The sequence below is a fragment of the Pseudomonas sp. E315 genome (assembly GCF_055406205.1).
The window spans coordinates 1-56,579 of record NZ_JBUZPJ010000020.1 but is presented as its reverse complement, the minus strand read 5'-3'; the positions used below and the strand labels follow the sequence as shown (position 1 = coordinate 56,579).

Annotated in this window: 54 protein-coding genes and 1 pseudogene (1 of these 55 running past the window's edge); 44 read left to right on the top strand and 11 right to left on the bottom strand. The window is 56.2% G+C overall.

All coding sequences use genetic code 11. From position 1 onward, the window contains the following. The 5 genes from ACZRJQ_RS21005 to ACZRJQ_RS20985 form a co-directional block, all read left to right on the top strand. Positions 1-574, top strand: partial view of a hypothetical protein gene (locus ACZRJQ_RS21005; RefSeq protein WP_463980221.1) — the 3' portion only. It extends 173 nt beyond the left edge of the window; 574 of the gene's 747 nt are visible here — the last part of the coding sequence; its start codon lies off the left edge, out of view; the stop codon is at positions 572-574. Continuing rightward, positions 552-920, top strand: coding sequence for a hypothetical protein (locus ACZRJQ_RS21000; RefSeq protein WP_463980220.1), 369 nt, complete (start codon positions 552-554; stop codon positions 918-920). Before ACZRJQ_RS21005 ends, ACZRJQ_RS21000 begins: the two co-directional genes overlap by 23 nt. A 555-nt stretch (positions 921-1,475) precedes the next feature. Continuing rightward, a complete protein-coding gene (locus ACZRJQ_RS20995; protein WP_463980219.1) occupies positions 1,476-2,498 on the top strand; it encodes an ABC transporter substrate-binding protein in 1,023 nt (340 codons plus the stop codon). Between the two features lie 21 nt (positions 2,499-2,519). Beyond that, the gene (locus tag ACZRJQ_RS20990; RefSeq protein WP_463980218.1) at positions 2,520-3,371 is read left to right on the top strand and encodes an ABC transporter permease; all 852 of its coding nucleotides are present in this window, start codon (positions 2,520-2,522) and stop codon (positions 3,369-3,371) included. Beyond that, complete coding sequence (locus ACZRJQ_RS20985; RefSeq protein ID WP_463980217.1) at positions 3,368-4,234, top strand: quaternary amine ABC transporter ATP-binding protein; 867 nt, start codon at positions 3,368-3,370, stop codon at positions 4,232-4,234. Before ACZRJQ_RS20990 ends, ACZRJQ_RS20985 begins: the two co-directional genes overlap by 4 nt. Here ACZRJQ_RS20985 and ACZRJQ_RS20980 read toward each other — a convergent pair. Further along, positions 4,188-4,814: an alanyl-tRNA editing protein gene (locus ACZRJQ_RS20980; protein ID WP_463980216.1), complete on the bottom strand. Its 627-nt coding sequence runs from the start codon at positions 4,812-4,814 to the stop codon at positions 4,188-4,190. The two genes, ACZRJQ_RS20985 and ACZRJQ_RS20980, sit on opposite strands and share 47 nt — an antisense overlap. An 87-nt stretch (positions 4,815-4,901) precedes the next feature. Between ACZRJQ_RS20980 and ACZRJQ_RS20975 the strand changes: the two genes are divergently transcribed. Next, on the top strand, positions 4,902-5,846 hold the full coding sequence (locus ACZRJQ_RS20975; RefSeq protein WP_463980215.1) for a LysR family transcriptional regulator: 945 nt from the start codon (positions 4,902-4,904) through the stop codon (positions 5,844-5,846). A gap of 13 nt (positions 5,847-5,859) precedes the next feature. Here ACZRJQ_RS20975 and ACZRJQ_RS20970 read toward each other — a convergent pair whose 3' ends face one another. From ACZRJQ_RS20970 to ACZRJQ_RS20950, 5 genes are all read right to left on the bottom strand, one after another. Then, positions 5,860-6,966, bottom strand: coding sequence for a hypothetical protein (locus ACZRJQ_RS20970; RefSeq protein ID WP_463980214.1), 1,107 nt, complete (start codon positions 6,964-6,966; stop codon positions 5,860-5,862). Positions 6,967-6,971: 5 nt separating this feature from the next. Then, a complete protein-coding gene (locus tag ACZRJQ_RS20965; RefSeq protein ID WP_463980213.1) occupies positions 6,972-7,622 on the bottom strand; it encodes a hypothetical protein in 651 nt (216 codons plus the stop codon). 466 nt (positions 7,623-8,088) lie between these two features. After that, entirely contained in the window at positions 8,089-11,697 is a 3,609-nt protein-coding gene (locus tag ACZRJQ_RS20960; RefSeq protein ID WP_463980212.1) for a toxin VasX, read from the bottom strand. 475 nt (positions 11,698-12,172) lie between these two features. Then, positions 12,173-12,589 carry a PA2817 family protein gene (locus ACZRJQ_RS20955; RefSeq protein ID WP_463980211.1) on the bottom strand — a complete coding sequence of 139 codons (417 nt, stop codon included), beginning with the start codon at positions 12,587-12,589 and terminating at the stop codon, positions 12,173-12,175. Positions 12,590-12,651: 62 nt separating this feature from the next. After that, positions 12,652-15,099 carry an acyl-CoA dehydrogenase gene (locus tag ACZRJQ_RS20950; RefSeq protein ID WP_463980210.1) on the bottom strand — a complete coding sequence of 816 codons (2,448 nt, stop codon included), beginning with the start codon at positions 15,097-15,099 and terminating at the stop codon, positions 12,652-12,654. Between the two features lie 298 nt (positions 15,100-15,397). Between ACZRJQ_RS20950 and ACZRJQ_RS20945 the strand changes: the two genes are divergently transcribed. From ACZRJQ_RS20945 to ACZRJQ_RS20935, 3 genes are all read left to right on the top strand, one after another. Further along, a complete protein-coding gene (locus ACZRJQ_RS20945; RefSeq protein WP_463980209.1) occupies positions 15,398-16,021 on the top strand; it encodes a glutathione S-transferase in 624 nt (207 codons plus the stop codon). A 134-nt stretch (positions 16,022-16,155) separates the two neighbouring features. Further along, on the top strand, positions 16,156-17,088 hold the full coding sequence (locus tag ACZRJQ_RS20940; protein ID WP_463980208.1) for an ABC transporter ATP-binding protein: 933 nt from the start codon (positions 16,156-16,158) through the stop codon (positions 17,086-17,088). After that, complete coding sequence (locus ACZRJQ_RS20935; protein WP_463980207.1) at positions 17,085-17,864, top strand: ABC transporter permease; 780 nt, start codon at positions 17,085-17,087, stop codon at positions 17,862-17,864. Before ACZRJQ_RS20940 ends, ACZRJQ_RS20935 begins: the two co-directional genes overlap by 4 nt. Before the next feature lie 44 nt (positions 17,865-17,908). Here ACZRJQ_RS20935 and ACZRJQ_RS20930 read toward each other — a convergent pair whose 3' ends face one another. Beyond that, on the bottom strand, positions 17,909-18,424 hold the full coding sequence (locus tag ACZRJQ_RS20930) for a DUF2062 domain-containing protein (RefSeq protein WP_463980206.1): 516 nt from the start codon (positions 18,422-18,424) through the stop codon (positions 17,909-17,911). 134 nt (positions 18,425-18,558) lie between these two features. Here ACZRJQ_RS20930 and ACZRJQ_RS20925 point away from each other — a divergent pair, with 134 nt between their 5' ends. The 9 genes from ACZRJQ_RS20925 (at position 18,559) to ACZRJQ_RS20885 (ending at position 26,083) form a co-directional block, all read left to right on the top strand. Next, the gene (locus ACZRJQ_RS20925) at positions 18,559-20,775 is read left to right on the top strand and encodes a DNA internalization-related competence protein ComEC/Rec2 (RefSeq protein ID WP_463980205.1); all 2,217 of its coding nucleotides are present in this window, start codon (positions 18,559-18,561) and stop codon (positions 20,773-20,775) included. 128 nt (positions 20,776-20,903) lie between these two features. Further along, entirely contained in the window at positions 20,904-21,539 is a 636-nt protein-coding gene (locus ACZRJQ_RS20920) for a MotA/TolQ/ExbB proton channel family protein (RefSeq protein ID WP_463980232.1), read from the top strand. Continuing rightward, positions 21,536-21,964 carry an ExbD/TolR family protein gene (locus ACZRJQ_RS20915; protein ID WP_463980204.1) on the top strand — a complete coding sequence of 143 codons (429 nt, stop codon included), beginning with the start codon at positions 21,536-21,538 and terminating at the stop codon, positions 21,962-21,964. The genes ACZRJQ_RS20920 and ACZRJQ_RS20915 overlap by 4 nt, the downstream gene beginning before the upstream one ends. Beyond that, complete coding sequence (lpxK, locus tag ACZRJQ_RS20910; RefSeq protein WP_463980203.1) at positions 21,964-22,974, top strand: tetraacyldisaccharide 4'-kinase; 1,011 nt, start codon at positions 21,964-21,966, stop codon at positions 22,972-22,974. The genes ACZRJQ_RS20915 and lpxK overlap by 1 nt, the downstream gene beginning before the upstream one ends. Positions 22,975-22,998: 24 nt before the next feature. Continuing rightward, the gene (locus ACZRJQ_RS20905; protein WP_048377831.1) at positions 22,999-23,184 is read left to right on the top strand and encodes a Trm112 family protein; all 186 of its coding nucleotides are present in this window, start codon (positions 22,999-23,001) and stop codon (positions 23,182-23,184) included. Beyond that, complete coding sequence (gene kdsB, locus ACZRJQ_RS20900; protein ID WP_463980202.1) at positions 23,181-23,945, top strand: 3-deoxy-manno-octulosonate cytidylyltransferase; 765 nt, start codon at positions 23,181-23,183, stop codon at positions 23,943-23,945. Before ACZRJQ_RS20905 ends, kdsB begins: the two co-directional genes overlap by 4 nt. Then, positions 23,945-24,409, top strand: a complete 465-nt coding sequence (locus ACZRJQ_RS20895) for a low molecular weight protein-tyrosine-phosphatase (protein WP_463980201.1) — start codon at positions 23,945-23,947, stop codon at positions 24,407-24,409. Before kdsB ends, ACZRJQ_RS20895 begins: the two co-directional genes overlap by 1 nt. After that, complete coding sequence (murB, locus tag ACZRJQ_RS20890; protein WP_463980200.1) at positions 24,406-25,425, top strand: UDP-N-acetylmuramate dehydrogenase; 1,020 nt, start codon at positions 24,406-24,408, stop codon at positions 25,423-25,425. The genes ACZRJQ_RS20895 and murB overlap by 4 nt, the downstream gene beginning before the upstream one ends. 46 nt (positions 25,426-25,471) lie before the next feature. After that, positions 25,472-26,083 (top strand): transglycosylase SLT domain-containing protein, encoded by a 612-nt coding sequence (locus ACZRJQ_RS20885; RefSeq protein WP_463980199.1) that lies wholly within the window; start codon positions 25,472-25,474, stop codon positions 26,081-26,083. A gap of 100 nt (positions 26,084-26,183) precedes the next feature. Here ACZRJQ_RS20885 and rne read toward each other — a convergent pair whose 3' ends face one another. After that, positions 26,184-29,423 carry a ribonuclease E gene (gene rne / locus ACZRJQ_RS20880; protein ID WP_463980198.1) on the bottom strand — a complete coding sequence of 1,080 codons (3,240 nt, stop codon included), beginning with the start codon at positions 29,421-29,423 and terminating at the stop codon, positions 26,184-26,186. Between the two features lie 697 nt (positions 29,424-30,120). Between rne and rluC the strand changes: the two genes are divergently transcribed. From rluC to sppA, 3 genes are read left to right on the top strand one after another with little or no spacing between them, the layout of a single operon-like run. After that, on the top strand, positions 30,121-31,077 hold the full coding sequence (rluC, locus tag ACZRJQ_RS20875; protein ID WP_463980197.1) for a 23S rRNA pseudouridine(955/2504/2580) synthase RluC: 957 nt from the start codon (positions 30,121-30,123) through the stop codon (positions 31,075-31,077). Continuing rightward, positions 31,067-31,729, top strand: coding sequence for an HAD-IA family hydrolase (locus tag ACZRJQ_RS20870; RefSeq protein WP_463980196.1), 663 nt, complete (start codon positions 31,067-31,069; stop codon positions 31,727-31,729). Before rluC ends, ACZRJQ_RS20870 begins: the two co-directional genes overlap by 11 nt. A gap of 20 nt (positions 31,730-31,749) precedes the next feature. Further along, on the top strand, positions 31,750-32,739 hold the full coding sequence (gene sppA, locus ACZRJQ_RS20865; RefSeq protein ID WP_463980195.1) for a signal peptide peptidase SppA: 990 nt from the start codon (positions 31,750-31,752) through the stop codon (positions 32,737-32,739). A 90-nt stretch (positions 32,740-32,829) separates the two neighbouring features. Here the strand turns inward: sppA and ACZRJQ_RS20860 are convergent, their stop codons facing one another. Further along, a complete protein-coding gene (locus tag ACZRJQ_RS20860; RefSeq protein WP_463980194.1) occupies positions 32,830-33,408 on the bottom strand; it encodes a Maf family protein in 579 nt (192 codons plus the stop codon). A 105-nt stretch (positions 33,409-33,513) separates the two neighbouring features. Here ACZRJQ_RS20860 and ACZRJQ_RS20855 point away from each other — a divergent pair, with 105 nt between their 5' ends. The 21 genes from ACZRJQ_RS20855 (at position 33,514) to ACZRJQ_RS20755 (ending at position 52,001) form a co-directional block, all read left to right on the top strand. Next, a complete protein-coding gene (locus tag ACZRJQ_RS20855; RefSeq protein ID WP_463980193.1) occupies positions 33,514-34,041 on the top strand; it encodes a YceD family protein in 528 nt (175 codons plus the stop codon). 13 nt (positions 34,042-34,054) lie between these two features. Then, positions 34,055-34,237, top strand: coding sequence for a 50S ribosomal protein L32 (rpmF, locus tag ACZRJQ_RS20850; protein WP_003442519.1), 183 nt, complete (start codon positions 34,055-34,057; stop codon positions 34,235-34,237). A 4-nt stretch (positions 34,238-34,241) separates the two neighbouring features. Then, positions 34,242-35,252: a phosphate acyltransferase PlsX gene (plsX, locus tag ACZRJQ_RS20845; protein ID WP_463980192.1), complete on the top strand. Its 1,011-nt coding sequence runs from the start codon at positions 34,242-34,244 to the stop codon at positions 35,250-35,252. A 126-nt stretch (positions 35,253-35,378) separates the two neighbouring features. Continuing rightward, the gene (gene fabD, locus ACZRJQ_RS20840; RefSeq protein ID WP_463980191.1) at positions 35,379-36,317 is read left to right on the top strand and encodes an ACP S-malonyltransferase; all 939 of its coding nucleotides are present in this window, start codon (positions 35,379-35,381) and stop codon (positions 36,315-36,317) included. 17 nt (positions 36,318-36,334) lie between these two features. Further along, positions 36,335-37,078, top strand: a complete 744-nt coding sequence (fabG, locus tag ACZRJQ_RS20835) for a 3-oxoacyl-ACP reductase FabG (RefSeq protein ID WP_463980190.1) — start codon at positions 36,335-36,337, stop codon at positions 37,076-37,078. 191 nt (positions 37,079-37,269) lie between these two features. After that, positions 37,270-37,506: an acyl carrier protein gene (gene acpP / locus ACZRJQ_RS20830; RefSeq protein WP_007987170.1), complete on the top strand. Its 237-nt coding sequence runs from the start codon at positions 37,270-37,272 to the stop codon at positions 37,504-37,506. A 111-nt stretch (positions 37,507-37,617) separates the two neighbouring features. Further along, positions 37,618-38,862 (top strand): beta-ketoacyl-ACP synthase II, encoded by a 1,245-nt coding sequence (gene fabF, locus ACZRJQ_RS20825; protein WP_463980189.1) that lies wholly within the window; start codon positions 37,618-37,620, stop codon positions 38,860-38,862. Next, positions 38,862-39,680: an aminodeoxychorismate lyase gene (pabC, locus tag ACZRJQ_RS20820; RefSeq protein ID WP_463980188.1), complete on the top strand. Its 819-nt coding sequence runs from the start codon at positions 38,862-38,864 to the stop codon at positions 39,678-39,680. Before fabF ends, pabC begins: the two co-directional genes overlap by 1 nt. Positions 39,681-39,683: 3 nt before the next feature. Then, on the top strand, positions 39,684-40,763 hold the full coding sequence (gene mltG, locus ACZRJQ_RS20815; protein WP_463980187.1) for an endolytic transglycosylase MltG: 1,080 nt from the start codon (positions 39,684-39,686) through the stop codon (positions 40,761-40,763). A 22-nt stretch (positions 40,764-40,785) separates the two neighbouring features. Continuing rightward, positions 40,786-41,418 carry a dTMP kinase gene (tmk, locus tag ACZRJQ_RS20810; RefSeq protein WP_463980186.1) on the top strand — a complete coding sequence of 211 codons (633 nt, stop codon included), beginning with the start codon at positions 40,786-40,788 and terminating at the stop codon, positions 41,416-41,418. After that, a complete protein-coding gene (locus ACZRJQ_RS20805; RefSeq protein ID WP_463980185.1) occupies positions 41,411-42,397 on the top strand; it encodes a DNA polymerase III subunit delta' in 987 nt (328 codons plus the stop codon). Before tmk ends, ACZRJQ_RS20805 begins: the two co-directional genes overlap by 8 nt. Before the next feature lie 32 nt (positions 42,398-42,429). Then, a complete protein-coding gene (locus tag ACZRJQ_RS20800; protein ID WP_463980184.1) occupies positions 42,430-43,209 on the top strand; it encodes a TatD family hydrolase in 780 nt (259 codons plus the stop codon). A 343-nt stretch (positions 43,210-43,552) separates the two neighbouring features. Next, a complete protein-coding gene (locus ACZRJQ_RS20795; RefSeq protein WP_463980183.1) occupies positions 43,553-44,194 on the top strand; it encodes a TetR/AcrR family transcriptional regulator in 642 nt (213 codons plus the stop codon). A gap of 121 nt (positions 44,195-44,315) precedes the next feature. After that, positions 44,316-45,284, top strand: coding sequence for a GTP 3',8-cyclase MoaA (locus ACZRJQ_RS20790; protein WP_463980182.1), 969 nt, complete (start codon positions 44,316-44,318; stop codon positions 45,282-45,284). Between the two features lie 186 nt (positions 45,285-45,470). Beyond that, on the top strand, positions 45,471-46,076 hold the full coding sequence (locus ACZRJQ_RS20785; RefSeq protein ID WP_463980181.1) for a DUF4823 domain-containing protein: 606 nt from the start codon (positions 45,471-45,473) through the stop codon (positions 46,074-46,076). 15 nt (positions 46,077-46,091) lie between these two features. Continuing rightward, positions 46,092-46,658: a DUF1285 domain-containing protein gene (locus ACZRJQ_RS20780; RefSeq protein ID WP_463980180.1), complete on the top strand. Its 567-nt coding sequence runs from the start codon at positions 46,092-46,094 to the stop codon at positions 46,656-46,658. Between the two features lie 235 nt (positions 46,659-46,893). Further along, complete coding sequence (locus ACZRJQ_RS20775; RefSeq protein ID WP_463980179.1) at positions 46,894-47,883, top strand: 2-dehydro-3-deoxygalactonokinase; 990 nt, start codon at positions 46,894-46,896, stop codon at positions 47,881-47,883. Between the two features lies 1 nt (position 47,884). After that, entirely contained in the window at positions 47,885-48,514 is a 630-nt protein-coding gene (locus ACZRJQ_RS20770) for a 2-dehydro-3-deoxy-6-phosphogalactonate aldolase (protein WP_463980178.1), read from the top strand. A 40-nt stretch (positions 48,515-48,554) separates the two neighbouring features. Then, positions 48,555-49,703: a galactonate dehydratase gene (gene dgoD / locus ACZRJQ_RS20765; protein ID WP_463980177.1), complete on the top strand. Its 1,149-nt coding sequence runs from the start codon at positions 48,555-48,557 to the stop codon at positions 49,701-49,703. Positions 49,704-49,848: 145 nt separating this feature from the next. Further along, positions 49,849-51,153, top strand: a complete 1,305-nt coding sequence (locus ACZRJQ_RS20760; RefSeq protein WP_463980176.1) for an MFS transporter — start codon at positions 49,849-49,851, stop codon at positions 51,151-51,153. Positions 51,154-51,215: 62 nt separating this feature from the next. Beyond that, positions 51,216-52,001 carry an IclR family transcriptional regulator gene (locus ACZRJQ_RS20755; protein ID WP_463980175.1) on the top strand — a complete coding sequence of 262 codons (786 nt, stop codon included), beginning with the start codon at positions 51,216-51,218 and terminating at the stop codon, positions 51,999-52,001. Between the two features lie 24 nt (positions 52,002-52,025). Here ACZRJQ_RS20755 and ACZRJQ_RS20750 read toward each other — a convergent pair whose 3' ends face one another. Next, positions 52,026-53,084: an NAD(P)-dependent alcohol dehydrogenase gene (locus ACZRJQ_RS20750; RefSeq protein WP_463980174.1), complete on the bottom strand. Its 1,059-nt coding sequence runs from the start codon at positions 53,082-53,084 to the stop codon at positions 52,026-52,028. A gap of 180 nt (positions 53,085-53,264) precedes the next feature. On the opposite strand from ACZRJQ_RS20750, the gene ACZRJQ_RS20745 reads away from it, so the two are divergent. After that, positions 53,265-54,158, top strand: a complete 894-nt coding sequence (locus tag ACZRJQ_RS20745) for an AraC family transcriptional regulator (RefSeq protein WP_463980173.1) — start codon at positions 53,265-53,267, stop codon at positions 54,156-54,158. A 97-nt stretch (positions 54,159-54,255) separates the two neighbouring features. Here the strand turns inward: ACZRJQ_RS20745 and ACZRJQ_RS20740 are convergent, their stop codons facing one another. Beyond that, entirely contained in the window at positions 54,256-55,920 is a 1,665-nt protein-coding gene (locus ACZRJQ_RS20740; protein ID WP_463980172.1) for an electron transfer flavoprotein-ubiquinone oxidoreductase, read from the bottom strand. Positions 55,921-56,456: 536 nt separating this feature from the next. On the opposite strand from ACZRJQ_RS20740, the pseudogene ACZRJQ_RS20735 reads away from it, so the two are divergent. After that, positions 56,457-56,579: pseudogene (locus ACZRJQ_RS20735) on the top strand (electron transfer flavoprotein subunit beta/FixA family protein); the annotation flags it as partial.

Sequence of the window (56,579 nt, the reverse complement as noted above, 5' to 3'; positions counted from 1 at the left end):
GCGTGTGGTCGGTGGCGTGGCAGAACTGCCTATCTCAACTCGGGATCGCATGAAGCCTTCTCCGGAGATTGGCGATTACTTCGCGGCTTTTCTGGATGCATCCAGAACCCTCAGTGATGAAGAGCTGAACAAAAAAGTTGTTGAGGTGTTGCGCACGACCTTGGCTGCTTGCAAGGATTTGCTTCCTGAGCAAGATGTCGCCGGTGCATTTCGGCATGCGCAAGGAATACTGCGTGATCGCCAGGAGATCAACGAGGCCGCAATCACTGACGCGATATTGGCGGCTGCGGGCAGCCCTGAGGATGAAGAAGCCAGGAGCATGCTTCAGTCCACCACGCGTCGGCGTATCCGTGCGGCGAAGCTGGAGGGGTTAGAGTTCAGGCCCGACAGACAGGTTTTGCGACGTCCGCCACTGCGTAAAGTTCGTACAACGGAAGGGGTTACCTTGACCTATCCCGATGAGGCTGAAGGCGTTATTGTTCGACGCGAGCGACTGGCTGCCGGCGCTGAAAGATTCACCATTACAACGGCTTGTGTAACGGAGGACAAACTTGTCCGTGATCCTGCTCGCTGAGCGACTCGATCAGTTGAATGCTGATGGCGCTTTCATCCGCGAGTCTGAAAATGACGTCTCGGCATCCGGCTTGGCGATTGACGCTGCGATAAGCGTTATTGCCCTATGTCGAGCATTGGTCTGGGAGTTCGATCTGTTTGATTGGGCGGGCACGGAGTGGCTGGATGATGACTTGCTGCAAGACTTCGCACCCTATCGCCTGCTTATTCGGAAACCGCCCGTGGACGGCGACGGGCTGGTGCTGCTGACCAATACGAGCTTTGCCGAGTGGCTGAAGGTTGGTCATGCGGCAACCCAGTGGCAAGTCGCGAGATTGCGTCAGCGGCACCGGCAACTTCATCAGTGACAGCCACTTCTGAGGCACCCCAAGCGCCGAAGGAGGCATCCGTCGGTGAGGATGAAGAATGAGCTTCAGGGCTTGTGATGGGGAAGTGGAGCGCCGTGGACAGCACCGGCTTGTCCCCCCCCCTCAAAGTAGTCCAGAATTTTGTCCATTGGAATCGCTGAAGTTTTCAAGGATTTCAAGAGGGTAGATGACCGGTGAATGGCCCGTTTCCCGCTCCAAATTTTGTTGTTTGGAGCTACGCATAGTCCAAAGAACACCAAAAAACAGCCTCAGGGCTGTTTTTTTGTGCCTGCGTTTTAAGCCTTTCGGCCAATCATCAGTCCGTTAACACCCTTGTGTGGCTTGCCCTGCACAGCGCTTTGCGCCTGTTTAGCCATTCCTCCTCTGGTCAACGCCCCGTAATGTGCGCACGTTTGTGTCGCCCTCTGGATTCCAGCGACTACGCTAAAGACATTGCAACTCAGTGAATGAGCGCGCCTGCCAGCAAGGTGCGTCCAGAACTGCGTGCGTGTTTAACGGCCATAACCGACGGCCCTCCACAACAAGAGAATCCGCATGACCCACTTCAAACACTGGCTCGGTAGCTCATTATTGGTGCTGGGCCTCGTGTCCCAATCCACATTGGCCGACACCCGTGACGGCCCCATCCACTTTGGTGATATCCCGTGGGAAAGCGGCAGCCTTATCACTGAAGTCCTGCGTACGCTGACTGAAAAGGGCTACGGCTTTGCGACCGATACCTTGCCCGGCAGCACGGTAAGTCTTGAGGCAGCGTTGGCCAAAAATGATATTCAAGTGATTGCGGAGGAGTGGGCGGGTCGCAGCCCGGTTTGGGTCAAGGCCGAAGCAGAGGGTAAGGTTTTTGGTTTGGGGGACATCGTAAAAAATGCCAGTGAAGGGTGGTGGGTGCCCGAATACGTGATCAAGGGCGACTCAGATAAAGGCATCAAGGCTTTGGCCCCAGACTTGAAGTCGGTCAATGATCTGGCTCGCTATAAAGAGGTGTTTCGAGATCAGGAAGACCCGACACGCGGACGCTTCCTCAACAGCCCGGCCGGTTGGACATCCGAGACCGTTAACAGTCAAAAGCTCAAAGCCTATGGCTTGAGCGATGACTTTGTGAATTTTCGCACGGGCTCCGGCGCTGCTCTGGATGCCGAAGTTAGCTCATCGATTAAGCGTGGCAAACCGGTGTTGTTCTACTACTGGTCACCGACTCCGCTGATAGGTCGTTACAAATTGGTGAAACTCGAAGAGCCCGCCTTTGATGCGCAGGCCTGGGCCACCCTGACCGACGCCAACAACCCTAACCCCAAAGGCACGCGCTCATTACCGGCCAAACTATCCATTGGGGTATCGGCCCCCTTTAAAGCTCACTACCCGCAGCTAGTCGCGTTTTACGAAAAAGTCGATTTCCCCATCGACTTGCTGAACACGACTCTGGCGCAGATGGGCGAAAAGCGCACCGAGCCGCGCAAGGCCGCCGAAGCCTTTTTGCGCGATCAGCCGAACATTTGGCATGCCTGGGTGACGGCGGATGCGGCTCAAAAAGTCGATGCTGCGCTTAAGTCCAACTAATCCTTCAAACACGGGTTGTGCATGTTTCCTGACAATTTAACGTTCTCTATTGCAGGCTGGGTGAATGACGGGGTTGATGCGCTGGTCAGCCACTACGGGGATGTGTTTCGACACCTCTCTGACACCTTGTTGTGGGCTGTTATCCATCTCGAAAACTTATTGCGCATGACCCCGTGGTGGCTGGTGCTGGCCATTATGGGTGCCATCGGCTGGCACGCGACACGCAAAGTGTTTAGCGCCTTACTGATCGTTGGCTTGCTGTTCTTGGTGGGGGCAGTGGGCTTGTGGGACAAGCTGATGCAAACCTTGGCGCTGATGCTGGTGGCCACTGTTATATCCGTAATCCTGGGCATCCCGCTGGGCATTATGGCAGCGCGCAGCAATCGCTTGCGTTCGGTGGTGATGCCGTTGCTGGACATCATGCAAACCATGCCCAGTTTTGTGTATTTGATTCCCGTGTTGATGCTGTTTGGCCTGGGCAAAGTACCAGCGATTTTTGCCACCGTCATTTATGCCGTTCCGCCTCTGATCCGTTTGACCGACTTGGGTATTCGGCAGGTGGATCGGGAGGTCATGGAGGCTATCAACGCATTTGGTGCCAACCCTTGGCAGCAGCTTTTTGGTGTGCAATTGCCTTTGGCCATGCCCAGCATCATGGCCGGGATTAACCAGACCACGATGATGGCACTGTCGATGGTGGTCATTGCCTCGATGATTGGTGCGCGAGGCTTAGGCGAAGACGTACTGATCGGCATTCAGACGCTCAACGTCGGCAAGGGGCTGGAGGCGGGGTTGGCGATTGTGATTTTAGCGGTGGTAATCGACCGTATTACCCAGGCCTATGGTCGGTCGCGGCATGGGGTTAAACAATGAACCAGGTCGCGCGCCCTAAGATTGAAGTCCGTAACGTATTCAAAGTGTTCGGTAGTCGAGAAAAAGACGTGCTGGCACTAATTCGTGCAGGCACAACCAAAGATCAGGTTTTAGCCCAAACCGGTTGTGTCGTGGGGATCAACAACTTATCCCTGTCGATTCAGTCCGGGGAAGTCTTTGTCATCATGGGGCTTTCGGGGTCAGGCAAGTCGACACTGGTGCGGCATTTGAATCGCTTGATCGATCCCTCCAGTGGGCAAATTTTGGTGGATGGCGAAAACATCCTGGATTACGACATGCCCGCCTTGCGCCAATTTCGACGGCACAAAGTCAGCATGGTTTTTCAGAGTTTTGGACTTTTGCCTCATCGCAATGTGCTGGACAACGTCGCTTATGGGCTAAAGGTTCGCGGCGAGGGCAAGGCCGTGTGCAATGAGCGTGCACGGCACTGGATTTCGGTGGTCGGGTTACAGGGGTATGAGCAGGCATTTATTCATCAGTTGTCGGGTGGTATGCGCCAACGTGTGGGGTTGGCCCGAGCGCTGGCGACCGACACTGACATTATTTTGATGGACGAAGCCTTCAGTGCACTCGACCCATTGATTCGCGCCGAAATGCAAGACCAGCTGCTTGAGCTGCAACACACCCTGCAAAAAACCATTGTGTTTATTACCCACGATTTAGATGAGGCGCTGCGCATCGGCAATCGCATTGCCATGCTCAAAGATGGCCAACTGGTTCAGGTCGGCACGCCGCAACAAATCCTTCAATCACCCGCAGATGATTATGTGGAGCGCTTCGTTCGGCATCGTCGCGTCAATCCAGGTGATAGCGCACAGCCAACACCCCTTTTTTCAGTGTGACAGACACAATGCTTACCGCTTTGAGTGCTGCCAGAGAGCGCACATGGGTGCCGCCGCAAGGGTAACTGGGCAGGTCACCAAAACCGATGATGCGCTGCTCGGCATCGACTTGGGTGATGCGAGGCAAGTCATCGCGTATCCACTGCTCAAGGGTGCTCTCAATTGTTTGTGCGTCGAGGGGTTGTGACGTTTCGCCGGGGACAAAACTGACTCGGCATTCGCCGGGCCAATGATGAGCTTTGGTGGGCACCCAGCCCGAGTGCTCGGCGCAAACACCAATCAAATGCCCGGCTGAATGCAGGCGTGCGTGAAGTTGGCGGCGTTGGGCGTCTACTTCGGCCTGAGCACTTCCTAGTGCGATGGCCTGTTTCACGTAATGCACGATGCCGTCAGGCTGCTGAAGCACCTTCACCACGTCACTGTCACCGATGCGCCCTGTGTCACTGGGCTGGCCACCGCCCTGGGGGTGAAAGGGCGTGGCGCGTAACGTGACCGCGAACCCGTCTTCATGGGTTGTGCAGGTAAGGACATCGACTTGAGCGGTAAGTGTGTCGTCGGTGAAAAATAAGCGGTCGGTCATAGCGATGTCCTGAACAGGTTTGTTTTTCAGTATAAACATGGCCTTTGAGTGTGATAATCCACGTAAATTTCAATGGACCTGTGCGCTGTGAGCATAAATCTTCCTCTGCCGTTATTGGCTGAAATGGTGATGTTTGTGAGAGTGGTCGAGGCCGGGAGCTTCTCTGAAGCTGCGCGCCAGCTTGGGACTTCACCCTCAGCGGTCAGTCGTAGTATCTCTCGGCTGGAAAAGGCTCTGGCCATTCGCTTGCTGCAACGCACCACGCGCAAGTTGCGCTTGAGTGATGGCGGGGAGGAGGTCTTCAGGCGGTGCCGTGACATGGCCGGAGCGGCCCAATCCGTGATGGATTTGACTGGGCGTTTTACGCAAGAGGCCGAAGGGCTGATTCGCGTCAGCGTGCCCAAAGCGGTAGGGCGCTTTGTGATTCATCCGCACATGCCGGAGTTTCTGCGGCGCTACCCTAAAGTGAACGTGCAACTCATTTTGGAAGACCGCTACGTCGACCTGATTGATGACAACGTTGACCTGAGCATTCGCATCACCGACCAGCCGCCTCCCGGTTTGGTCGGGCGTCAGTTATTTCCCATCGAGCACCTGCTGTGTGCCACGCCCGAGTATTTGGCCGAACACGGAGTGCCGACGCAGCCCGAAGATTTACGCAATCACAGCTGTATTTACTTGGGAGAAACCCCAGCCGATGCCCGTTGGAAGTTCAAGCAAGGCAGCAAAACGGTGGCGGTGAATGTGACAGGTCGTTATGCCGCCAACCACACGGGCGTGCGATTGGATGCGGTGTTACAGCATGTGGGAATTGGCAGTTTGCCGTACTTCACTGCGCGTCAGGCATTGGACCAGGGATTGATTATTCAGGTGCTGCCGGCCTGGAGTTTTATTGCGTCTTACCACGGTGGCGCTTGGCTGTTGCATGCGCCCACACGTTTTTTGCCGCCCAAGTTGCGTGTGCTTATTGATTTTCTAGTGGAGCGGCTGGCACAAGAGCCCACTCTGGCTGAGCGTTACCAAGCGTTGTAGTCGAAAAAATTACTCAGCGCCTGCGCGGCGAAGACAGCGCCGCAAACACTTCGGTAATTGGCCGCCGAGGGTCGCGTTTGATCAAGGCTTTGACCTTTGCGCTCAGGCTCATCAACTCGCTGCTGGGTTTGGCCCACTGTGCGGGTGGCAAGGGTTCTGACCATTCACGCATTGCCGCTGGCAACGCTCGACGGCCCACTTTGGCGATGCGCTTTATCTCCCACTCCACCAAACGGTTGGGCAGCGTCCACAAGGTCATGACGTGATAGACGTACCAAAAAAAGCCGAACACCCAGCCCACTTCTTTCTCCCGAATACGGCGATGTAACCGAGCGCGGGCATTGCGGAAAGTGTGCAGGCCTTCGTGGTGCGGGTCATCGGGGCCTTGCAGCTCCAGCGGATCTTGAATGGCTTTAAGGTCACTGATCTCGTACTCCATGTACTGACGCACCGCTTCCCAATTCGCAATAGCCAACTGCAAACCGCCACACTGAAACTCGAGGCTGACCAACTCGCCTTCATGCTCAAACCCCATGCCCATCCCGTATTGACGCGATACGCCATATTGCGTGGCACCTTGAGCCTCAACGATCCATGCTGACAACGACTCCCACGGGACAAACAAGGGTTCGGTCGCGTCCTTGGGCATGAAACACACCTCACGGCGCTGGCGGTTGAAGCGGGTGGGGATGACTTTGGTGAAGAGGTTGTGGGCTTCGAACCAAACGTAAAGGCAGATAGATGATCCAAACAGCCAACCGAGAAGAGCGTACTTCCAAGCAACAGCAAAAACGCCTGCAATGGAGTCCACAATATCCTCAACACTTAAACTTAAAGTCAGCCCAAGAAAGCCCATCAATAGTGGAATTCCGAAAGCGACCAAACAGGCACAACTGAACGGCCCTCCTAAACTGACTTGATAGGAGAAAACATTCGGCTCTCCACCCCCAAAGTCCAAATAAATGTCGTTGTAACGACTGATATAAGGGCAGTAAGGCTCGGCTTCGGTAGGCAACGGCAAAGGGGCCAAGTAGGTCAAACGACCGGAAGGGAAGTACTCAATATCGCCGGCCTGCTTCCGAGCGAGCTCAGCCCTGTGTAAAACACTGTTTTCAGGCATCCGACTCAACGCCTGTGTGGGGAGTGGGGCTGGTTGCGATACAGCGCCGCAAACACTTCGGTAATCGGTCGCCGAGGGTCGCGTTTGATCAAGGCTTTGACCTTCGCGCTCAGGCTCATCAACTCGCTGCTGGGTTTGGCCCACTCTGCGGGTAGCAAGGGTTCTGACCATTCACGCATTGCCGCTGGCAACTCCCGACGGCCCACTTTGGCGATGCGCTTTATCTCCCACTCCACCAAACGGTTGGGCAGCGTCCACAAGGTCATGACGTGATAGATGTACCAAAAAAAGCCGAACACCCAGCCCACTTCTTTCTCCCGAATACGGCGATGTAACCGAGCGCGGGCATTGCGGAAAGTGTGCAGGCCTTCGTGGGGCGGGTCATCGGGGCCTTGCAGCTCCAACGGGTCTTGAATGGCTTTCAGGTCACTGATCTCGTACTCCATGTACTGACGCACCGCCTCCCAATTCGCGATGGCCAACTGCAAACCGCCACACTGAAACTCGAGGCTGACCAACTCGCCTTCATGCTCAAACCCCATGCCCATCCCGTATTGACGCGATACGCCATATTGCGTGGCACCTTGAGCCTCAACTACCCATGCCGACAACGACTCCCACGGGACAAACAAGGGTTCGGTCGCGTCCTTGGGCATGAAACACACCTCACGGCGCTGGCGGTTGAAACGGGTGGGGATGACTTTGGTGAAGAGGTTGTGGTGGTAGAGCCAGATGCAAAAAAACATTCCCAAAATAAACAAGTTTCCCCATAGAGCTATTTTCCATGCCTCTGCAAAAACCCCCCTCATAGAATCCAAAATATTATCAACATTAAAGCCCATCGTTAGTCCCATGAGCCCAACCAAAAGAGGGAACCCAAAAGCAATTAAGCAGCCGCAACTAAATGGCAGTCCCAAGTTGAATTGATAAGAAAACACATTAGGATTCCCACCCCCAAAGCCTAAATATGTGTCGTTATAGTCACTTATATAAGCGCAATAAGGCTCAGCTTCTGTGGGCAACGGCAAGGGGGCCAAGTAGGTCAAGCGACCGGATGGAAAATATTCTATGTCGCCGGCCTGCTTAGATGTTCCGAGTTCAGGTTGAGGTGGCTGTACAGATTTAGTTACCACGAGCCACCTCCAGCGCCATAACATCAACAGCCATCAACGGAATTGGTACGTTTGATAGCACGTGCTCTGCCGAAGGAAAGCGCCCCCCTTCCAGTGGATTAAAACGAATGCGATGGGTACGGCGGACTAGCTGTTTATTCGCGCCTAAAGATTGCAGCTCAAGCTCTATCAGCAACTCTTCACGCACTTTACCCAGCACGCGCTCAGGGTTCCGCGGGTAAGGCATTTTTAGCAGCAATGGGGCGCCCTTTCCTTCTTGTTCAGACTTGCTCTTCACACGGAGCAACGTGGCCTGCACCTGTTCAGTGGCACCTGCCCTTTGCTCTACGGGGAAGCCACGATTACCGTGAATAACCGTGGTGATACGTTGCACACCGATCATAAGTCCATTGCGAACATTACCCTCCAGATCGACTTGAAAGTCCGACAAGCTCAGCCCCGGGAAAACTACACAGATTTCGCCCTCTTGGGTGTTGGGCAACAGGTTGATCCAAAACGACTCGCTTTCACTACTTTTAATTTGTACGAACGGCGCTTGCATCAACTCAGTAAGGTGATGCTGGAACGCCTCAAGGCTCAGGCTTTTACGCCTTTCGACTTCACGCCCCCAGGGTGTACTTTGCAGCCATTGATCGTGAGCACTGGTGTTGTAGCGGTTGTAGAGCCAAGTGCCTGCTAACTCCAGTAGCGTAAATAATCCACCGGCCAAATTCGCCCGAAAGAACACACTACCAAGCCGAACACCCGAAGCCACCCACACAGCCTTACGAGCAGCGCCTTTGGTCGCCCTTAGCACGTTTAAGGCTGCTCTAAATGTGTGATTTAACCCATAAGCATTAGTCGCAACCAAGCCTCCAGCCCCGGCCATTGTCAACATCGCGCTGTGTTGGGCGGCACGATTACCACTTCGCACTGCTTGTACCCAATTAGCCTGATAACTATTCAAACTGGAAACAGCAGCAAGAAATCCAAAAGTATAAGAAAAAAAACCCAAACCAATATGCAACTTACCCATCGTGACGTGCAGCTTGGTAAGAGCGCTCACCTTTAAAGCCTCTTTAAGTTTGACCGCCTCAGCACTTAAAGCAGTATCAAACACTCCCTGTGCGGCTACAAAGCCTGCTGCTCCTGTTGCAAATGCAGCACTCATCACGGGCATCCACTCACGTTTATTTTGAGGCAGCCCCATTGTCTCTTTATAGACTTGCCACAAGTTCACCGCCTGCGCCACGAGCAACAACAGCGCCGCCCCATCTCCCAATTTATTCATCACCGGGGCTGCGCGTGCGCCACTGCGAAAGTTGTCCATCAGCCCTTGTACTTGCTGGCGCTGCTCGTATGAAAAAGTAACCGTCAGCCCGGCGCGGGCTTGGGTGGAGCCGTAGATACGGGCATGTTCGTCCGGCAATTGGGTAATCGGGCTGATGCTGGCTGCCAGTCGGCCTTCACCCAGTTTCAGTTGTTGGCGCAGGTTGTACATGTCTGCCATGAGCGCCTGAGCCTGCGCAGAGCGATGCCCGTGGGTGCGATTGATTTGGTTGCGCCGACGCTTGAGTTGCGACATTTCTGTGCGCTGCGCCAACACCTCTTTGAGCGTTTCGCGCAAGCTGGCCTGTTCCGCCGGGGAGGCAAAACGAAAGGTGACGCCCTCGGTTTGGGCCGCTTGCAGAATGCGCGCAGGCAGGGCTTTGGGCAGGTTGCGGAACAGTTGGTCGAGGTCGGGCATGGTTTGCCCTTTGAGCACGCCATCAAAGCCAGCGAGCATTTTTTCCAACCCCAGATTAAGGGCCGGAGTCAGGGCATTTTGTGCGGCATTGGCCACCGTGCGAGTGCTCTTTGGCAAGTCATCCAGTGCAGGTAAACGGCCCTGTTCAATCTTGCGCAGGCTTTGCAGGTGGGCGGGCACGTTGTTGTACAAAGTCATGCCCGCCGCGAATAAAAAGGCGTACTGCACCCACAGTGAGGTTTGGTCGCTATAGGGCAAGGTGTGATAAAGCGGGCGGCTGAACTGAGGGGCTCGCTCCATAAAGTCGAGCAGTTGTGTGCACGCCTCGTCGCTTCGGCAAATGTCCTTCAGGCAGGCGTATTCCACGGTAAAAGCATGGTCGACCTGCGCGCTGTGCAGTGGGTCGAAATACCAGGCGGCCTTGTGAAAGGCGCCGTTGGCAACGAGCGCAACGCGGTCGGCGGTGATGCAGTCCAGCAGGCGATTCCAGCGTGCGAGCTTGGTGCGGTGGCTGAGCAACTCGCGGTCCATCGCCTCGCGATCAATGAGGTCGTTGACCCCACGCTGGCCAAGTTTTCTGCCTGTGAGGATGTCGTGTATCTGCTGTCCTTGATGCTTCCCCAAAGCGATCAAAGCGTCAAAATGCTGATGCACAAAAACTTGAGGTGCGACCCGAAAGTGCTCGCGGGTGTAATAAAGCCGGTCAGTGTCTGACATCGCTTCCAGACCACTGTTATCCAAACCCAAACCACGTGAGTGACCGGCTGCAATGGCGTCATGCTCTGCCACCTGACGCAAGTGAGCCAGCTCATCCGGCGTGGGGCTGCCTTCGGGGGGGAGCATCAGTCCGCCCCTGTTGAGGTACTCCAGCAGTGCTTGCCGAGTGGTTTCGCGCTCGGGCTCGGGCAGGTTCTGCAAGTCGGTAAACAGGGCTTTGAAGGCCGGGTCATCGGTGGCTGCGGCCAATGCTGACAGATCAGGTTGTGTCAGTTGGCTGAGGGACTCGATGTAACACGCCAGCAGGTAATCACGCTCGTTATCGCCTTGCTGCGTTCCACCATTGGCCCAATCGCTGATCCAGCCGACAACTTGATCCTGATAGTTGGCCAGGTCGCGCAAGACCCCCAAGGTGTCATCGAGCACCAGATACAGCGTGTCATGGTGGTACTGAGGGTGGATGCAACCCGTCAACGCATTGAAGGACGTTTCAATAAAATGCTCAGGGATTTCCCACACATAAGGGCGGCGTTCGTGTTCAGGCAAAAATGCTTCACTGCCTTGCACTTTTTGCGCAGCGTCCAATCGCTCCGTCGCCACTTCGGCTAGCCAGTGCTCAGCCATGTCGCGAGTCAGCAGATGCGAGCCACCTTTTTGACAATCAATGTGGCTCAGGCTCACGGCCTGCATAAAGCGATCGCGCTCGCTGGTGGCTTTTAACACTTGGCTGCATTTTTTTGCCGTCCACTGGGCCTCGGCATAGCTCAGATACAGGGTGCTGCGTTTGTCGTAAATCAGGTTCGGCGTGTTGATCGGCTGAGTACGCTGATCCACGGTGACCTTCTCGCCTTGCCAGAGCATGGCGCTGACCAGTCCATCCAGCACGCGGTACTCGGACAAAATACCCGTGCTGCCTTCAATCACGTACAGCCAGCCATCGCGCAGCAACCGAATGCCCAGCGGGCGAGTGCTTAATTGATAAGGGGTTGACACTTCTTGGGTAGGGTCAAGTTCAGCCTTGTCTACCAGCCCATAGCGCAACGGGATGAGTTGCACCTTGGCCTGAGTCAGCGGGCAGATGCCCAGGCTGCTTCTGGCGTTGCCACGGCTTTTGCTGACATTGTTTGGATTTTTAGGGAAGAAAGCAGCCGACATTAATCAGGTTCTCGCAGGCCTAGTGCCCGGCATCTGGCAACTTCAGCAGCTTTTGCAATCCATTGGGCGGGCGTAGACACAACGTTCTCCTTGCTGAAGTTATGGATTTCTCGCAAGACCAACGCTTGCAAGACTGCAAGATGAACTCAAGATGTATGCCAAAGTTTAATTAATCGTTATTAATCAATGAGATGTATGGATTTAGAGGCGAGCTGTTAATTGTCTTCAGACTTATTCGATAAAAATTGCGCAATACCTTGCGCATTAATGCGCCATTTTTTGCGAAGGGCTCGCAGCCGATTAGTGACTTAGGTTTAAGCGCTTATCTGGCAGGACGCGCGCCGTGTTCTGCGCAAAATATTGCGCACTACGCTGTTTGCATGGCGTGACAAAACGAGTTAACCGATGGCGTTTTCAGCCCATAAAAAAGGCCCGCCGGGAATGCCGGGCGGGCCTTGAGTGCTCAGTGAGGCAATCAGTGCTGTGGGCTGTCTTTTTCGGTCGGCAGCGCCATGAATTGTTTTTCCTGATTCCAGTCGAACGGTTCGTCGTTCAGCTCAGCTTCATGGCGACGTTCTTCCAGAGCTTCATACATGTCCAATTCTTCATCGGACAGGAAGTTAAAGCACGCACCGCCGAAGAACCACAACAAGTCGCGGGGCACCAAGTGAGCGATTTGCGGGTAGCGTTCGATGACTTGGCACAGGATGTCCTGACCCAAGTATTGGCTGTTATCAAAGTCGGTCAGTAGACCGCTTTTCATTTCGTCGAAGCGCTCCATGAACAGAGCATGGCTTTCTTCCGGGATCTGTTCGGCATCACCGACAGCAACCAGGATGCTGCGCAACATATCGAGCAGGGCGAGATTATGGTTGAGATCGTTGGTGGCCATTGTGGTGTCCTCTAGAGCAAAACGGGCGCGGGAGTATAAAGCCCCCAGCGCCCGCTGTCCTGCTAGCGAATCTTTCCTTCGTTGTGGGTGAGTTGTTCCTTGGCAAAATCATCCACATCAATGACTTTGCGCCGCGCCACCTCAGCTTTGTGCAGGGTTTGGGCCTCATCGGCTTGAAGCACACCGGCTTGCAGTGCTGCGTCGATAGATGATTGGCCTACTGCCGGTTTGACCTGACCGCTTTTGAGCGCTTCGTGGAGTTTTTTGTACAGCGGGTGTGCGGCGCTTAATTGCTCGCACGCGTGTTGCAGTGCGCCCACTGGATCGTCCGCTGACTGCGGGCGATAGCAACCCGCAAGCACGGCTTCAAGGGTGGGGTCACCTTTGGCGCGTCCCAGCACGGCGGCCACTTCGGCATCCAGCGCGTCCGACGGCCCTGTGTGGCGGCGGCCTAGCGGAAATACTACGCCGCGCAACAAAAAGCCCAGCGTGCGGCTCGGGAAGTTTTTCAGCAGTTCATCCAGTGCACGTTCAGCGTGGCCGAGGCTTTCTTCCATGGCCCATTTGAACAATGGGTTGAGGTGCTCAGGCGAGTCGAGGTCGTGATAACGCTTGAGCGCGGCCGAGGCCAAGTACATATGGCTGAGCACATCCCCCAGGCGTGCTGACAAGCGTTCGCGACGTTTAAGCTCGCCGCCCAGCAGCATCATGCTCAAGTCGGCCAGCATGGCAAAGGCGGCTGCCTGACGATTCAGTGCCCGGAAATAACCTTGGCTCAAGGCGTTGCCGGGGGCTTGTTCAAAGCGGCCAAACCCTAGGTTCAACACCAGTGTGCTGGCCGCGTTGCTGACGGCGAAACCGATGTGGTTGAGCAACAGCTCGTCGAACTCCTGCAGCGCTTGAGCGTGATCCTCACGCCCGGCGAGTGCCATTTCCTTCAATACAAAGGGATGACAGCGGATGGCGCCTTGACCAAAGATCATCAGGTTGCGCGACAGAATATTTGCGCCTTCTACCGTGATAAAAATCGGCGCACCTTGCCAACTGCGGCCCAAGTAGTTGTTGGGGCCCATGATGATGCCTTTGCCGCCATGAACGTCCATGGCGTGACTGATACATTCACGGCCTCGCTCGGTCAGGTGGTACTTGAGAATGGCCGACAACACCGATGGTTTTTCGCCCAGGTCCACGGCGTTGGCCGTCAGCATGCGCGCGCTGTCCATCAGCCAGGCGTTACCACCAATTCGTGCCAGTGCTTCTTGAATGCCTTCAAACGCGGCCAGCGGTACGTTGAACTGCTCACGCACTTGAGCATACTGCCCAGTCACTAAGCTGGTGAATTTGGCGGCCCCTGTACCTACGGCAGGCAACGAGATGGAACGGCCCACGGACAGGCAGTTCATCAGCATCATCCAGCCCTTGCCGAGCATCTCTTGGCCACCGATCAGGTAGCTCAGAGGGATAAACACGTCCTTGCCCCAGTTAGGGCCGTTCATGAATGCTGCGCCCAGCGGCAAGTGGCGACGTCCGATTTCGACACCTGGCGTATCGGTGGGGATCAACGCCAAGCTGATGCCTAAATCTTCTTCTTCGCCCAGCAAGTGGTCTGGGTCGTGAGCCTTAAAGGCAAGGCCGAGCAGGGTAGCGACCGGCCCGAGAGTGATGTAGCGCTTTTCCCAATTCAGGCGCAGGCCGAGCACTTCTTCGCCTTGCCATTGGCCTTTGCAGACCACGCCAGTGTCCGGCATGGCGCCCGCATCGGAGCCCGCCAGTGGGCCGGTGAGGGCAAAACAGGGAATGTCATCGCCACGGGCCAGACGCGGCAGATAGTGGTTACGTTGTTCGTCGGTGCCGTAGTGCAGCAGCAACTCGGCGGGGCCAAGGGAATTGGGCACCATGACGGTTGATGCCAAGTCGCCGCTGCGGGTGGCGAGTTTCATGGCCACTTGCGAGTGGGCGTAGGCCGAGAATCCTTTGCCGCCGAACTCTTTGGGAATAATCAGCGCAAAGAAGCCATGTTCCTTGATATGCGCCCACGCTTGGGGCGGCAGATCCATGTCCTGACCGATTTGCCAGTCGCTGACCATTGCACACAATTGTTCGGTAGGGCCGTCGATAAAAGCCTGCTCTTCTTCGGTCAACTGCACCTTGGGGTAGGCCAGCAATTGATCCCAGTTGGGGCGACCACTGAAGAGTTCGCCATCCCACCACACCGTGCCGGCATCAATGGCGTCCCGCTCGGTTTTGGACATGGGGGGCAGGGTTTTCTGGAACCAGTTGAACAACGGGGCGCTAAACACTTTGCGGCGTAGATCGGGCAGCAATAACAGCGCAGCAGGCGCCGCCAGCAACAGCCACAAAACCCCCAGCAACCAGCCTGACGCATGGCTAAACGCGCCCATCAGCAAGAGGTAAACGGCCACCATGCCTATGGCTGGCAGCGGCGCAATGCGGCGATGAGCCAGCCAGGCAATGCCAACGATCAAAACCAAAATCCACAACAACAGCATATTCAATCCTCCGTGAGGCTTAGGTCGTGCACCCCTGTGAGCTTAGTCGCAACTCTTGAGCAAGGTGGGCGTGTATCACTCGGCTCTGTATGCAATGTATTTGCGCTCGGTTATGCAGCGTTGCATTCAGGCTCAGACACCTAGAGTCGTGCGCGACCCTGGTCGTTCCTCGACTGTTTCGCCTTGCCTGACCGTCGCTCGAAAACATTTCGTACAGACCCTACTGACCTTGGGTTGGAGGCGGAGTTCGTCTTACGGATGTAGACTGCCTCGGCGTCTATCAATCAGGAGTCTGAACATGCTGAAAGTGTGGGGTCGCAAGAATTCATCGAATGTCAGAAAAGTGCTGTGGTGTGCTGAAGAATTGGCACTGCCCTACAAACGAGAAGAGGCGGGCGGTGCCTTTGGTGTGGTCGACAGCCCGGAGTACCGCGCGTTGAACCCCAATGGTCGCGTGCCGATGATCGAAGACGATGGGTTTGTACTCTGGGAGTCAAACACCATTGTGCGCTACCTCGCGGCCCGTTATGGCGATGACACCTCTTGGTACGCGAGCGATGTGTGTGTTCGGGCTCAGGCAGACAAATGGATGGACTGGACAACATCTTCCTTTGCCGGCCCTTTTCGTGATCTGTTTTGGGGCGTTTTGCGCACCCCCGCAGAACAACAGGATTGGTTGCTGATTAACGCTGCGAGCAAAACCTGCGCTGAGCTGTTGTCGATTGTGGATCAGGCTTTGTCAGAAAAGCCTTATTTGTCTGGGGATGAAATCGGCATGGGGGATATTCCACTGGGATCGTTTATCTATGCCTGGTTCGAAATGCCTATTGAACGGCCGCAAATGCTGCACTTGAGCGCTTGGTATGAGCGCCTGAAACTGCGTCCGGCCTATCGAAGTGCGGTGATGACCGCGTTGACTTAATACCCACTATTAATACGGGCGACTGTACTTGTGTCGCGAGGCCAAGCACCATGCAGCCTGCGTGTGGGGCTTGTATGACAAACAGCTCGCCCTTATTAAACCCTCCTGTTCCCCATCTTGGTGCGTAATCCGATATGAGTTCCGCTCTGTCCATACGGCAGCTAACCAAAACCTACGGCAACGGTTTCCAGGCCCTGAGTGGTATCGATCTGGATGTTGCTGAAGGTGACTTTTTTGCCTTGCTCGGCCCAAACGGCGCAGGCAAATCCACAACCATTGGTATTCTTTCCACCTTGGTTAACAAAACCAGCGGCACGGTGAATATCTTTGGTCATGACCTGGATCGCAATCCTGCGGCTCTTAAGCGCAGCATCGGCGTGGTGCCGCAAGAGTTCAATTTCAACCAGTTTGAAAAAACCTTCGATATCGTCGTCACCCAAGCGGGTTACTACGGCATCCCGGCCAAGATCGCCAAAGAACGCGCCGAAAAGTACCTCACTCAACTGGGGCTTTGGGATAAGCGCGATACGCCCTCGCGTTCATTATCGGGTGGTATGAAGCGCCGGCTGATGATTGCCCGTGCGCTGGTGCATGAGCCGCGCCTGCTGATTCTTGATGAACCCACCGCGGGCGTGGACATTGAACTGCGCCGTTCAATGTGGACTTTTCTCACCGAGCTGAATGAGCAGGGCACTACCATCATCCTCACCACGCATTATCTGGAAGAGGCTGAGCAACTGTGCCGCAACATCGGGATCATCGACCACGGCACCATCGTTGAAAACACCAGCATGCGCCAGTTGCTGGGGCAGTTGCATGTCGAAACCTTCTTGCTTGATCTCAAGTATCCCTTGCAGGCTGCCCCGCAGTTGATCGGCTATCCGAGCCAATTGCTCGATGGCGCCACGCTGGAAGTTCAAGTGGACAAGGCGGTTGGCATTACCGGGCTGTTTACACAATTGGCCACGCAAAACATTGAAGTGGTGAGTTTGCGCAACAAAACCAATCGCCTTGAGGAGCTGTTTGTGTCGCTGGTCGAAAAAAATCTGGCAAAGGTGGCGATATGAGCTCAGAGCTGCGCCCCAACCTGATCGCGTTGAACACCATTATTTATCGCGAAGTTCGACGCTTTATGCGTATCTGGCCGCAAACCTTGCTGCCGCCAGCGATCACGATGGTGCTGTATTTTGTGATCTTCGGTAATTTGATCGGTCGGCAAATCGGCGATATGGGTGGTTTCACCTATATGGAGTACATCGTGCCGGGCCTGATCATGATGTCGGTGATTACCAACTCCTACGGCAACGTTGTGTCGAGCTTCTTCGGCAGTAAGTTTCAGCGCTCGATTGAAGAGCTAATGGTGTCGCCGGTATCGCCGCATACCATTTTGATTGGCTACACCGTGGGTGGCATTTTGCGTGGGTTGATGGTGGGCGTGATCGTGACGTTACTGTCACTGTTCTTTACCCACTTGCAGGTGCATCACCTGGGTTTGACCATCGTGGTGGTGCTGCTCACAGCGACAATCTTCTCGCTGCTGGGGTTTGTGAACGCTGTGTTTGCACGCAACTTTGATGATATTTCGATCATCCCCACCTTTGTGCTAACGCCGCTGACCTATCTGGGCGGGGTGTTCTACTCGATCAGCCTGCTCCCGCCGTTCTGGCAGAGCGTGTCGATGGCCAATCCGGTGTTGCACATGGTCAACGCCTTCCGCTACGGCATTTTGGGTGTGTCGGACATCAAAATCAGCGTGGCACTGACCTTTATGGTGGTGGCCACGGTGGTGCTGTACATCGTTTGCGCCCGCTTGCTGGTCAGCGGTCGTGGTATGCGCCAGTAATGGGTTGCAGCGACGCATAAGTAAGGCCCCTTCGGGGGCCTTTTTCATGGGCGTTTGTTTTGTCGGCGCTTCCATTGGCGGCTGACCCACCAGCGCCAGTACAACAGGGTCAGGCAGTAGGCCAGGGCGCCCAGCACCACGCCACACACCACAGACCCCAACAAGAAAGGTTGCCAGAGGGTTGAGAGTTGCCCGCTGATCCATTCCCACGTCAGCTCACTGGGCAGGGTGCGGGCCGGCACATTCATTAGCCATGCCCCGATTTGGTAGGTGCAATAGAAGACCGGCGGCATGGTGATAGGGTTGGTCAGCCAAACCAGGCCGACCGAAATGGGCATGTTGCTGCGCACGTAAATGGCCATAAAAGCCGCCAGCAGCATTTGGAAAGGCATGGGAATAAACGCGGCAAAAATGCCAACCGCCATCGCCCTGGAAACTGAGCGGCGATTGAGGTGCCAGAGGTTGGGGTCATGCAGCAAGGTGCCCATAAAGCGTAAGGATTTGTGTTCCCTTATGCTGGCTGGGTTGGGCATGAAACGCTTGAATAAACGCCGTGGCATAAGCTTCTCACTCGGAGTGAGGGCGCAGTATGCCCAAATTCTGCGGGCTGCCAATTTAGATTTTGTGACAATTATTTAAACCCGACGCGCTGATTCCAACTAATCCGAGTGCATGGACTGCTTTGGATTTGGCTATGTACACAGGGATGTTGGCGTTAGCGTCAGGCTTGATTGCCTTGCGTTATTTACCGGTTTTGCCGCCGGTCTGGTTAATGCTGGTGATGGGCATGCTGGGCCTTGGGGTGTTGCGTACTCGCGGTTATCCGGTTGGATTGTTTTTGTTGGGTCTCTCGTGGGCCTGCTTGCAAGGGCAATGGGCGCTGGATGATCGACTGCCCGCTCGGCTCGATGGTCACACGTTGTGGCTGGAGGGTCGGGTTGTGGGGCTGCCCGAGCAAGGTGCAGGCGTGGTGCGGTTTGAAGTGCAAAACGCTACTTCGCGTCGCACCCCGCTGCCCGCGACCCTAAGGTTGAGCTGGTATGACGCCCCGTCAGTGCGCAGTGGGGAGCGTTGGCGTTTGGCGGTCAAACTCAAGCGTCCCGGCGGGTTGCTCAATGCGCAGGGGTTTGATTACTCAGCTTGGCTGTTGGCGCAGCGCATTGGCGCCACCGGCACCGTCAAGGACGGCCAACTACTGGCTCCGGCGCAACAAGCGTGGCGTGACGGCGTGCGCCAACGCCTGCTCAACACGCAGGCCAACGGGCGAGCGCCGTGGTTAGCAGCGTTAGTCATGGGCGATGGCTCGGGTTTGAGCCGTGACGACTGGGCGATCCTGCAAACCACAGGCACCGTGCACTTATTGGTCATTTCGGGGCAGCACATTGGGCTGTTTGCCGGTTTGATTTATGGGCTAGTGGCGTTATTAGCCCGCTATGGCCTATGGCCGCGACGTTTGCCGTGGTTGCCTTGGGCTTGTGGATTGGCATTTGTTGGCGCGACAGGTTACGGCTTGCTGGCCGGTTTTGAGGTGCCTGTGCAGCGTGCCTGCGTGATGCTCGGGCTGGTGCTGTTGTGGCGTTTACGCTTTCGGCATTTGGGCGCGTGGTTACCCTTTTTGTTGGCGCTCAATGCGGTGTTAATCGCTGAGCCGTTGGCAAGCTTGAGGCCCGGTTTTTGGCTGTCATTTGCTGCGGTCGCGGTCTTGATTTTTACCTTCAGCGGGCGCTTGGGGCCTTGGCCTTGGTGGGCCGCGTTTACGCGCCCGCAAGGCTTGATTGCATTGGGGTTGTTTCCGTTGCTGTGGATTCTCGGCTTGCCCATTAGCGTGACGGGGCCTGCGGCTAATTTGCTGGCGGTGCCGTGGATCAGCGTGTTGGTATTACCGACGGCATTGTTGGGCACATTATTGCTACCTGTACCTTGGCTGGGTGAGAGCCTGTTGTGGTTGTCGGGAGGTTTGCTGGATTGGCTGATCAGGGCGCTGGCAGTGCTGGCAGCGCACTTTTCCAGTTGGACGCCTCAATCTGTTCCGTTGGTTATTTGGTTGCTGAGCGCAGTGGGGGCGTTGCTGCTGTTACTGCCTGCTGGCGTCGTGTTAAGACCTTTGGGGTGGCCGTTGGTAATGCTGGCGGTATTCGCCCCGCGTGAGCAAATCCCTCATGGTCAGGTGGAGGTTTTGCAGTTGGATGTCGGGCAGGGATTGGCGATCGTGTTGCGTACTCGGCATCACACGTTGCTGTATGACGCAGGCCCCAGAGTTCGGGACTTTGATCAGGGCGAGCGGGTCGTGGTGCCTGCATTGCGAGCGCTGGGCGTGGGTGAACTGGACCTGATGGTGCTTAGCCATGCCGATGCGGATCACGCCGGTGGCGCACTGGCGGTGAGCGCGGCGTTAAAGGTCAAGCAGGTGTTGAGCGGTGAGCCTCAGCGATTGCCGGAGCGTTTGAATGCGCAGCCGTGCGTCAGTGGCGAGGCTTGGGAGTGGGATGGGGTTAAGTTTTCACTTTGGCAATGGTCTCAGGCGACAGACGGTAACCAGCATTCATGTGTGGTGCAAATCGAGGCCAATAACGAGCGCTTGCTGTTAACCGGCGATATTGACGCTCACGCCGAGCGGGCCTTGCTGCAAAGCCCCTTGGCAACGACAACCCATTGGTTACAAGCACCTCATCATGGCAGCCGCACGTCGTCATCAATGGCTTTGCTCAAGGCTTTGTCGCCACGTGCTGTATTGATATCGCGGGGGCATGGTAATAACTTTGGGCACCCGCATCCGCAGGTCATGGCGCGCTATCAGGCGCTGGGTGTTCAGGTGTTCGACAGCGCCGAGCAAGGTGCTATTGAGTTACGTTTGGGGGCCTTTACGCAGGCCAAAACCATGCGTGAACAACGCCGCTTTTGGCGCGACTAAACGCACGCAACACGCTTTGAGCGTGCTCTTGCTGCTTGGTATCGCCCGGCGCAGGTTTTGCCATGCTTCTTAGGAGCGTCGCCCGGCCCTATGGTAGAGTGGCGCACTTTTTCGAGGGGATTGTCACTGTGTGGGAATTGGTCAAATCCGGCGGCTGGATGATGCTGCCGATCATCCTGAGCTCCGTTGCCGCGCTGGGCATTATTGTCGAGCGCTTGTGGACCCTTCGTGCTAGCCGCGTGACCCCGCCACATCTGCTGGGGCAGGTTTGGGTCTGGATCAAAGACAAGCAGCTGGACAAGGACAAGCTCAAGCAATTGCGAGCTGACTCCCCGCTGGGTGAGATCCTTGCTGCCGGCCTGGCTAACTCACGTCATGGTCGCGAGATCATGAAAGAGTGCATTGAAGAAGCCGCTGCTCGGGTCATCCACGAGCTTGAGCGCTATCTCAATGCACTGGGCACCATCGCTGCGATGGCTCCGTTGCTGGGGCTGTTGGGCACAGTGTTGGGCATGATCGATATTTTCAGCTCCTTTATGGGGGCAGGCATGACCAGCAATGCGGCGGTGCTTGCCGGTGGTATTTCCAAGGCGCTGATTACCACGGCAGCCGGTTTGATGGTCGGTATCCCAGCGGTGTTTTTCCACCGCTTCTTGCAGCGGCGCGTTGATGAGCTGGTTGTCGGCATGGAGCAAGAAGCCATCAAGTTGGTTGAAGTCGTGCAGGGCGATCGCGAAGTCGACATGGCTGGGAGCAAAGCGTGAAATTTCGCCGCAAGCCACGAGAAACAGTCGATATCAACCTCGCGTCGCTGATTGATGTGGTGTTCATCTTGCTGCTGTTTTTTGTCGTGACCACCACCTTCACCCGTGAGACCCAGTTGCGGGTCGACTTACCGGAGGCCGTCAGCGGTTCTCCCAGTGAAGACCAAAACCCCAAGCAATTGGATGTCGCGATCAGCGCAGACGGCGTGTTTTCGGTGAATAACCAACTGCTGCCGAAAAACGATTTGGCCAGCTTGATGGACGCGTTGCAGGCAGAGTCGGGTGGCGATACCAGCTTGCCGTTGTCGATCAGCGCCGATGGCAAAACTCAACATCAAGCTGTGATCACCGCAATGGACGCCGCAGGCAAACTCGGTTTTAGCCATTTGCGCATGACCACGGTCGAGGCGCAGACGACTCCCTGATGGCCATGTCTGATCGTTTATTACGGGCCTGGTATGAAGGGCACCCATTGCTCAAGGTGTTGCGCCCTTTGGAGTGCCTCTATCGGCGCGTGGTTGAGCGCAAGCGTGCGCGCTTTGTCGCGGGTGAAGGCGAAATCTATCGTCCGCCCGTGCCGCTGATTGTTGTGGGCAACATCACGGTCGGTGGCACCGGCAAGACGCCGCTCATTGTATGGTTGATCGAGCACTGCCAGCGCAATGGTGTGCGGGTTGGAGTGGTCAGCCGAGGCTATGGGGCCAAGCCACCAAGCTTTCCTTGGCGTGTTCACGCGCAGCAAAGTGCGACAGTGGCGGGGGACGAACCCCTGCTGATTGTGCAGCGCAGCGGCGTGCCATTAATGATCGACCCCGACCGCAGCCGTGCCGTCAGCGCGTTGCTAGCCAGCGAACCTTTAGACCTGATTTTGTCAGACGATGGTTTGCAGCATTACCGACTGGCGCGGGACCTTGAATTGGTGCTGATCGACAACGCCAGAGGTTTGGGCAACGGCCATTGCTTGCCTGCCGGGCCACTGCGTGAGCCCGCTGAACGTTTACAGAGTGTTGATGCGGTGTTGTACAACGGCGCTGCCCTCGACACTGACGCAGGTTTCGCCTTCGAGTTGAAACCCACTGCGCTGATTAACGTGTTAAGCGGTGAGCGCCAAACCTTGGGCTTTTTTCCGCCGCAGCAAGCGCTGCACGCGGTGGCCGGGATCGGCAACCCGCAGCGTTTCTTCACCACACTTGAAGCGCTACACTGGCGGCCAATTGCCCATGCCTTTGCTGACCACGCGCTCTACAGCGCTGAGGTCTTGAATTTTACGCCGTCGTTACCGCTGGTTATGACTGAGAAAGATGCGGTGAAGTGCCGCACTTTTGCGTCGCCAGACTGGTGGTATCTGGCGGTAGACGCAGTACCCTCAGAGGCGTTTGTCCTTTGGTTTGATCAACAGTTACTGCGTCTGTTACCCAATCGACTTTTGCCCTAACTCATCTTTATTCAGGGAATTTTTATGGACACCAAACTGCTCGATATTCTGGCTTGCCCTGTTTGCAAAGGCCCACTCAAGCTCAGCGCCGATAAAACCGAGTTGATCAGCAAAGGCGCCGGTTTGGCCTACCCGATCCGTGATGGCATTCCGGTGATGCTGGAAACTGAAGCCCGCACCCTGAGCCCTGATGAGCGTCTGGACAAATGATCCCCGCTTTCACAGTCGTTATCCCGTCGCGTTACGCCTCAACCCGTTTGCCCGGCAAGCCGCTGCAAATGATCGCGGGCAAACCGATGGTGCAGCATGTGTGGGAACAAGCGTGCAAAAGCAGCGCCCAGCAGGTGGTGATTGCCACTGACGATGCGCGCATTATTGACGCCTGCAAAGCCTTTGGCGCACACGTGATCATGACCCGGGCTGACCATGAGTCAGGGACTGATCGTTTGGCTGAGGTGGCTGCGCAACTGGGCTTGGCCAACGATGCCATCGTGGTCAACGTACAAGGTGACGAGCCGTTGATCCCGCCACAAGTGATTGATCAGGTTGCAGTCAACCTGGCGGCTCACGGTGAAGCGCGCATGGCGACATTGGCCGAGCCGATTAGCGACGTCGAAACACTGTTCAATCCGAATGTGGTCAAGGTTGTCAGCGACATTAACGGTCTGGCGCTGACGTTTAGCCGCGCCACCTTGCCTTGGGCTCGCGATGATTTTGCCAAGGGCACCGATCATTTGCCTGAAGGCGTGCCTTATCGCCGGCACATTGGCATTTACGCTTACCGTGCAGGCTTTCTGCATGACTTTGTGAGCTGGGGGCCGTGCTGGCTAGAAAACACTGAGCGTCTGGAGCAGTTGCGAGCGCTTTGGCATGGCGTGCGCATTCATGTGGCAGATGTGGTTGAGGCTCCGCCTGCGGGCGTTGATACCCCTGAAGACCTAGAGCGCGTTCGGCGTTTGTTGGAGGTTTGATGCGCGTCCTGTTCGTGTGCCTGGGCAATATTTGCCGTTCTCCTACAGCAGAAGGCGTGTTGCGCCACAAATTGCTTGAGGCCGGTCTGTCAGATCGCATCGAAGTGGCTTCTGCGGGCACTAGCGATTGGCATGTGGGCAAAGCCCCTGATTCGCGTAGTCAGCGTGCGGCGAGGTTGCGTGGCTACGACTTGTCGGCGCAACGTGCCCAGCAAGCCAAGTCAGCCGACTTCAATACCTATGACCTGATTCTGGCGATGGACCGCAGCAACCTGCGCGATCTCAAGGCCCTACAGCCTTCGAACGCCAAGGCTGAGCTGGATCTGTTTTTGTCTCGTTATGACGGGGCGAAAGACGAAGTGCCTGATCCTTACTATGACGGCGAGCATGGATTTGAAGAGGTTCTGGACTTGGTCGAGCAGGCTTGCGACCGATTGATCGTTGAGCTGAAGGGGCGTTTATGAGTTTGCAGTTGCAGGTTAATGCCTCGCTCAAGCCCTTTAACAGTTTTGGTGTCGACGTACGTGCCAGTCTGCTTGGCGAAGCGCACACAGACGATGATGTGCGTGAGGCGCTGCGCTGTGCCGCAGATCGCCAACTGCCTTTGCTGGTGATCGGAGGCGGCAGCAATCTGCTGTTAACCGCTGATGTACCGGCGCTGGTTTTGCGCATGGTCAGCCGTGGCATTCGCATGATCGAAGAAAGTAGCGAGCGGGTTGTGGTTGAAGCTGAGGCGGGCGAGGTTTGGCATGCTTTTGTGCTCTGGACTTTGGCACAAGGGTTGTCGGGCCTCGAAAACCTCAGCTTGATCCCGGGCACCGTAGGTGCAGCGCCCATGCAAAACATTGGCGCATACGGGGTTGAAATCAAGGACGTATTTGCTGGCCTGACTGCGCTTGACCGACAAACAGGCGAGTTGCGTGACTTCGGTTTGGCTGAGTGCAACTTTGGCTATCGCGACAGTGTGTTTAAGCAGCAGCCTGGCCGTTGGCTCATTCTGCGGGTCAGATTTGCCCTGAATCGGGCCGCACGGCTGCATTTGGAGTACGGGCCTGTGCGTCAGCGTTTGACCGAACTGGGTATTGATCAGCCCACCGCCAGTGATGTCAGTCGTGCCATCAGCAGCATTCGTAGCGAAAAGCTCCCGGACCCGGCGGTGTTGGGCAATGCGGGGAGTTTCTTCAAAAACCCGGTGATCTCGGCAGGGCTTGCCGCTGAGTTAAAACGGGCTCACCCCGGGATTGTTGGTTACCCACAAGCCGATGGTCAGGTGAAGCTGGCGGCCGGATGGTTAATTGAGGCCGCAGGTTGGAAGGGTTTTCGCGAAGAAGATGCGGGCGTGCATCGCTTGCAGTCATTGGTACTGGTCAACTATGGCTCAGCCACAGGCATGCAGCTATTGACCTTGGCACGGCGTATTCAGGCTGATATCGAACAGCGTTTTGCAGTGCAACTGGAGATGGAGCCCAATTTGTATTAAGGCTTCTGCGCGCGCGGACTTACGTTCGCGCTAGTAAGGATCATCAATGAAGTACACGCCTGCATGGGCGCTGGCGCTCACCTTAGTAGCGCTGACAGGCTGCACTACGGCCCCGCCTCGGGACCAAAGTAATCTGTGCAATATTTATCGCCAGTACCCGCGTTGGTACGAAGACTCATTGGCAATGCAGAAGCAATGGGGCACGCCTGTTCAGGTGGCGATGGCAATCATGAAACAAGAAAGCAGCTTTGTGGCCGATGCGCTTCCGCCGCGCGCCTACTTGTTATGGGTGATTCCGTGGGGGCGAGTCAGTGACTCTTATGGGTATGCACAGGCACAGCCTCCAGCTTGGAACGACTACAAAAAAAGCACTGGCAACGGGGGTTCGCGTGACAATTTTGCGGACGCCATCATGTTTATCGGTTGGTACACCGCGGGCACTCAGCAGCAACTGGGCATCTCCAAGTGGGATGCCTACAGGCAGTATTTGGCTTATCACGAAGGGCGCGGTGGATACAGCCGCGGGACTTATCGAGCTAAACCTTGGTTGATGCAAGTAGCGCGCAAAGTGGATCAGCAGTCCAAAACTTATGGTGCACAGCTCAATCAGTGCCGCAGTGAGTTGGAGAAAAACCGAAGCTGGTTTCGGTTTTTTTGAGTGTTAACAGTCGGTTGTTCTGTTATCTCGTTTTAGTTCTAGCGCATAAAAAAAGCCCCGCCAGTTCATAACTGACGGGGCTTTTTAGTGGCCTTTGGAGTTAGGCGAGGGGTTTAGACTCGTGCTCTTCTTCCAAGGCTTTTGGGTTGTGCTCAACCACTTCTTCGACAGAACGCAGGTTCTCGTCGATCACAGGGGCTGCATGCTCAACGACTGCTTCGTTCGCTTGTGTCTGAGCGGCAGCTGCGGCAGCGGCAGCTTCACGTTTGCGGCGACGAACTTCGCGTGGGTCGTTAGGTGCGCGACCGTTGCTGGTCAGAGCGCTTGCGGCTGGCGCTGCAACCACTGCAACTTCAACCACTTCAGCTTGCACTGTTGTTTCAGCTGGAGCGGCTTGTTGTGCAGTCACAACCGGCTCGATCACAGCGTGTGCAACCACGACTTCAGCAATCACTGGGGCAACTTCAGCGGTGGCAGGCTCGGCAGTTGGCTCGCGTACAACACGGGCTTCTTTGGCAGGCTCTGAGCGTTTTTCGAACACAGGTGCTTCGGCGGCAGGTGCTTGTACAGCTGGCGCTTCCACAACAGGCTCAGGGGTTGCAACCACTGGCGCTTCGGCTTTTGGCGCGGCCTCAGCTACAGCCTGGGGCTCAGGCTGTACGTCTTGAGTTGGAGCGGATTCAACCTCAGGGGTTTTGACCACTTCAACTTCGACGGGTGCGGCAGCTTCAACAGTGAAGGTTTCAACGACAGTTGCTTCTACAGCGGGAGCTTCAGCGGCAGGTGTTTCAACAGCGACCGTTTCAACCTTTTGCGACTCGACCGCTACATCAGCTTCAGCCGCTTGCTGCGTTTTGGCTGTGGCGCGTTCGGCTTGCTGGTTGGCTTGGGCTTCAGCAGGTGCGCTGATGACCGAGCTGGCAACAGCTTCTGTTACTGCAAGACCGGCAGCCAACTCTTGGGCAGTTGCAGGCGTGGCTTCTTCGCTGTTTTCTTCGCTGCCTTCAATCACGTTGCCATTGGCATCGCGCTGACGCTCACGACGATTGCTGCGACGACGCTGACCGCGTGAACGACGACGTGGACGATCGCCTTCGGCGTTGTCTTGAGTGTCGTCTTGCAGTTGCTCGGCGTTGGACAGAGCTTCTTCGTCTTCAGCTGCTGGCGCTACAGCCTGTTCGGCGCGTGGTGCGCGTTCTTCGCGTGGAGCACGAGGTTGGCGTTCTTCGCGAGGTGGGCGGGCAGGGCGCTCGCTTTCAGTCGCAACGACTGCGGCTGCAACTGGGGTTGCATCCAGAGGCTCGCGCAGTTCGCGTACGCGTTCTTCACCGCGTGGTTTGCGCTCTTCGCGTGGGGCGCGAGGAGTGCGCTCTTCGCGAGGCGGGCGCGGTGCGCGTTCTTCACGGGCAACAACCGGTGTTTCTTCGCGTGGCTCACGGGCTTCGCGCGGCGCGCGTTCTTCACGTGGTGCACGTTCTTCACGAGGCTTGCGCTCTTCGTCGCGACGGCCATTGCGGTTGCGGCTTTGTTGGCGACCGTTGCGGCGTTCTTCGCTGCGGGCCGGACGCTCGGTAGCGGCTGGTTTTTCAACCACGGCTGGAGCGGCAGGCTCTTCTTTGGTGGCAAACAGGCTAACCAGCGACTTCACCAGGCCTTTGAACAGACTAGGTTCGGCAATGGTTGCAGCTGGAGCAGGTGTTGGCGCAGTTGCCGTGGCTTCGGTTGGAACCGGAGCCGAAGTGCGTGCCGGTGCTGTTTTAACAGCAGCTTCCTGACGAACCAATGTGCGGGTCGCGGCGGCGGGTTGGACTTCTTCCACTTCGGCAGCAGCGGCAGCAATTTCGTAGCTGGACTGGTTGGTGTGGGCTTCCGGGCTGTCGTCACGCAGACGCTGAACTTCGAAGTGCGGCGTTTCGAGGTGATCGTTCGGCAGAATGACAATGCGTGCACGGGTGCGCAGTTCGATCTTGGTGATCGAGTTGCGTTTTTCGTTGAGCAAGAAGGCTGCAACCGGGATTGGCACCTGGGCGCGTACTTCGGCAGTACGGTCTTTCAGGGCTTCTTCTTCGATCAGTCGCAGAATGGCCAGCGAAAGCGACTCAACATCACGGATGATGCCGGTGCCATTGCAGCGCGGGCAAACGATGCCGCTGCTTTCGCCAAGCGATGGACGCAGGCGCTGACGGGACATTTCTAGCAAGCCAAAGCGCGAGATGCGACCAACCTGTACGCGAGCACGATCTGCTTCCAGGCATTCGCGGACTTTTTCTTCCACGGCGCGCTGGTTTTTCGCGGGGGTCATGTCGATGAAGTCGATGACGATCAGGCCGCCGATGTCGCGCAGGCGCAACTGACGGGCGATTTCTTCAGCCGCTTCAAGGTTGGTTTGCAGAGCGGTTTCTTCGATATCGCTGCCTTTGGTGGCGCGTGCCGAGTTGATGTCGATGGACACCAGAGCTTCGGTTGGGTCGATAACGATGGAGCCGCCGGAGGGCAGTTCAACGACGCGCTGGAAGGCGGTCTCGATCTGGCTTTCGATCTGGAAACGATTAAACAGCGGAACGCTGTCTTCGTAGAGTTTGATTTTGCTGGCGTACTGCGGCATCACTTGGCGGATGAAGGTCAGGGCTTCGTCCTGTGCTTCAACGCTGTCGATCAGCACTTCGCCGATGTCTTGGCGCAGGTAGTCGCGGATAGCGCGGATGATTACGTTGCTTTCCTGATAAATCAGGAATGGAGCGGCGCGGTCCAGCGAGGCTTCTTTGATGGCGGTCCACAGTTGCAGTAGGTAGTCGAGGTCCCACTGCATTTCTTCGCTGCTGCGACCCAGGCCGGCAGTGCGTACGATCAAGCCCATGTCGGCAGGGGCGATCAGGCCGTTGAGTGCTTCGCGAAGTTCGTTGCGTTCTTCACCTTCAATGCGACGCGAAATACCGCCAGCACGTGGGTTGTTTGGCATCAATACGAGGTAGCGGCCAGCGAGGCTGATGAAGGTGGTCAGGGCTGCGCCCTTGTTGCCACGTTCTTCTTTCTCGACCTGCACGATAACTTCCTGGCCTTCGCTCAGGACGTCCTTGATGTTTACGCGGCCTTCTGGGGCTTTTTTGAAGTACTCGCGGGAGATTTCTTTGAGGGGCAGAAAGCCGTGGCGCTCAGAGCCGAAATCGACAAAGGCAGCCTCAAGGCTGGGTTCGATGCGAGTAATCCGGCCTTTATAAATGTTGGCCTTCTTCTGCTCGCGTGCACCTGACTCGATGTCCAGGTCGTAGAGGCGTTGGCCATCTACCAGTGCAACACGCAACTCTTCAGGTTGAGTCGCGTTAATCAGCATTCTTTTCATGTTGTACCGTCGGTTTCCGGGCTACCGGAAACGGCGTTCGGCACACACGACTTCTCATGGTCGGTGTCAGGTGCGTCAGGAGTAGTTGGCCACTCCAGTGTCCAGCGAGGTTCGACCAATGGGGGCGAAGTCGCGACTTACGCTTCCTGCTTGCTGTGGTGACTAAAGCACTCAGTCAGGAGGAGGAATCAACAGCGGCTGTGGACGAGATGAAGCGTCTTGATAAAGCCTATTGCTACACAGTCCGGCGGTTGTGCATCTCCACCCTACACGTATCCCTGATAATTCGGGTGCTGCCGCGCGCAGAATCCGCAGCGGGTTGGCATTTACCGTGTTCTCCAAAAGGGGAGTTCACGCATCATGGCTAATAAAGGCGGTGTTTCCGAAGCATTTGCTCGGATTACCCGTAGCTGACTGCACTTTGTGAACTGGCCGTGAATATCGGCGTAAAAGGCGAGTTTTCACTCTGCATTCCAGGCTCGCTTCAGGCCTCATGTCACCTGCGCTTGTTACAACTCCAAGTGTTCCGTATGTAGCAAAAGCCCCGTAGGACGGCCTCGCGTCCTCGTGAAGAGCGTTGGTCAGGGCCGGTGATTTACCGTTAATCCGCTGTCCAGGCCGCTTTTGGCGGCGTTCGCGACTATAGCAGCAATGATTAAGTGCTTCAATTCCATAAAAAATTGTTATCATCCGCGCCATGACGACGACTACCCCCCCGACCCCCAGCGTCCAGCTGCTTGAGGTCTCGCCGGAATATGCCGGCCAACGCATTGACAACTTTCTTCTTGCCCGGCTCAAGGGTGTGCCCAAGACCTTGATTTACCGCATTTTGCGTAAAGGCGAAGTGCGCGTGAACAAAGGGCGGATCAAGCCTGAGTACAAGCTGCAAGCAGGCGATATCGTGCGCGTGCCACCGGTTCGTGTGCCTGAGCGCGATGAGCCAGTGCCATTGGCTCAAGGTTTGTTGCAGCGGCTTGAGGCGGCCATTGTCTATGAAGACAAGGCGCTGATTGTGCTCAATAAGCCCGCGGGCATTGCTGTGCATGGCGGCAGTGGCCTCAATTACGGTGTGATCGAGGCCTTTCGTCAGTTGCGTCCGGACGCTAAAGAGCTGGAGCTGGTGCATCGTCTTGACCGCGACACCTCGGGCCTACTGATGATTGCTAAAAAGCGCAGCATGTTGCGGCATCTACATGAAGCGCTTCGCGGCGACGGTATCGATAAGCGCTACATGGCGTTGGTACGTGGCAATTGGGCGACCTCGATCAAGCAGGTGCGAGCGCCTTTGATGAAGAGCAATCTGCGTTCGGGTGAGCGCATGGTTGAGGTTAATGAGGAAGGCAAGGAGTCGGTCACTGTGTTCAAAGTGCTGCGTCGCTTCGGTGATTTTGCCACCTTGATCGAAGCCAAGCCGATCACTGGGCGTACTCACCAGATCCGTGTGCACACTTTGCATGCAGGCCACTGCATTGCTGGCGACACCAAATACGGCGATGAGGCGTTCTCTAAAGAAATCCGTGAATTGGGCGGCAAGCGTTTGTTCTTGCATGCCTACATGCTGACCGTTCCGCTGCCGGATGGTGGCGAAATGAAATTCCAGGCTCCGGTCGATGAAATGTGGGCCAAAACGGTGGAGCGGCTGAGTGCAGTCTGAGTACAAGCTGCTCATCTTTGATTGGGATGGCACGCTGGCTGACTCCATCGGTCGCATTGTCACTGCGATGCAGGTTGCGGCGCAGCGGGCGGGTCGTCCTGAGCGTGATGTTTCGTCAGTAAAAGGCATTATCGGTTTGGGGTTGCCTGAGGCGATTCTTACGCTTTATCCCGATATGAATGAAGCTCAGGTTGTTGCTTTTCGTCAGCACTACGCCGACATCTATATCGCGATGGATGCCGAGCCTTCGCCTCTGTTTGCAGGGGTTGTTGAGTCGCTTGAGGCTTTTCGTGCTGAGGGTTACCACCTGGCGGTTGCGACGGGTAAGGCGCGTCGAGGTCTGGATCGTGTTTTGCGGGCGCATGGCTGGGAAGACTATTTCGATATCACTCGGGCTGCTGACGAAACGGCCAGCAAGCCTGATCCGCTGATGCTTAATCAGATTTTGGCGCATTGTGATGTGCGGCCGGAGCAGGCTCTGATGGTGGGCGATGCCTCTTTTGATCTGCTGATGGCGCGTAATGCGGGCATTGATTCAGTTGCCGTGGGTTATGGTGCTCAATCGATGGAGCAACTGCTGGCGTTTGAGCCTAAATTGGCGGTTAACAGTTTTCCCGAGTTGCGTGCCTGGCTATCTGGGCGCGCCAATTAATGTTTTTGCTGGGGTGATACATGGTCGATCAATGGAAGGCACCTGCTGAAGCTGAGCCGGGCGTGGGTGATGACAAAAGCTGGAAGCTGCTGGAAAAAACCCTGCTGGCGGGCATTCAAGAGCAGCGTCGTGCGCGGCGCTGGGGGATTTTCTTCAAGCTGATCACGTTTGTACTGTTGGTGGCGATATTGCTCTCGTTCACTCCGTTGGTGGAGCTGGAGCGAAGCGCTACCAGTGGCTCCGGTTATTCCGCCTTGATTGATGTGCGCGGTGTAATTGCGGATAAAGAGCCTGCCAGTGCCGATAATCTGGTCACCAGTTTGCAGGCTGCCTTTGATGACCCCAAGGTCAAAGGTGTGGTGTTGCGTATCAATAGCCCGGGTGGCAGCCCTGTTCAATCAGGTTATGTCTACGATGAGATTCGTCGTTTGCGCGCGCTGCATCCTGATACCAAGGTCTATGCCGTGATTTCGGATCTAGGTGCTTCGGGTGCTTACTACATAGCCAGTGCGGCTGACCAAATTTATGCTGACAAGGCCAGTTTGGTCGGGTCGATCGGTGTGACGGCGGCAGGGTTTGGTTTTGTGGGTGCGATGGAGAAGCTGGGTATCCAGCGTCGCGCTTACACCTCGGGTGAGCACAAGGCCTTCCTTGATCCGTTTGAGCCTGAAAAACCGGATGAAACCAAGTTCTGGCAGGGCGTCTTGAATGTCACTCACGAGCAGTTCATCGCCAGCGTCAAGCAGGGGCGAGGTGATCGCTTGAAAGACAAAGACCACCCGGAGTTGTTCTCGGGGCTGGTTTGGACGGGGCAGCAAGCCTTGCCATTGGGTTTGATTGATGGGTTGGGTAATGCCAGCTCAGTTGCTCGTGATGTAATTGGCGAGAAGGAGCTGGTGGATTTCACCGTTCAAGAATCGCCTTTTGATCGTTTTTCGAAAAAACTCGGAGCTAGCGTGGCAGAGCAATTGGCGATGTGGATGGGGTTTCAAGGGCCAACCTTGCGTTAATGGTGCGCAGTGATAAAAAACCGACCTGAAAAGGTCGGTTTTTTTGTGCGTGTCAGATGTGGCTTGTGCCGTCTTCTGCACGTTATGCGCTTAAGGGATTGCAACTCCCTGCGCGAGCAGCATATCGACTAGACGGATCAGTGGCAGGCCGACCAGGCTGGTGGCGTCATCACCCTCGGTGCGCTGAAACAGGCTCACACCCAGTCCTTCGGCTTTAAAGCTGCCAGCGCAATCGTAGGGCTGTTCGGCGTGCAGGTAGCGCTCGATGTGTTCCGGGCTCAGTGTGCGCATATGCACGGTGAAGGGGATGCAGTCGCTCTGGTAGTGGCCGGTCTGGCTGTTGAGTAAGGTCAGGCCGGTAAAAAAAGTAACGCTGTTGCCGCTCGCGTTGAGTAATTGTTCGCGGGCGTTATTGAAAGTGTGAGGCTTGCCGATGATTTGGTGATTGAGCACGGCCACTTGGTCGGAGCCAATAATCAAGTGGGCGGGGTGGCTGGCGCTCAGTGCCTGGGCTTTTTCAAGGGACAGGCGCTTGACCAGCTCTGGGCCGGACTCGCCGGGGTGATGGCTTTCGTCGATGTCGGGCGAGCTGCAGGTAAAAGGCAGGCGTAAACGCGCCAGTAAATCGCGGCGATAAACCGAGCTTGAGGCAAGTAATAAAGGCAGCATGCGCGGCTCCTGAGGGTGAGTGGCGATTCTAGCGGCCGGGCGGGATGTCGCACAGGCACAATTTCCTTTGACAGGTGAGGGGGTCGTCCCTAGAATGCTGCGCCTATGTTGAATGACCCGATTCCACCTCACGTTGACCCGCGCAAATTAGCTGATCGTGGCACTACCCTTCAAGGTGAAGTGCTGCTAGCTGATTTGGAGAGACTCTGCGACCCGCTTTCCGACAATGTCGGTACGGTGCAGGCTAAATTTGTTTTTGAGCGCGACGAGCGAAGATCTGTGGTAATACACAGTTCCATCGACGTCGAGGTCAAGATGGTTTGCCAGCGTTGTCTTGAGCTGGTGACCCTGCCGATCCACAGCGAGTGCAGTTACGCTGTGGTGAAAGAGGGGGCAAACACCCAGTCGTTACCGAAAGGTTATGACGTGCTGGAACTGGGCGAAGATCCTTTGGATCTGCAGTCACTGATCGAGGAGGAGCTTTTGCTCGCCTTGCCCATTGTGCCTGCTCATCATCCGGAAGAATGCCAGCAGCCGGCGGGTCTCGATGAGCCCGATCCAGGCGAGGACGAGGTAACGCGGTCCAACCCGTTCAGTGTATTGGCGCAGTTAAAGCGTGACCCAAACGTTTAGGAGTTAATCAATTATGGCTGTTCAGCAGAACAAAAAATCCCGCTCTGCCCGTGACATGCGTCGTTCGCACGATGCTCTTTCGGCTAGCACGCTGTCTGTAGAAAAAACCACCGGTGAAATTCACCTGCGTCACCACGTATCGCCAGAAGGCGTATACCGTGGTCGTAAAGTGATCGACAAGGGCGCTGACGAGTAATCACTTGTCCGTTCAGGTCATCGCGATCGACGCAATGGGCGGGGACTTCGGTCCCCGCAGCATTGTTCAGGCTTGCATTGCTTGCTTGTCAGCTACGCCTTCGTTACATCTGACCCTTGTCGGTCAACCCTCCTTGCTTGAAGATTTGATTGCCAGCCATTCGGTTGTGGATCGCTCGCGTCTGACGATTACCCCTGCATCAGAAGTCATTGCCATGAATGAGCGGCCTGCGCACGCATTGCGCGGCAAACCCGACTCTTCCATGCGTGTGGCGCTTGAGATGTTGCGTGATGGCAAAGTTCAGGCGTGTGTCAGCTCTGGCAATACCGGTGCGCTCATGGCGTTGTCGCGGCATGTGCTTAAAACCTTGCCGGGCATTGATCGCCCTGCAATGGTTGCGGCTGTTCCGACTCAGGCGGGTTACTGTCAGTTGCTGGATTTGGGCGCGAATGTCGATTGCACGGCTGAGCAGTTGTTCCAGTTTGCAGTCATGGGGTCGGTAGCGGCGCAGGCGTTGGGTATTGCTCGTCCGCGAGTGGCTTTGCTCAATATTGGCACTGAAGACATTAAGGGTAATCAGCAGGTCAAGGAGGCTGCCGCTTTATTACAGGCAGCGTCGGGCTTGCATTACATCGGCTTTGTTGAAGGTGACGGGCTGTACCGGGGCGAAGCGGATGTAGTGGTGTGCGATGGTTTTGTGGGCAATATTTTGCTCAAGTCCAGCGAAGGACTGGCGACCATGATTTCCGGCAGAATCGAGGCGTTGTTCAAGCGCACGTTGTTCGGCCGCTGTGTGGGAATGCTGGCGTTGCCGCTGATGCGGCGATTGCAGGCCGACCTTGCGCCTGCGCGGCATAACGGCGCGAGCTTTTTAGGGTTGCAGGGTATTGTGATTAAAAGTCACGGTTCGGCAGGTGCTCAGGGCTTTCAAAGTGCGATAGAGCGTGCACTGATTGAAATCCATGAAGACCTGCCAAAGCGTTTGCATGGACGCCTTGAAGGGTTGTTGCCGTAGGCGTTTTGGCGGCCGAGTGCTTAAATGTGACCGCTCGGTCCAATCAGCCATCCAACTGTCAGTTTCTTGCGTCCGCCACGGCAGGACGTCAATTCTCCGACGACAAGATCATTAGGGGCTTGTTACATGTCTACATCCCTCGCATTCGTCTTTCCAGGACAAGGCTCGCAGTCCCTCGGCATGTTGGCCGAGCTGGGCGCGGCACATCCGCTGGTTTTGGAAACATTCAAAGAAGCTTCTGATGCTCTGGGTTACGACCTGTGGGCGCTGACCCAAGAAGGGCCGGCTGAAAAGTTGAATCAGACTGATATTACTCAGCCGGCTATTCTAACGGCCTCGATCGCCTTGTGGCGTCTGTGGCTGGCTGAAGGCGGCAAGCGCCCTGACTTTGTTGCGGGTCATAGTCTGGGTGAGTACAGCGCCTTGGTTGCTGCGCAGTGCTTGACGTTGGCTGAGGCGGTCAAGCTGGTTGAGCGCCGTGGTCAATTGATGCAAGAAGCTGTTCCGGCTGGGCAGGGCGCAATGGCGGCGATTCTAGGCCTAGAAGATGCTGATGTGCTGGCAGCCTGTGCTGACGCTGCTCAAGGCGAAGTCGTTAGCGCGGTGAACTTCAATTCGCCGGGTCAGGTTGTCATTGCAGGCGCCAAGGCCGCCGTTGAGCGTGCTATGGAGCTGTGCAAGGCAAAAGGCGCTAAGCGTGCATTGCAACTGTCAGTCAGCGTGCCGTCGCACTGCGAATTGATGCGCCCGGCGGCTGAGCGTTTTGCTGAGTCAATCGAAGCTATTGACTGGAAAATGCCTCAAATCGCACTGGTGCAAAACGTCAGTGCTTCTGTTGCCTCAGACCTTGAAACCCTTAAGCGCGACTTGCTTGAGCAACTGTATAAGCCTGTGCGCTGGGTTGAGTCGGTTCAATGCTTGGCAGCAAACGGCCCGGTTGAACTGGTTGAATGCGGCCCGGGCAAAGTGCTCGTTGGTATCAGCAAACGTTGCGCCGAAGGCGTGTCGACTCACAACTTGAACACCCCAGAAGCCTTTGAAGCCGCTCGATCGGCACTGGCCTGAATTTAGGAGAAGCCTGCATGAGCTTGCAAGGTAAAGTTGCACTGGTAACAGGCGCGAGCCGTGGCATTGGCCAGGCTATCGCGTTGGAGTTGGGTCGTATGGGCGCCGTTGTGATCGGCACAGCGACTTCAGCTTCTGGTGCTGAGCGTATTGCTGCCACCCTGAAAGAAAACGGTGTTCAGGGCACTGGCATGGAACTTAATGTGACCAGTGATGAATCTGTTGCCTCAGTATTGGCAGCTATTCAGGCGCAGTTCGGTGCGCCAGCAATTTTGGTCAATAATGCTGGCATCACCCGCGATAACCTCATGATGCGCATGAAAGATGACGAATGGCATGATGTTGTCGATACCAACTTGAACAGTCTGTTCCGCCTGTCCAAGGGCGTATTGCGTGGCATGACCAAGGCGCGTTGGGGACGAATTATCAGTATTGGCTCTGTTGTGGGTGCCATGGGCAACGCAGGCCAAGTAAACTATGCCGCAGCCAAGGCAGGCCTTGAAGGTTTTAGCCGTGCATTGGCACGTGAAGTGGGCTCGCGCTCAATCACTGTCAACTCTGTAGCGCCTGGGTTCATCGACACTGATATGACCCGTGAGCTGCCAGAAGCACAGCGTGAAGCCTTGCTGACACAAATTCCGCTGGGTCGTTTGGGGCAGGCACAAGAGATCGCAAACGTGGTCGCTTTCTTGGCTTCAGACGGTGCAGCCTACGTTACTGGGGCTACAATCCCGGTCAACGGCGGGATGTACATGAGTTAAATGTGACGGATTGCTTCAAAAAAATGTCATACGAGCTGTCTAAAATCCGTTATAAAGCTGCAATCTATTTATAGGTAGCCGGTTATTGAGGGGTGAGTGCAAAGCTTTCAGTTGAAAAGCTGAAAAGTCTTTCGATACACTTGCCCACTGGCCAGCTGCCTGAATTTGTCCATTAGGAGTGAAAACAAGGTATGAGCACCATCGAAGAACGCGTCAAGAAAATCGTTGCCGAGCAACTGGGCGTTAAAGAAGAAGAAGTTGTTAACACTGCTTCCTTCGTTGAAGACCTGGGTGCCGACTCCCTTGACACCGTTGAGCTTGTGATGGCTCTGGAAGAGGAATTCGAGACTGAAATTCCTGACGAAGAAGCTGAAAAGATCACTACTGTACAAGCAGCTATCGATTACGTTACTGCCCACCAGGCGTAATAGTTTGTAATCGTTGCTCGCTGTCATGGAAAAACCGCACTGCCGCTATGGCGTGCGGTTTTTTCTTTAGGTGTGATGCAAAGTGTCGTCAATAGAATAAAGGAGAGTGCTGTGTCGCGTAGACGCGTCGTAGTCACCGGTATGGGGATGTTGTCGCCACTGGGTGCGGATGTACCAAGCACCTGGCAAGGCATTCTGGCAGGCCGAAGTGGCATTGGTCTGATCGAACACACGGATCTTTCTGCCTATTCCACCCGTTTTGGCGGCTCGGTACAGGGCTTTAACGTTGAGGATTACCTCTCCGTCAAAGAGGCCCGAAAACTTGACCTGTTTATTCAATACGGTTTGGCAGCTGGCTTTCAGGCAATGCGTAATGCCGGGCTGGAAGTGACTGATGCCAACCGTGAGCGCATTGGTGTGGCGATGGGGTCAGGTATTGGTGGTTTGACCAATATCGAAGAAACCAGCCGTACTTTGCACGAGCAAGGCCCGCGACGGATTTCTCCGTTCTTTGTGCCAGGTTCGATCATCAATATGATTTCCGGCTTTCTGTCTATCCACTTGGGTACGCAGGGGCCTAACTATGCCGTTTCGACAGCGTGTACCACGGGTACGCACTGCATCGGCATGGCTGCGCGCAACATCGCTTACGGCGAAGCCGATGTCATGATTGCCGGTGGTGCCGAAATGGCTGCCTGCGGTCTGGGCATGGGTGGCTTCGGTGCTTCGCGTGCGCTGTCGACTCGTAACGATGACCCGACACGGGCCAGTCGTCCGTGGGACAAAGGTCGTGATGGTTTTGTGCTGTCTGACGGAGCCGGTGCGCTAGTGCTTGAAGAGCTTGAGCACGCCAAGGCCCGCGGCGCGACCATTTATGCCGAACTGATTGGCTTTGGCATGAGTGGCGATGCGTATCACATGACCTCGCCTCCGGCTGACGGTGCAGGTGCGGCACGTTGTATCACCAATGCCTTGCGCGATGCCCAGTTGAACGTTGATCAAGTGCAATACATCAACGCTCATGGCACATCCACGCCAGCCGGTGACTTGGCTGAAGTCTCGGCAATCAAGTCGGTGTTTGGTGAGCATGCCTACAACTTGGCTGTCAGCTCGACCAAATCCATGACCGGTCATTTGTTGGGCGCGGCAGGTGCGGTTGAAGCGATTTTCAGCGTGTTGGCGATCAACAGCCAAATTGCCCCTCCAACCATCAACCTTGACGAGCCTGATGATGGCTGCGACCTGGACTTTGTTGCGCATACCGCGCGCGAAATGCCTATCGACGTGGTGTTGTCCAACTCCTTCGGGTTTGGTGGCACCAACGGTTCGCTGGTTTTCCGTCGGTTCGCCGACTGATGCAAAGCTGGGTCGACGGTCTGCCGGCGGACTCACTGTCATCGCTTAAAGACCGTGGGCTGGCCTATGGCGATGGTCTGTTTGAGACCATCGCTGTCAGGGCTGGCAAACCGCTATTGCTGGAGCTGCATTTGCAGCGCTTGGCAGACGGTTGTACCCGGCTGGCGATTGCTGCGGATCAAGCCTTGATCCGCAGCGAAATGCTGGCGTATGCGCAAGCGATGGGGGAGGGTGTGCTCAAACTCATTCTGACCCGTGGCGATAGCCTGCGCGGTTATGGCGTTGCCCCCGAGGCTCAGCCTCGACGAATTCTTCAGGCCAGCCCGATGGCTGCCTACCCCCCGGCGTATGCGCAGCAAGGTGTTCAGTTATTTGACTGTGCAACACGCTTGGCTGAGCAACCACTATTGGCGGGGCTCAAGCACCTCAATCGACTTGAACAAGTGCTCGCGCGCAGCGAGTGGCAAGATCCGGCCTATGCCGAGGGCTTGATGCGCGACACGTCAGGCCGAATTATCGAAGGTGTGTTCAGTAATCTGTTTTTGGTGCGAAACGGGAGTTTGATCACTGCCGACTTGCACCGTTGTGGCGTGGCCGGGGTGATGCGTGCTGCGCTATTGGCTGAGGCCGAGCGCCTTGCTATCCCCTGTACTGTCTCTGACATCAGCCTGGTGCAATTGCAGCAGGCCGATGAAGTCTTCCTCTGTAACAGCGTGTATGGCATTTGGCCTGTGCGCGCATATGCAGAGCTGAGTTGGCCGGTGGGGCCACTCACCCGTAAACTGCAAGGCATTGCCCGCACCCTATTGGATGTTTGATTCGTGAAACGTAAATTCTTGGTGCTGCTGGAGATGGGTCTGGTGCTGGCGGGCTTGATGGTGGGCGCTAGCGCCTGGAAGCTCAATTCGGCGCTGGAACAACCGCTTAACTTGACTCAAGAGCAACTGCTGGATGTGCCAGCGGGTGCTACGCCAACCGGCACGTTTAACCGTTTGCAAGCTGACAACACAGTGCAGGATACTTTTTGGTTACGCCTGTACTGGCGCTTTAACCTGGAAGGCCAGCCATTGCACAGTGGCGAATACCGCATGACGCCCGGCATGACAGCCCACGACCTGATTGGGCTGTGGCAGCGCGGCGAAGTGGTGCAATACAGCCTGACACTGGTCGAAGGCTGGAACTTTCGCCAAGTGCGCAGCGCCTTGGCCAAGCATGAAAAAATTGAGCAAACCCTCGATGGCCTGAGCGACAGCGAGGTCATGGACAAGCTTGGTCATCCGGGGGTGTTTCCTGAGGGGCGGTTCTTTCCTGATACGTACCGCTTTGTCCGTGGCATGACAGATGCCGAACTGTTGGAAAAAGCCTACGACCGTCTGGATAAAGTGCTGGCACAGGAATGGGCGCAGCGAGCACCTGACCTGCCGTACACCGAGCCGTATCAAGCGCTGATAATGGCGTCGCTGGTTGAAAAAGAAACCGGCGTGCCGCAAGAGCGTGGGCAAATTGCCGGGGTTTTTGTGCGTCGAATGAAAATCGGCATGCCACTGCAAACAGACCCTACGGTGATCTACGGCTTGGGCGAGCGCTACAACGGCAAGCTGACGCGGGCACATTTGCGTGAACCTACGCCGTACAACACGTACACGATTCCCGGCTTGCCGCCCACACCGATTGCAATGGTGGGGCGCGAGGCCATTTACGCCGCGTTGCACCCGGTGAGCGGCACCAGCCTGTACTTTGTGGCCAAGGGCGATGGTAGCCACACGTTTTCTGATGATCTGGACGCGCACAACAATGCGGTGCGCGAGTTCCAGATCAAGCGCCGTGCCGATTATCGATCGAGCCCCGCGCCAACGCCTGCGGTTGAGCCTGCACAGGCCGAACCGCAAAGCCCGCAATGACACTGATTAAGGATCGCTGCCTGTGACTGGCTTGTTTATTACTCTGGAAGGCCCCGAAGGTGCGGGCAAAAGCACTAACCGTGAATACCTGGCAGAGCGTTTACGCGCCGAAGGTATTGATGTGGTGCTGACCCGCGAACCGGGCGGTACGCCGCTGGCTGAGCGAATTCGTGAGCTGCTGCTGGCCCCCAGTGATGAAGCGATGTGCGCCGACACGGAGCTGCTGTTAGTGTTTGCGGCTCGCGCTCAGCACTTGGCCCAAGTGATTCGCCCGGCATTGGCCCGTGGCGCCGTGGTGCTGTGTGATCGCTTCACTGATGCGACCTATGCTTATCAAGGGGGGGGGCGTGGATTGTCGCAAGAGCGCATTGCCACCCTTGAAACCTTCGTGCAGGGTGCGCTTCGCCCAGACTTGACGCTGGTGTTCGATCTGCCGGTTGAAGTCGGTCTGGCCCGTGCCAGCGCCCGTGGTCGTCTGGATCGCTTCGAGCAGGAAGGTCGCACCTTCTTCGACGCAGTGCGCAGCACATACCTCCAGCGCGCCGAGGCGCAGCCGCAACGTTATCGTTTGGTTGATGCGGCTCAGACGTTGGAGCAGGTTCAAGTGCAACTGGATGCCTTGCTCCCTCAATTGCTGGATTTGCACCGTGGCTGAGGCTTATCCGTGGCAAGACAGCCTGTGGCAGCAAATGGCCGGGCGTGCGCAGCATGCGCATGCCTATTTGCTGCATGGGCCGGCGGGCATTGGCAAGCGGGCGCTGGCTGAGCGGCTAATGGCCAGCCTGCTGTGCAAGCAGCCGGTCGGGCTTGAGGCCTGCGGTCATTGCAAGTCATGCTCGTTGTTGGCTGCTGGGAGCCATCCGGATAACTACATCCTTGAGCCTGAAGAAGCTGACAAAGCGATCAAGGTCGATCAAGTGCGCGACCTGGTCAGCTTTGTGGTGCAAACCGCTCAACTGGGTGGGCGCAAAGTGGTGTTGGTCGAGCCTGTTGAGTCCATGAACATCAATGCGGCCAACGCTTTGCTCAAAAGCCTTGAAGAACCTTCGGGTAACACCATTTTGTTGTTGGTGAGTCATCAGTCGAGTCGTCTGTTGCCGACCATCCGCAGTCGTTGTGTTCAGCAGGCGTGCCCATTGCCCAGTGAAGCGCTGAGCTTGCAATGGCTGGCTAAAGCGCTACCTGATTGCACTACTGAAGAGCGGGCAGAGTTGCTGACGCTGGCGGCGGGTTCGCCATTGGCCGCCGTCAAATTGCAGGCTCAAGGTGTTCGCGAGCAGCGTGCCACTGTGGTTGAAGGCGTCAAAAAGCTGCTCAAGCATCAATCATCGGCCACTCAGTTGGCAGAGAGCTGGAATGCCATCCCGTTGTTGTTGCTGTTTGATTGGTTCTGCGATTGGTCGAGTTTGATTCTGCGTTATCAATTAACCCAGGACGAAGCAGGGCTTGGCTTGGAAGACATGCGCAAGGTGTTGCAATACCTGGCGCAGAAAACCCCACAGGATAAAGTCTTGGACATTCAGGACTGGATTCTTGCTCAGCGCCAAAAAGTGTTGAGCAAGGCCAACCTCAATCGTGTGTTGTTGCTTGAAGCGCTATTGGTGCAGTGGGCAAGCTTGCCCGGCCAGCGCTGAGTTGATTCAATTTTTAAGCAGGTGATTTTTGTATGCTCGTTGACTCCCATTGCCACCTCGATCGCCTTGACCTGAGCGCCCACGACGGCTCACTGGATGCCGCCCTTGAGGCTGCGCGGCAGCGAGGAGTGGGGCATTTTTTGTGCATTGGCGTGAGTGCTGACAACGCCGCTGACGTTAAGGCGCTGACCGATCGCTATGCCGATGTGGATTGCTCGGTCGGTGTTCATCCGCTGGATGTGCAGCCTGGTGCTGCGCCCGCGCTGGACTGGTTGCTTGATGAACTCAATCACCCGCGAGTGGTTGCGATTGGTGAGACTGGGCTGGACTATCACTACGAGCCCGAGGCTGCGGACTTACAGCAGTTGTCGTTTCGCGTGCATTTAGAGGCTGCCCAGCAGACTGGCAAGCCCGTGGTGGTGCACACCCGTGGTGCGCGCGCCGATACGTTGGCGTTACTGCGTGAAGCGGCGCTGCCTCAGGCAGGTGTGCTGCATTGTTTTACTGAAGATTGGGACATGGCCAAAGCGGCGCTGGACTTGGGGTTTTACATCTCGCTGTCAGGGATTGTGACTTTCCGAAACGCCGATGCCTTGCGTGACGTGGCCCGTCAGGTGCCCGCGGATCGCTTGCTGGTCGAGACCGACTCGCCGTATCTGGCGCCTATTCCTTATCGTGGCAAACCCAACTTGCCGCAATACGTGCGTGAGGTGGCTGAGTTTTTGGCCATGCTGCGCGGTGAGTCTTACGAACATTTTGCCGAGCAGACCACGGCCAACTTCAAGCGTTTGTTCCCACTGGCGCGGGTTTAACCGCGCCGGGCTGAGGTGCAGGCAAAAAAAACCCGGGCTCTGGGGGAATCCGGGTTAAGACCATTAGGAGTAAAACAAAGGTACGCCTTCCGTTGGCACCCTTATCGGCGAACACTTGGGGGGTATGCAACGCCGACCTCATTAGTATTGATCAGGTTTGTTGGGCGTCCAGTCAAGGTTGTACGTTTTTTAAACAGATTTGGAATACATCTGATTCGCTTGAGTACCTAGGCTTTGCGGGTGAATAGGCGCTCAGGCATCGATTTACAGGATGATCCGTGCAATTTAGCGTGACTTAGGCATAATACCCGGCTTCGATTTTGACCCCTACAGACCTTTTCTTATGCACAAAGAACCCCGTAAGGTCCGTGAGTTTCGTCGCCGCGAGCAAGAAATTCTCGATACCGCGCTTAAGCTGTTCCTCGAACAAGGTGAAGACAGTGTCACCGTCGAGATGATTGCTGATGCCGTGGGTATCGGCAAAGGCACGATCTACAAGCACTTCAAGTCCAAGGCCGAGATTTACCTGCGCCTGATGCTCGACTACGAGCGCGACCTGAACGAACTGCTGCACTCCGCTGACGTTGATAAAGACAAAGAGGCGCTGTCGCGTGCCTACTTTGAATTTCGCATGCGTGATCCTCAGCGTTATCGCTTGTTTGACCGCCTTGAAGAAAAGGTCGTCAAAGGCAATCAGGTGCCGGAACTGGTTGAAGAGCTGCACAAAATCCGTGCTTCAAACTTCGAGCGTCTGACCCTGTTGATCAAAGGTCGGATCAGTGAAGGCAAGCTTGAAGACGTTCCGCCTTACTTCCACTATTGCGCTGCTTGGGCGTTGGTGCATGGCGCCGTGGCGCTGTATCACTCGCCGTTCTGGAGCAATGTGCTGGAAGATCAGGAAGGCTTTTTCCAGTTCCTGATGGACATCGGCGTGCGTATGGGCAATAAGCGCAAGCGTGATGCGGACGCACCAGCGGTCGAGTGAAGCAGGGATTTCCCCTTCATGGCACATTGCCTGAAGCCTATACTCGGGCTCAGGCCTTGCTGAAATCGACGCTGCGGCTGGGTTTGCGTAAGGCCCTGTTTCCCTCGTGTCGGAGTTGTCCATGATTGTTGATCGCCAAGGCAGACGTTTTCGCAATTTGCGTATCAGCCTGACTTCCGCCTGCAATTACGCCTGCACTTACTGCGTGCCCAACGGCAAGCGGCTGGTCGCGGCACAGGACGAGTTGTCTGCCGAGGCGATGGCACGTGGTGTGGCCTACCTGATTGAGGCCGCAGGTATTGAGCGCCTGCGTATCACCGGCGGTGAGCCGCTGGTCAGCCCAAAGCTCGAAACCTTTATGCGTGAAGTCGGGCAATTGGGGTTGAGTGATATCAGCCTGACAACCAATGGCCAGTTACTTGCTCGCAAGTTGCCGTTATTGCTTGAAGCAGGCATTGGGCGGCTCAACGTCTCACTCGACACCCTTGACCCCATTGCGTTTCGCACCATCGCCCGTGGTGGCGATCTGCCGACTGTGCTCGACGGTATGCAGCAGGCTCGCGCCGCCGGGATGAAAATCAAGGTCAATATGGTGCCGTTACGCGGGCAAAACCTTGATCAAGTGATGCCATTGCTTGAGTACTGCCTTGCCCACGGCTATGAGTTGCGCTTTATCGAACTCATGCGTATGGGCCATTTGGCCAGTGATGGCAATGCGTTCTTGCAGCAGTTCGTCAGCTTGCAGCAATTGTTGACGCTCATTGGTGAGCGCTACGAGTACTTGCAAGCAGATGCACCCATTGATGCGACAGCCGTGCGGTATCACATCCCGGGCCAAGGTTATTTTGGAGTGATTGCCAACGAAAGCGTGCCGTTTTGCCGGACGTGCTCGCGTTTGCGTCTGTCCTCCACGGGCTGGTTACATGGTTGCTTGTCGTCCAGTAATCGCCACTATGTTGGGGACTTGCTCAATAAGCCTCGCCACGAAGCCTTGCCCGCGCTGCAAGGCTTGTTGATGAAAGCGTTGGGTGACAAGCAAGACATCGCCTTTTCGGGCGGCGCTACAGTCATGAAAATTATCGGTGGCTAGCGAACGGCTATACAGAAAGTACCTCGCGTAGGAGCTGCCGAAGGCTGCGATCTTTTGATCTGTTGAGCCGATATAAAGATCGCAGCCTTCGGCAGCTCCTACGGGCGTGTTTCATTAAAGCTGGCGCGCAAACTGCATCTGGCGGCTATTCGCCGGTTTTCTGTCACCGGCCATGGGGAGAATAGGATGCGTAGTCTGATTGTGTTGCTGGCTTTTTTGGCGCTGGGCGGTTGTATGAAGGTCAGCGACATGGGCGAGGGCGCACGTTATCAAATGAGCGATGCGGGCCTGCTCGATCACAGCAACACCCGTCGCAGCAACTCGCTGCGCATTCAGCCCGACTCCTTTATCTATATCGCCCAAGGGCCGTTTGCGCCGGTTGGCGACCCTTATGTGCGGCCCAATGTGGTCGCTGAAGAAGCCTATAACGGTTTTATCGAATACTTTCCCATGGTGCGCCGCGCCAAGGCGCCACTGGGGCTGGATCAGGCTATGGTCGAAGCGCGTAACTTCGGAGCGCATTATTTGCTGTACACACGCTTTGCGCGTGCCGACGACCGCATTGGTAACAGCGACGAATGGCTGGATCAAGAAGAGATCAGTCGTTTGGGGGTCGACAGCGGTGTGATTCAGGTCATGCTGATCGAAACCAGCACCCAGTATTTTATCGATACAGCGACCATCCGCAGTCGCGGTGGTTTGCTGACGTTCCATGACAACAAGCCTGCCGACCTGATTGGCCCGCCGCTGGCTAAGTACGCGCGCAGCTTGATAGGCTTGAGCGATCAATAAATCGAGGAGTGCAGCATGAGTGAGCCGGTTGACGTCAGTAATCTGTTGGCGCAAATCCCCAAGGCCGACAAAGGCCTGCCCCCGGTTCATTTGTGGGATACGCCTTTTTGTGGCGATATCGACATGCGCATTGCCCGTGATGGCACTTGGTATTACATGGGCACGCCAATTGGTCGCAAGCCTATGGTTAAGCTGTTTTCAACGATCATTCGCCGCGATGGCGATGATTACTTCCTGATTACACCGGTGGAAAAAGTCGGGATCAAAGTCGATGACGCGCCGTTTGTTGCCGTCACGCTTGAGGTTGAGGGGCAGGGAGTGCAGCAAGTGTTGCGCTTCACCACCAATGTCGACGAACAACTGGTTGCTGGCAGTGAGCACCCGCTGCGTTTTGTCATTGACCCTACGACCCAGGAGCCCGCGCCTTACCTGAGGGTGCGTCGTAATCTTGAAGCGCTGATCCATCGCAACGTTTTTTACCAGTTGGTCGAGCTGGCCGTGACGCAGCAGATTGCAGGCCAGAGTTGGCTGGGCGTGTGGAGCAGTGGTGAGTTCTTTCCTATTGGCCTTGAGCCGGTCTAACACGTCTTTCTAAACATCAACGTATGAGCGTGAGCGCGATGAAAGCGATGCGGTCTGTGGGCTAGACCGAGTCGCTTGATTGGCGGGCACTCGCACGTCTACAGAAAAGTACATCAGCTGTTAAATCCCAATATATGGGAATGATATTTATATATTGAGATTTGTTGCGCCTCAGGTTTATAGTCGCCCGCACTGATAACGGGTATTCACTGCTAAAAACAAAACAGGTGAAGCGATGCAGGCGCAATTGATTGCGCTCGATTGGGGAACCACCTCCCTTCGGGCTTATTTACTTGGGTGCGCTGGTCGGGTGCTCGATGTGCGCACACTGGCCAGCGGCATCATGAAGTTGCCGAGCACTGCACGGCGGGTCGCGGGGCATTGGTGCGATAACGGTTTTGAGCTTGCGTTGGACGATACTTGCGGCGACTGGCTGGATGCCAACCCCGGTATTGCAGTCATTGCCTGTGGCATGGTTGGCAGTGCTCAAGGGTGGTGCGAAGTTCCTTACCGGGAAACGCCTGCCAGCCTCGCCGCGTTGGGTACCGCCTTACAAGCAGTGCGTAGCGTGCGTGGCGTCGATGTGCATATCGTGCCGGGCGTGATCCAACACTCGGTCTTGCCCAATGTAATGCGTGGCGAAGAAACCCAAGTGCTGGGCGTTGTGCACAGCCATCCTGACCTCAATGACTGCTTGATCGGCCTGCCGGGAAGCCACTCCAAATGGGTGCAAGCGCGTGATGGTGATCTCGTGCATTTCGACACCTTTATGACCGGCGAGCTTTATGCGGCGGTCTGCGAACACACTATTTTGGGGCGCACTCAGCAACAGGGAGCGGCTTTCGATGCGCAAGCGTTCGCACGGGGCGTGCAGGTCGCTCAGTCTGAAGAAGGCCAACTTGGCCCCCTGTCGACATTGTTCAGTGCCCGCACGCTTGGCCTGACGGGACAGTTGAGCCCGACCCAACAACCCGATTACGTTTCTGGCTTGTTGATTGGTCACGAACTCACCGTGCTGGCCAATGCATTGCGTCAGCGTCGAGGCGGGCCGTCCCTGCCCACCATCATTCTTATCGGCAATGCCCAGCTTTGCGCACGCTATCAATTAGCGTTGGCCGCTTGCGGTTTTGCTGACGTGCGTCTGGCAGAACAGGCGACTGCACGCGGTTTATGGCACCTGGCCCACGCCGCCGGGTTACTCCAACAACAGGCTCTGGAGGGCTGAGATGCTCAAGCAAACATTGGCAAAAAACGGACTTATCGCGATCCTGCGGGGGTTGCGCCCGGGTGAGGCGCAAGCCATTGGTCAGGTGCTGTATAGCGCGGGCTTTCGTACCCTCGAAGTGCCGCTTAATTCCCCGCAGCCACTGGAAAGCATCCGTATTTTGCGCGAGAGCTTGCCCCTCGACTGTCTGGTTGGCGCAGGCACGGTATTGACCCCGGAGCAGGTCGAACAGGTCAAGGCCGCAGGCGGGCAGGTGATTGTCATGCCCCATAGCGATGCAAACGTTCTGCGCGCTGCCAAGGCGGCAGGTTTGTACTTGGCGCCAGGTGTCGCCACGCCCAACGAAGCGTTTGCCGCTCTGGCTGAGGGGGCAGATGTGCTGAAGATGTTTCCTGCCGAGCAGCTTGGGGTCGCGGTCGTCAAGGCGTGGCTGGCGGTGCTACCTGCCGGCACTCTGTTGATCCCGGTCGGGGGGATTACCCCAGCCAATATGCACGCCTTTTTGGATGCCGGAGTGTCCGGCTTTGGTTTGGGGTCAGGCTTATTCAAGCCCGGCATGAGCCCAGATGAAGTGGCGGTTTGTGCCAAAGCCTATATGCAGGCCTGGAATACCTGGCACTCCGTGGACTGACCAGCGCCGTGGCGCACCCTCAAATAAGAGAGATAAAACGATGAAAATCACCAAACTCACAACGTATCTGGTTCCACCGCGTTGGTTATTCCTCAAAATCGAGACCGACGAGGGAGTGACTGGCTGGGGCGAACCCGTGGTTGAAGGGCGTGCCCATACTGTGGCCGCTGCGGTAGAGGAACTCTCCGATTACCTGATCGGCAAAGACCCGCGCAATATCGAAGACATCTGGACTGTGCTCTATCGCGGCGGTTTTTACCGGGGTGGTGCAGTGCACATGAGTGCGCTGGCAGGGATCGATCAGGCGCTGTGGGATATCAAAGGCAAGGCGCTGGGTGTTTCGGTCAGTGATCTGCTGGGTGGTCAGGTGCGCGACAAGATTCGCGTGTACTCGTGGATTGGCGGCGACCGCCCGGCAGACACCGCCAAAGCGGCCAAAGAGGCCGTTAGTCGAGGGTTTACTGCCGTCAAAATGAACGGCACCGAAGAGCTGCAGTTTGTGGACACTTTCGACAAGGTCGATTTGGCGCTGGCTAACGTGGCGGCGGTGCGGGATGCCGTTGGCCCGAATGTCGGGATCGGCGTGGACTTTCATGGCCGCGTCCACAAGCCTATGGCCAAGGTGCTGATGAAAGAGTTGGACCCTTACAAGCTGATGTTTATCGAAGAACCGGTGCTCAGCGAAAACTATGAGGCTCTGAAAGAGCTTGCGCCGTTGACCAGCACCCCGATTGCCTTGGGTGAGCGCCTGTTTTCGCGCTGGGACTTCAAGCGTGTGCTCAGCGAAGGGTATGTCGACATTATTCAGCCGGATGCCTCTCACGCCGGTGGCATTACCGAAACCCGCAAGATCGCCAATATGGCCGAAGCCTATGACGTGGCGCTGGCTTTGCATTGCCCGTTGGGGCCGATTGCCTTGGCGGCCTGTCTGCAACTGGATGCGGTTTGTTACAACGCTTTCATCCAAGAGCAGAGCCTGGGTATTCACTACAACGAAAGCAACGATTTGCTGGATTACGTCAAAGACCCTGCTGTTTTTGATTACGACAAAGGGTTTGTAAAAATTCCCAATGGCCCGGGCCTTGGCATTGAGATCAACGAAGAGTACGTGCGTGAGCGTGCTCTGGTAGGACACCGCTGGCGCAATCCGATTTGGCGCCATGCTGACGGCAGCTTTGCCGAGTGGTGAGTTTTCTCACCGCTGTGTAGTCGCTATCAAAGGCTGCGAAGGGGGGCGTTTGACCCTGGTTGTTACAAGCCCCGCAGGCCCCGTCGCAGCCCGCATCTAACCGTTCATCAACGACCTCAATAACCATAAAAAAGAGGCACCTCACATGACAAGCACCGTCGCGCAAGCGTCTCTGGTGACGCCAAGCCGTAAGCGTTTTTTCATCATGGTTCTGCTATTTATCACGGTGGTGATCAACTACCTGGACCGCAGTAACCTGTCGATCGCAGCGCCCGCATTGACCAGTGATCTAGGGATTGATCCGATTCATGTCGGGTTGATCTTTTCGGCCTTCGGCTGGACTTATGCCGCCATGCAGATTCCCGGTGGCTGGCTGGTAGACCGTGTACCACCGAGGATTCTCTACAGCGTTGCGCTGTTGCTGTGGTCGGTCGCCACCGTGATGCTGGGTTTTGCGGGTAGTTTTATTGCGCTGTTTGTACTGCGTATGGCCGTTGGGGCGCTGGAAGCCCCGGCTTATCCAATCAACAGCCGTGTGGTGACGACTTGGTTCCCTGAGCGTGAGCGTGCCACCGCCATCGGCTTTTACACCTCTGGGCAGTTTGTCGGGTTGGCTTTTCTGACGCCGGTATTGGCGTGGCTGCAACACCAATGGGGTTGGCACATGGTGTTCATCTGCACCGGTGCGGCGGGGATTGTGTGGGCGGGGATCTGGTACGCGGTGTACCGCGAGCCACGAGATTTCAAGGGGGCCAATCAGGCCGAAATCGACCTGATCAGCGAAGGCGGCGGGCTGGTCGATATCCAGAAACACACCACCCAGCGCAAAGCGCCTTTTAGCTGGTTGGACTTGGGCATCGTGCTCAGCAAACGCAAGCTCTGGGGCATCTATTTGGGGCAGTTTTGCCTGAACTCGACGCTGTGGTTCTTTCTGACCTGGTTTCCGACGTATCTGGTGAAGTACCGAGGCATGGACTTTATTAAGTCCGGCTTGTTGGCCTCACTGCCTTTTTTGGCTGCGTTTGTAGGCGTGCTGTGCTCAGGGTTCTTTTCTGACTGGCTGATTCGCCGCGGGTATTCGGTGGGCTTTGCGCGCAAGCTGCCGATTATTGGCGGGCTGCTGATTTCTACGACGATCATCGGAGCTAACTTTGTTGACTCTACGGCGTGGGTGATTGCCTTTCTGGCCTTGGCTTTTTTCGGTAATGGATTGGCCTCAATCACCTGGTCGCTGGTTTCAACACTCGCACCGGCTCGATTGCTGGGGCTGACCGGCGGGGTGTTCAACTTCATCGGTAACCTGTCAGCCATTGCTACGCCGATCGTGATTGGGTTTTTGGCCAGCGGCGACTCGTTTGCCCCTGCCATCACCTACATCTCGGTGTTGGCGTTGTTGGGTGCGTTGTCTTACATCTTGTTGGTGGGCAAGGTCGAGCGGATCGAGCTGTAGCCGTTCTTCATCCGGGCGACCATAATGCCGCCCGGATTACACCTTCAACGCAAAGGCTGGCTATGCAGGACGACTCCACAAAGACCGCGCCAAGCGGCACTCAAACTTTGCTCCGTGGGCTGGCGGTTATACACGCAGTGGCCAACGGCGCGCGGGATCTCAAAGACATTGCCAGTGCTATCGGCACCACGCGCAGCACCACTCATCGCCTGGCGAGTTGCTTGGTGGATGAACGTTATCTGCGGGTGTTGCCCAAAGTTGGGTATTTGCTGGGCCCCAAGTTGATAGAGCTTGGTTTTCAGGCGCGAGAAGAGTTGCCGCTGGTGACCTTGGCGGGGCCGTACTTGGAGCAGCTGTCTGTTTTAACAGGCGACACTATTCATTTGGCGGTTCGAGAAGGGGATGAGGTGTTGTACCTACACAAGACGCCTGGCCGTAATGGGCCTGAGATGCGCTCGCGGGTAGGTCACCGGATGCCATTGGCCCGCACGGGCATCGGCAAAGCCATGTTGCTGGATGCGTCTTTGGATGAGTGGGCGCGGCTGTATGAATCAAGCCTGCCTGTCGGCGGTAAAAATGCACTGTGGCCCCATCACGAAGAGCAATCGTGGGAGCAGTTTGAGCAGCGAATGCGCAGTTACGTTGCAGGCGGTTATGCCTTTGATCTGGAAGACAACGAGCCGTCGATTCGGTGTGTCGCGGCGCCGATACGTGATGCCAGCCACATGATCGTGGCTGCCATCAGTATTGCCAGTACCGTGCCTTATATGCCGCTGGAGAAAATGAGCGAGTTGATCCCGGTCATTACCCATGCCGCACAGCAGATATCCGCCGAGCTGGGCGGTTAAGCGCCCAGCTGTAACGGCCGCGGCTTAGGCTTTCAGGGTTTTCATGTCGATCACAAAGCGATACTTCACGTCGCCTTTAATCACACGTTCAAACGCTTCATTGATGTTTTTGATGTCCAGCATTTCGATGTCGCAGGTAATGCCGTGTTCAGCGCTGAAATCGAGCATTTCCTGGGTTTCAGCAATCCCGCCGATTAGCGAGCCTGCCAGTACGCGACGCTTGAAGACCAGATTGAAGGCATTGAGTGCCGGCTCAACAGGTTCGATCAGGCCGACCAGAATGTGTACACCGTCAAACGCCAGAGTTTCGAGGTACGGGTTCAGGTCGTGCGGCACCGGAATGGTGTCCAGCAGGAAGTTGAACGTACCGGCTGCAGCTTTCATCTGCTCGGCGTCGGTGGACACGATCACATGATCGGCGCCTTGGCGACGGGCTTCTTCGGCCTTGGCTGCGGAGCGGGTGAAGAGGGTAACTTCCGCGCCCAAAGCCTTGGCAAACTTGATGCCCATGTGACCCAGGCCGCCCATGCCCAAAATCCCGACTTTATCGCCCGGCTCTACACCATAGTGACGCAACGGCGAGTACGTGGTGATGCCTGCGCACAGCAATGGTGCGGCGCTGGCTGGGTCGAGGTTGTCCGGGATGCTCAGCACAAAGTGTTCGCTAACAACCATCTTGTCTGAATAGCCGCCCATGGTCAGGGTGCCGTCAATACGATCCGGGCTGGCGTAGGTTTGGGTCATGCCTTCCAAGCAGTATTGCTCCAGATCTTCCTGGCACGCAGAGCAGGTGCGGCATGAATCGACCATGCAACCTACGCCGACGAGGTCGCCGACTTTGTGCTTGGTGACCTTGTCGCCGATTGCCGTGACTCTGCCGATAATTTCATGGCCCGGCATCAGCGGGTAGGTGGCGAAACCCCAGTCATTGCGGGCTTGGTGGATGTCGGAGTGGCAAACGCCGCAGTACAGCACTTCAATGGCTACGTCGTCCGGGCGTGGCGCGCGGCGGTTGAACTGCATGGGCGCCAGAGGTGCCTTGGCGCTCTGCGCGGCATAACCGATTGCGTTATAGGTGGACATAAAGATCCTCTCGAAACGTGAGCTGTGGACAGGGCCCAATTTTGCGCCCTCGTGCTGTGCAGGACTATGACGATTCCTCTGGCTGTTATGCCTATTCGTCCGGCGTGTCGGGCTGGGTGTGGTTTTGACGGCTAATTCTGCGAAGATGCGCCTGTCTATTCCTCCTGTGAAGTGGTCTGCATGCTTTTAACTCGCCATCGCGATGAGAACGCCACACTGGTGTCACTCATTGAGCCACTGGCAACACAAACCGGTTTTGTATCGACTTTATTGCCTGAAGTGCGTGTGGTTTCAGCGTGCCGGGAAGTGGCGCGTATGCCGCAGATTTATGAGCCTAGCCTAATGGTGATCGCCCAAGGCAGTAAGTTGGCCTATTTGGGGCAGCGAACGCTTGAGTACGGTGCAGGGCATTATCTGGTGCAGGCACTTTCGGTTCCGTTTGAGTGTGAGACCTTTGCATGCGAAGAGGCGCCGTTGCTGGGTGTGGCTATCAGCATTGATCGCGCTGTGCTGGGAGAACTGGTGCTGGCGATGGGGCTTGACCCCGAACGCAGTGCCGTCGCGCAGACGCCAGAGTCCATGACCTCGGCGGTGCTGGACGACGAAATGCGTCAGGCGGTTGAGCGTTTGCTGCGCTGTCTGCATGACCCACTGGAGTGTCGAATCATGGGGCGGGCGCGTTTGCGTGAAGTGTTGTTTGCTGCATTGCGTGGCCCTCAAGCGAGTGTGTTGCGGGCATTGGTCGAACAGCAGGGGCAGTTTGCGCGGGTGGCGGCGTCATTGAGTCACTTGCATGAGCACTTCGCCGAACCGCTGAATGTTGAAACCTTGGCCCGATGCGCCAATATGAGCGCGTCCACCTTCCATGAGCACTTCAAGCGCAGCACCTTGCTGTCGCCGGTGCAGTACCTCAAACGTTTGCGCTTGTTGCGGGCGCAGCAATTATTGCTGAGTGAAGGTTTGGGTGTGGCGCAGGTCGCAGAGCGTGTGGGCTATCAGAGCGCCTCGCAGTTCAGTCGGGAGTACAAACGCTACTTCGAGCGCAGCCCCGGACATGAAGGGGGTGGGTGTTAAAGCGCTCTAATCCTTTTCGCAGCCTACGGCAGCGATTACAACAATCACGCCCAGCAAAAAAGGCTCCCGAGGGAGCCTTTTTGTTTGGCGCGGCGACTTACATGTTCGGGTAAGTCGGGCCGCCAGCACCTTCTGGAGTCACCCAGGTGATGTTTTGCGACGGGTCTTTAATGTCGCAGGTTTTGCAATGCACGCAGTTTTGCGCGTTGATCTGGAAGCGCTTCTCGCCGTCTTCCTGAGCAATCACTTCATACACGCCAGCAGGGCAGTAGCGCTGAGCAGGTTCGTCGTAGAGCGGCAGGTTAACGCTGAGCGGTATGCTTGGGTCGCGCAGCTTGAGGTGGCACGGCTGTTCTTCTTCGTGGTTGGTGCTGGAGAGGAACACCGAGCTGAGCTTGTCGAAGCTGAGTTTGCCATCTGGTTTCGGGTAGTCGATTTTCTTGCAGTCTTTGGCCAGCTTCAGGCACGCGTAGTCGGGCTTGGTGTCGTGCAGAGTGAACGGCAGTTTGCCACCGAAGATGTTCTGATCGAGCCAGTTGAACCCAGCACCCATGATTGGGCCGAATTTGTGCATGGCCGGGCCAAAGTTGCGGCTGGCAAACAATTCATCAAACAGCCAGCTGCCTTTGAATGCTTCAACGTAAGTGTTAAGTGCATCACCGCCTTCCGAGCCTGCCAACAGAGCGTCTGCTACAGCGTCGGCGGCCAGCATGCCGGACTTCATGGCGGTGTGGCTGCCTTTGATCTTGGCCACGTTCATGGTGCCCAGATCGCAACCGATCAATGCGCCGCCGTTGAAGACCATTTTTGGCAGGGAGTTCAACCCGCCCTTGGCCAACGCGCGAGCGCCGTAGCTGATGCGTTTGCCGCCATCAAGGTACTGCTTGAGCACCGGGTGATGTTTCAGGCGCTGGAACTCATCGAACGGCGACAAGAAGGTGTTGCTGTAGGACAGATCAACGATAAGGCCTACAACCACTTGGTTGTTTTCCAAGTGATAAAGGAACGAGCCGCCGGTATTCTCGTTGCTCATGATGTCCAGCGGCCAGCCTGCGGTGTGTACAACCAGGCCCGGTTGGTGTTTGGCAGGGTCGATTTCCCAGATTTCCTTGAGGCCGATGCCGTAGTGCTGGCTGTCGGCATCGCTGTCGAGCTTGAAACGTTCGATCAGTTGCTTGCCCAAGTGGCCACGGCAGCCTTCAGCGAACAAGGTGTACTTGCCACGCAGCTCCATACCGGGGGTGTAGAGGCCTTCTTTAGGGTTGCCTTCACGGTCAACGCCCAGATCGCCGGTGATGATCCCGCGAACCACATTGTTTTCATCAAACAGGACTTCTTGAGCAGCAAAGCCTGGGTAGATTTCTACGCCCAGGTTCTCGGCCTGCTGCGCCAGCCAGCGGCACAGGTTGCCCAGCGAGATGATGTAGTTGCCTTCGTTGTGCATGGTTTTAGGCACAAACAGGTCGGGCACTTTGGTGGCGGTGGCTTCGCTGCGCAGCACGTAAATGTCGTCGCGCGTCACAGGAGTGTTGAGCGGGGCGCCCAGTTCTTTCCAGTCCGGGAACAATTCGTTCAGGGCGCGGGGCTCAAACACCGCACCGGACAGAATGTGAGCACCGACTTCGGAGCCTTTTTCAACCACGCAGACGCTGATTTCTTTACCGGCTTCGGCGGCCTTCTGCTTCAAACGGCAGGCGGCGGACAGACCGGCAGGGCCGGCGCCGACGATGACCACGTCGAATTCCATGTATTCGCGTTCCACAGGCTATCTCCTACTCAAGGCTCAACGGTATTTTTCTAATTGGAGGTTTGGCGTTTCATCCATTATTCCCTCGGCTTACAACCAAAGACGCAATGGATGAGGCGCCGCTCTCTCTAGGGGCGGGCATTATATCTACACCACTGGCAGCGTCCAATACAAACGTTTGTTTGAATTCGCTGTAAGCCAGACAAATCAAAGTCGCGCGGCTCTAAAGTGGCCGATTTGCTGTATTGACCGCAAAAGGCGTTCCGGTCAAGATACGGGCGGTTTTGCGCTCGCCGTAGGCTGATTGTTGGTTTCAAGAGCACCTCTAAAGACAGGGCATAGACACGAGCCTGTAGGAGCCTGCCATTTTTTGAGCGGAGTTTACACGTCCTTTCGGTGGATGACTTGCTAGTCACATCGGACAGACGGTCGCAGGGCAAGCATGTGGCTATATAAGGCAACGATCTTTGGAGGTGCCCTTGTGCTGATGAGCATCAACCGCCAGGTTCGCCTAGGCGACTTTCTTTTCACCGGAGAGTAACGAGGAATCCATGAAGGTTCTTGTAGCTGTCAAACGAGTGGTCGATTACAACGTTAAAGTTCGCGTCAAAGCGGACAACTCCGGCGTTGACCTCGCCAACGTCAAGATGTCGATGAACCCCTTCTGCGAAATC

Coding starts and splice junctions, on each gene's coding strand:
- ACZRJQ_RS20795 (WP_463980183.1), top strand. CDS start 43,553: ATGCACAAAGAACCCCGTAAGGTCCGTGAGTTTCGTCGCCGCGAGCAA.
- ACZRJQ_RS20895 (WP_463980201.1), top strand. CDS start 23,945: ATGCGCGTCCTGTTCGTGTGCCTGGGCAATATTTGCCGTTCTCCTACA.
- murB (WP_463980200.1), top strand. CDS start 24,406: ATGAGTTTGCAGTTGCAGGTTAATGCCTCGCTCAAGCCCTTTAACAGT.
- pabC (WP_463980188.1), top strand. CDS start 38,862: ATGCAAAGCTGGGTCGACGGTCTGCCGGCGGACTCACTGTCATCGCTT.
- kdsB (WP_463980202.1), top strand. CDS start 23,181: ATGATCCCCGCTTTCACAGTCGTTATCCCGTCGCGTTACGCCTCAACC.
- ACZRJQ_RS20770 (WP_463980178.1), top strand. CDS start 47,885: ATGCTCAAGCAAACATTGGCAAAAAACGGACTTATCGCGATCCTGCGG.
- ACZRJQ_RS20950 (WP_463980210.1), bottom strand. CDS start 15,099: ATGCTGTTGTTGTGGATTTTGGTTTTGATCGTTGGCATTGCCTGGCTG.
- ACZRJQ_RS20995 (WP_463980219.1), top strand. CDS start 1,476: ATGACCCACTTCAAACACTGGCTCGGTAGCTCATTATTGGTGCTGGGC.
- ACZRJQ_RS20965 (WP_463980213.1), bottom strand. CDS start 7,622: ATGCCCAAGGACGCGACCGAACCCTTGTTTGTCCCGTGGGAGTCGTTG.
- ACZRJQ_RS20775 (WP_463980179.1), top strand. CDS start 46,894: ATGCAGGCGCAATTGATTGCGCTCGATTGGGGAACCACCTCCCTTCGG.
- ACZRJQ_RS20790 (WP_463980182.1), top strand. CDS start 44,316: ATGATTGTTGATCGCCAAGGCAGACGTTTTCGCAATTTGCGTATCAGC.
- ACZRJQ_RS20945 (WP_463980209.1), top strand. CDS start 15,398: ATGCTGAAAGTGTGGGGTCGCAAGAATTCATCGAATGTCAGAAAAGTG.
- ACZRJQ_RS20755 (WP_463980175.1), top strand. CDS start 51,216: ATGCAGGACGACTCCACAAAGACCGCGCCAAGCGGCACTCAAACTTTG.
- lpxK (WP_463980203.1), top strand. CDS start 21,964: ATGGCCATGTCTGATCGTTTATTACGGGCCTGGTATGAAGGGCACCCA.
- rpmF (WP_003442519.1), top strand. CDS start 34,055: ATGGCTGTTCAGCAGAACAAAAAATCCCGCTCTGCCCGTGACATGCGT.
- acpP (WP_007987170.1), top strand. CDS start 37,270: ATGAGCACCATCGAAGAACGCGTCAAGAAAATCGTTGCCGAGCAACTG.
- ACZRJQ_RS20955 (WP_463980211.1), bottom strand. CDS start 12,589: ATGGCCACCAACGATCTCAACCATAATCTCGCCCTGCTCGATATGTTG.
- ACZRJQ_RS20855 (WP_463980193.1), top strand. CDS start 33,514: ATGTTGAATGACCCGATTCCACCTCACGTTGACCCGCGCAAATTAGCT.
- ACZRJQ_RS20990 (WP_463980218.1), top strand. CDS start 2,520: ATGTTTCCTGACAATTTAACGTTCTCTATTGCAGGCTGGGTGAATGAC.
- ACZRJQ_RS20785 (WP_463980181.1), top strand. CDS start 45,471: ATGCGTAGTCTGATTGTGTTGCTGGCTTTTTTGGCGCTGGGCGGTTGT.
- ACZRJQ_RS20760 (WP_463980176.1), top strand. CDS start 49,849: ATGACAAGCACCGTCGCGCAAGCGTCTCTGGTGACGCCAAGCCGTAAG.
- ACZRJQ_RS20800 (WP_463980184.1), top strand. CDS start 42,430: ATGCTCGTTGACTCCCATTGCCACCTCGATCGCCTTGACCTGAGCGCC.
- ACZRJQ_RS20745 (WP_463980173.1), top strand. CDS start 53,265: ATGCTTTTAACTCGCCATCGCGATGAGAACGCCACACTGGTGTCACTC.
- fabD (WP_463980191.1), top strand. CDS start 35,379: ATGTCTACATCCCTCGCATTCGTCTTTCCAGGACAAGGCTCGCAGTCC.
- ACZRJQ_RS20930 (WP_463980206.1), bottom strand. CDS start 18,424: ATGCCACGGCGTTTATTCAAGCGTTTCATGCCCAACCCAGCCAGCATA.
- ACZRJQ_RS20985 (WP_463980217.1), top strand. CDS start 3,368: ATGAACCAGGTCGCGCGCCCTAAGATTGAAGTCCGTAACGTATTCAAA.
- ACZRJQ_RS20780 (WP_463980180.1), top strand. CDS start 46,092: ATGAGTGAGCCGGTTGACGTCAGTAATCTGTTGGCGCAAATCCCCAAG.
- ACZRJQ_RS20980 (WP_463980216.1), bottom strand. CDS start 4,814: ATGACCGACCGCTTATTTTTCACCGACGACACACTTACCGCTCAAGTC.
- ACZRJQ_RS20750 (WP_463980174.1), bottom strand. CDS start 53,084: ATGTCCACCTATAACGCAATCGGTTATGCCGCGCAGAGCGCCAAGGCA.
- ACZRJQ_RS20925 (WP_463980205.1), top strand. CDS start 18,559: ATGTACACAGGGATGTTGGCGTTAGCGTCAGGCTTGATTGCCTTGCGT.
- ACZRJQ_RS20935 (WP_463980207.1), top strand. CDS start 17,085: ATGAGCTCAGAGCTGCGCCCCAACCTGATCGCGTTGAACACCATTATT.
- ACZRJQ_RS20970 (WP_463980214.1), bottom strand. CDS start 6,966: ATGCCTGAAAACAGTGTTTTACACAGGGCTGAGCTCGCTCGGAAGCAG.
- ACZRJQ_RS20885 (WP_463980199.1), top strand. CDS start 25,472: ATGAAGTACACGCCTGCATGGGCGCTGGCGCTCACCTTAGTAGCGCTG.
- sppA (WP_463980195.1), top strand. CDS start 31,750: ATGGTCGATCAATGGAAGGCACCTGCTGAAGCTGAGCCGGGCGTGGGT.
- ACZRJQ_RS20860 (WP_463980194.1), bottom strand. CDS start 33,408: ATGCTGCCTTTATTACTTGCCTCAAGCTCGGTTTATCGCCGCGATTTA.
- ACZRJQ_RS20905 (WP_048377831.1), top strand. CDS start 22,999: ATGGACACCAAACTGCTCGATATTCTGGCTTGCCCTGTTTGCAAAGGC.
- dgoD (WP_463980177.1), top strand. CDS start 48,555: ATGAAAATCACCAAACTCACAACGTATCTGGTTCCACCGCGTTGGTTA.
- rluC (WP_463980197.1), top strand. CDS start 30,121: ATGACGACGACTACCCCCCCGACCCCCAGCGTCCAGCTGCTTGAGGTC.
- rne (WP_463980198.1), bottom strand. CDS start 29,423: ATGAAAAGAATGCTGATTAACGCGACTCAACCTGAAGAGTTGCGTGTT.
- ACZRJQ_RS20960 (WP_463980212.1), bottom strand. CDS start 11,697: ATGTCGGCTGCTTTCTTCCCTAAAAATCCAAACAATGTCAGCAAAAGC.
- ACZRJQ_RS20940 (WP_463980208.1), top strand. CDS start 16,156: ATGAGTTCCGCTCTGTCCATACGGCAGCTAACCAAAACCTACGGCAAC.
- fabG (WP_463980190.1), top strand. CDS start 36,335: ATGAGCTTGCAAGGTAAAGTTGCACTGGTAACAGGCGCGAGCCGTGGC.